Origin of the sequence: Vibrio sp. Vb1729, assembly GCF_033338655.1 — a bacterium.
Classification (GTDB): Bacteria; Pseudomonadota; Gammaproteobacteria; order Enterobacterales; family Vibrionaceae; genus Vibrio; species Vibrio alginolyticus.
In genome coordinates this window covers 1-57,671 of the sequence record NZ_JAWOTB010000044.1, presented here as the reverse complement: position 1 = coordinate 57,671, position 57,671 = coordinate 1, and the positions used below count along the sequence as shown (strand labels likewise).

Sequence of the window (57,671 nt, the reverse complement as noted above, 5' to 3'; positions counted from 1 at the left end):
GAGATGACCTCATTCTTCTAGAAGAGTGTAAGCAAAAAGGTATTGAAGCACCGTTCACAGAGTTCATCAACTTAGCGACACTCTACCGTATTCAAAATCGTCTTAAAGATAAACGTATAGGCCATCGAGCCGCTCAAGAAGCAAAAGGAATAGACTGGGAAGGGCGTCAACACTCTGGCTATGTAGATGCATATAACTTAGCTAAGCTTGCTTTGACCATGTTTTAGTTATTCGAACCTAGCTAGCTTGTAATTAAATAATCATCCAACCATTGTTGTTTTGTCATGCAGTCTGTTTAGTGTGGAAAGAGCTAAACACATACCTTGACCAGTATTTTAATAACAATGTCGTTGGCTTATTGAAAAACGCGCAGAGTGCGCGTTTTTTTATGGCTACAGAAGCGATATCTGTTGTCATTCTAGGGGTAGCTTAGAGTTAGCCAGCGACTTATATACTCATCTCGTCACTTTACTGAGACTGTAACTTCGCTCGAATGAACTCGCTGTGATCAACATAGAGTAGCTCTGCTGTTTTACGGATCACCGCGTCTTCTAGCGGGTCAATTTCGCCGTCTGCGTAAGCGACTTCCCACATGCTTTTGATTAAGTTGTAACGAGTTTCTTGAGTCAGTTCTCTTAGTTGAGAGGTAAAGTCGTACAGCGAAGCGGAATCTTTTATTTTCTGTTGCGCTTGCTCTAACAAAGTATTTGATTCCTCTTCATTTAACGAAAGCAGTTTCATCAATAAAGAGCGCTTTGTTTCTTGTTCTCTATCATCGACACTATGGTCTGCGCCAGAAACTTCACAAAGCAAACACGCGATAGCCATGTTAGGGGAAAGTGTGTTGGTTTGGCTTAAATCAGAGCCATCAATGAGTTGTTTAAATAATGATGTGAGAGAATTAAACATAATGAACACCGAGCTATTGTTTATTTGGTTAACATGGTAATAAATACGGAAGATCTCAAGGTGCGATACCAAATTTAGCACGCCGTTGACATTTAAGAACGGCCACTTTCTCCCCAAAAAACCTAAACTCCTGAGTTAGTTCAAGGTGACTTGCCTCTTACAAAGGGCAAGTCATTTTGGGATTGATACTCAGCTTTCAGCACGTGTCGGTGGAAAATGAACTTCGTCACCATCACTCGTCAGAATACTAATTTGACTTGGTTTGCCTTCATCATCAAGACGTAGCTCACCAATGGCACTATGGTTAACCAAGCGATAAAAGTTGTGCGTACTTGGTGCGCGTTTGTAAATCTTGAGTCGTTTACGTTTTGTGAACCAGTTTAAAGGTGAGCGAGGGCTGTATAGCAGTCTATCTAGGCCATCACAAATATTGAGCAGTTGTGTAGGGAACTGATTTTTAATTCCACTACAGGTGATTTGATAGATATTCGGACTGTTTTTTCGATAGCGGAGCTTAATATCGTATGCAAAAGAGTAGTGTACGTCGCCAGAGAGAATAACAAAGTTAGTTGGTGTCTTTGTGTGTGTGAAAATACTAATAAGAGTATTCGCACTTCCGGGGTGAGCCATCCAGTTTTCAGCATCAACCATCAATGGTTTACCAAGCATGGTCACCACACGTTGTAGTGCTTCGATAAATTTCACACCAAACATTGGCGCGGCAGAAACAATAACAACCTTGTCTTGATGCACGAGCTCCTGATGGAACTCAATCATCGCTTCCCAGTCCATTAAGCCAGAAGGTTTGTTCATTTTAGACTCAGAACGCCAGCGTCTGGTTCGTGTATCTAGCACGACAACTTTTGGTGTCGTAGGAATGGTGTAGTGCCAATTCTCAAAGCGATACAAATATTGAATAAATGCATCTTGGGTTTGCGAGGTTCGCTCATCGATAAAGCGTTGAGCGAGGCTCATAAATTCATCATTGAATTTTTCTGGCGCATTTCCCCAACCTTGGCAAAGCCAGTAAGCAATCAAGCTATTACCGATAATGCGTTTTGCAAACGTGTTGCTGTATGCGGCTTGTTCCCAGCCTATGGTGAGATTCCAATCGTCGGTGACATCGTGATCATCAAAAATCATATAGGTTGGAATGTGAGCGAGTAAGCGTTGAACCTTGTCCAGACCTGCGACGAATTTATCAATTTGTTTTTTTTCTTCGCGCCATTGCTGCTGCCATTTGGGTTCAAGAACTTCTCCGCCGACAGTAAATTCGTTTTCTAATAAACGATCCGTTCGAACAAGCTTCCACAAGGTCGGAGACCAAACCAATAAGTACATTGCAAAGCACTCAGCAAAGCTTATTAGGTGATTCTCACACTCTTTGGCGCTGAATATTGGTGTCCCTCGGTGTGGAAAAAACTTACTTAGTAAACTGTCATCACTCACATAATGAGGCAACAATTTATCTCGACCATAATAGCAAGCAGGGTGTTGGTAGAGGTCATTGGTATTTTTTATCGGAGCTTGATCGAATTCTTCGCCTGGCAAACCCAATAAAGCTATGACTTGCTCAATGGCATCGAGAGTGGGGCCTGCAACATGGTCTGCATAGATTTGATCACCACTCATGATGAGCATATCTGGTCTTTCTTCAATGGATTGAGACGCGATTTTATGATCCGCAGCGACCAATGTATCATCACTGAAGTGATGGGGATTACGGCAAGAGCCATGTAAGAGATAATCCGCTTTTTCACTAACGAGGAACTCAATACCCAAGTTTGGCGTATTATCTCGCTCATAAGTCAGGTGAGGGAGCAGTTCCGTCACTAAGCCATATTGCGTTTTTATTTGATAGCGTAACGCTTGATGGGTTGGAAACTCGCCTTCTAATTTAAGTAAGCAACACCACGCATTGAGGCCGATTTGAAGCTGTTCTTTTTGTTCACTTAAAGGGGCTTGATAAAGGATGGAGGCATTTTCATCCGTAATTTGCACCATACCCTCCAAGCGTTGGGTGGTGACTAGCCAAATATTGATTTCAGTTGCGGTCACTTTACGTAGGATCGGACCTGCAACGACAAGAGGAAGTGAAGAAATTTCAGTCGTGTTCATCAATGCTGGCAAAACGGCTCCTTATGTGTCAGCTTCTTCTTCTAATATTTCGATAACTTGCGAGCTACTAAGTTCATGTCCCATAAGGAACAAACCAAGCATCGCATCGGCTTTTGACGCGTTATCACTGTCTTCATCCAAAATTTGCTGAAGCCGAGTTCTAATTAGGTCGATTTCGTGTTCGACGAAGCCACGCCCTTCTTCGTCACCTTGACCATCTTCTGGTGCATTATCAAAGTGCAAAAACAACATGTCACCATCGAGTTGAGTCCCTATCAACCTCTCTGGCAGCCATGCTTCTCCCATCACAATGTCTGGGTCTGTGTCTGCGGGTAAATGATTCAAGGTAGAGATGAGTTCTGATGCTTTCACTTTTTACTTCATTATGTTTGATTTAGAACTAAGCTAGAGTTTAAGCGCTTGTTGTAATGGTAAAATATTCGCAAACAAGCTCACCTAGTCGTGCAATATTAATATGATCTTGGGACTCAAACTGTCACGAGGATGACAACATTTGCCATTGTAACGGCTATCATCAGCAGAACATAAGCTTTTAATGGCAAATCATTGATGTTTGCCTGCTTCTCAACCAACATTTTTCGAACTCATGAAGAGATTAATTCTAACAACACTCGCTTTTCCTTTAGCTGCGGCAGTTTCTTCTGCGCATGGTGCAGACGAACAAACGTGGGGGATTGCTGCGATGTATCGCACAGCATCGATTCCGTTTTACACCGCCGATAATGACTCTACGGTGAGTACATTTGTACCAATGATGTTCTTTGAAAACGAACATGTGTATATCAATGGCATTGAAGGTGGCGCTTTTTTGTATAACGAGAGTGATTCCGACTGGCGCGCGAGCGCACTCATGCGATTGAGATTTGTCGATATTCCCATGTCGCTACAAAATGCTAATGAAGGGGACAGAGTCGATTTCGGAGGGCAAGTGCGTTATAGCATTAACGACAATTGGCGCGCAGAAGTAGAGTTGATGACGGACGACGAACTCCAGTTTCACTCTAATTACCGCCTTGCTGCCAATTATGTATTTGGGGATTGGGAATTAGAGCCATCGATTACGATTCGATACAAAGACGCTGATTTCAATAGTGAATATTATTCCTTTAAGGATATTACTGGCGAGAGAATTGGAGCTGGACTTGACACCAATCTTGGTATTAAAGCGCGTTACCATGTAACTTCAAATTTGTATTTACTGGGTGAGACGAGTGTTACTCGCTTAGATGATAACGCCTACAACAGTCAGCTTGTAGAAGATCGATATCAGGGAGAAGTGTTTGTCGGTTTTGGCTTTTTCAACGATAAAAGCAAAGTTCCGAAACCGACACTGAGCAATAAAGCATATCTACGTATTGCGCATGGTTGGGCGACGCCTTCGAACATCGGTGAAATATTTAGCTTTGAGAGAGAAAAAGACCCATACGACAATCAACTTACTTCATTGTTTTATGGGCATCCATTAACGGATGAGCTGTTTGGTTTTCCTCTTGATATTTATTTAACGCCAGGGTTGGTTCATCACTGGTCGTCCAGTGTTCAGTCTGCGAGCACAGAATACGTCATGGCGATTAAGGCTTATTATACGGTTAATTGGCCTACGACTTGGCGATTTGGTGTAGCGGAAGGTGTGTCATACATTGATAGCATTACCTATATTGAAGGCACAGAAATGGAAGACAAGGGTTATACACCAAGCAAGTTGCTCAACTACCTAGATTTCTCGTTTGATGTCAATGTAGGCGATCTCTTCAACCAAAAGAGCTGGAACAATATGTGGGTGGGCTATTCATTGCATCACCGCTCGGCGATTTTTGAAAGCGCTTCCCAGTTTGGGCGAATTAAAGGTGGGAGCAACTACAATACTATTTATTTCCAGTTCGAGTTTTAGCGCATCGCGAGATGCATATAGGTCGGATTTGCAACTGACTTATTTATCGCCCATTATGAGTAATGATGAATAATACTATGCTGCTTTCAACGAGAAATTTCGTATATCGTGCCAGAGTTAAGGCTGTTTGTGATGCATCTGATGAATCGGATGGCATAAGCACCATGAGTATCGACTCCTCATTCAATCTTCAAATTGAAGCGATAAATTGTACCAACGCTGAATTTGCCAAACGCTTTTTTGCCATTCACGGAGAAGGGCACTTGGAGGGCGATGAATGGTTGGTGTTGTACGTCAACTCTCTTGACGTTAAGGCGGGAGACAATATAGAAATCCGTAGCGATGTCGCGTTTAATGCGATGATCGAGAATATGATAAGCGAAGCTGAGCGGTCTTTAGAAAAAGTCTACCTCGATGCAATACGCAACTTGGAGAAAGTGAATCGTTTTTGACGATGTTAGAGACCCTATAAATACGATCAAGGCATCAGGATCCAAAAAGGGATTGGCGCGAACCAATCCCTTTTGTATTCTGGTTTATTCTAACTTACGCCATTGTTGCAAGTTGGCTTTGCGCTTCTGAAATGCCTTTTGCAGCCGCATCTTCACCCATGTTTAGCGCTTCTGCGTAAACAAATTCCACATCAGTGATTCCTACAAAACCCAGCACAGTGCGTAGGTATGGCGTAACGTTGTCAGTTGGTGAATCTTTATGAATACCACCACGAGTCGTTATTACAATCGCCTTTTTACCTTCAATCAAACCTTGAACGCCGTTTTCTGTGTATTTGAATGTCACGCCTGCACGAGCAATCAAATCAATCCAGTTTTTAAGCTGAGTCGGGATGGTGAAGTTGTACATTGGAGCGGCAATAACCAAAGTGTCTGCGGCCTTTACTTCTTCAATAAGGGTGTCAGACAAGTCGACCACCGCTTGCTGTTCTTGTGAAAGATCTTCCGTAGCGCGCAGTGCAGTCGCAACGGCGAAGTCCAAAACAGGTAGAGGGTTTGCAGCCAAATCACGAACAGTAAGCTTGTCTTGGTCTACATTTTTGATGAAGTTTTCAACCAATTTGTTTGATTGAGAGTAATCGCCAAGGATGCTTGATTTTAGAGCTAGTACACGAGACATAATGGTTATTCCTTAAATAAGTGCTTTCGACTATGGGAGCCATTATAAGCAACGTAAGTGAGTTCAAAAGCCTAGCGATTCGCTGAACATGTTCGAAAAAATTGAATGAGCTTTCGGTTATCTTGTTACAGATCTTGTGTGATACAATCCGCGCAGTTTTTGTAATGAAAAGAATAGGAAACGCTTTGACTTCGTCACAGCCCCCAAAAAAGAATCTAGCTGAAGAGCAAGTGACACCGTCAAATGGTGCGCAAAAAGCGACAGCGAAACAAGCTCAAACACCTCAGGCTCAAGTGAATAGTGCTGCATCTCTGCGTAAAGCGCTGAATCAGTGCATGATGCGCGACCGTTTCCGCTTGAGTAAACGTATTTCTGGTGCAAGCAAAATTAAGAAGGACGCAGCGCGTAATGCTGTGTTCGACGAAATCGCATTAGACATCGCAAAATCCATGATGGTTGCAGAGCAGCGCAGCAACTACAAACCAACGATTGAATACCCAGAAATCCTGCCTGTAAGCCAAAAACGCGACGATATTGCGAAAGCGATCGAAGAAAACCAAGTGGTTATCGTCGCGGGTGAAACCGGTTCTGGTAAAACCACTCAGCTACCAAAAATCTGTGCTGAGCTTGGTCGCGGTAAATTTGGTCTGATTGGTCATACTCAGCCTCGTCGTCTTGCAGCGCGTTCGGTTGCTAACCGTATTGCCGAAGAGATGGAAACCAAGCTTGGTGAGTTTGTTGGTTACAAGGTTCGATTCAACGATCAGATCTCTGAAAATACCCAAATCAAATTGATGACGGACGGTATCTTGTTGGCTGAAATTCAGCATGACCGTTTCTTGAATCAATACGACACCATCATTATCGATGAAGCGCACGAGCGCAGCCTCAACATCGATTTCATCTTGGGTTACTTGAAAGAGTTGCTGCCACGTCGTCCTGATTTGAAAGTGATCATCACGTCAGCAACCATCGACCCAGAACGCTTCTCAAAACACTTCAACAATGCACCAATCATTGAAGTATCGGGTCGTACTTACCCAGTAGAAACACGTTACCGCCCACTAAGCGGTGATGACGACAACGATCGTGACCAGCTTGAAGGCATCTTCGAAGCGGTAGATGAACTGTGCGATGAAGGTTTAGGTGACATCCTGATTTTCATGAACGGTGAACGTGAAATCCGTGATACCGCAGATGCATTGTCCAAACGTAATCTGAAGAGCACGGAAATTGTGCCGCTTTACGCGCGTTTGTCGGCAGGTGAGCAGAATAAGATTTTCCAACCTCACACTGGTCGCCGAATTGTACTGGCAACCAACGTGGCAGAAACCTCGCTAACTGTTCCGGGCATTAAATACGTTATCGACCCGGGTACGGCGCGTATCAGTCGATACAGTTACCGTACTAAGGTTCAGCGTCTTCCAATCGAGCCAGTTTCTCAGGCGAGTGCGAACCAGCGTAAAGGTCGTTGTGGTCGTGTGGAAGAGGGTATCTGTATTCGTCTGTACTCAGAGGAAGATTTTGAGTCACGCCCAGAGTTTACTGCTCCTGAAATCCTACGTACCAATCTAGCGTCGGTTATCTTGCAAATGACGGCACTTGGTTTGGGTGATATTCAAGCGTTTCCGTTTGTGGAAGCACCGGATAAACGTAACATCCAAGACGGCGTGCGTTTGCTGGAAGAGCTTGGTGCGATTAACTCTGAGGTAAAAGATCCGAAAAAACGCCTGACTTCCATTGGTCGCCAATTAGCGCGTTTGCCAATCGATCCGCGCTTGGCGCGTATGGTATTGGAAGCGCCAAAATATGGTGCGCTTAAAGAAGTGATGATCATCGCAGCTGCCTTGTCGATTCAAGATCCACGCGAGCGTCCTTCCGACAAACAACAATCTTCAGACGATAAACATCGTCGCTTCTTCCATGAAGAGTCGGACTTCCTGACATTTGTGAATTTGTGGGAATACATCCAAAAGCAGCAAAAAGCCTTGTCTAGCAATCAGTTCCGCAAACAGTGTAAGCAAGACTATTTGAACTACTTGCGCGTTCGCGAGTGGCAAGATGTGTACTTCCAAATTCATCAGTCGATGCGTGAGATGGAGTCCAAGCTTAACGACGAGCCCGCTTCTTACCATGGCGTACACAGTGCCATTTTGGTTGGTTTGCTGTCGCACATCGGCATGAAAGACCAAGAAAAGAATGAATATCAAGGCGCTCGTAATGCTCGCTTTCATATCTTCCCAGCGTCGGGGTTATTCAAGAAACAACCTAAATGGATTATGTCAGCCGAGCTGGTGGAAACCTCAAAGCTTTGGGGTCGTATCATCGCAAAGATTCAACCAGAATGGATTGAGCCGTTAGCTAAACACCTTATTAAACGCAGTTACAGCGAACCACACTGGTCGAAGAAACGTGCGGCGGTGATGGCGCACGAGAAAGTCATGCTTTACGGCGTACCAATTGTACCGAAACGCTTGGTCAACTACGGCAGTATCGATTCGACCGTAAGTCGCGAAATCTTCATTCGTAGTGCATTGGTTGAGGGTGAATGGGAAACCAAACACGCGTTCTTTAAGCAAAACCGTAAGCTTCTGCAAGAAGTGGAAGAGCTTGAGCATAAATCTCGTCGTCGAGACATCTTAGTGGATGATGATGAGCTGTTTGATTTCTATGACCAACGTGTTGGTACTGAAGTCGTTTCTGGCAAACACTTCGATACGTGGTGGAAAAAGGCATCTAAAGAAAATCCGGAACTGCTGAACTTTGAAAAAGAGATGCTGTTCAAGGGTGATGCTAGCCATGTGACCGATTTGGATTACCCGAACTTCTGGCATCAAAATGGTTTGAAGCTCAAATTGAGTTACCAATTTGAACCAGGCGATGATAGTGACGGTGTCACAGTGCATTTGCCGTTGCCGATTTTAAACCAAGTTGAACCAGCGGGCTTTGATTGGCAGATCCCAGGTTTACGCCATGAGCTTGTGGTTAGCTTGATTAAATCGTTGCCAAAGACAATTCGTAAGAACTTTGTACCTGCGCCGAACTATGCCGATGCATTCTTAGCACGCGTTACGCCAATGGAAGCGCCGCTGTTAGATTCATTGGAGAAAGAGTTGCGACGCATGACGGGCGTAGAAGTGCTGCGTGAAGACTGGAACTTGGAACAAGTACCTGAGCACTTGAAAGTCACGTTTCGTGCGGTTGATCACCGAAATCGTAAACTGAAGGAAAACAAAGACCTTCATGAACTGAAAGAAAGTTTGAAAGACAAAGTTCAAGAAACGCTTTCCAAAGTTGCGGATGACGATATCGAACAGCAAGGTCTGCATACGTGGAGTTTTGGAGAATTGCCGAAAGTGTATCAACAAAAACGTGGCGGCTACGATGTAAAAGCGTATCCGGCGCTTGTTGATACCAAAGACAGCGTTGAAATCAAACTCTACGAAACGGAGTACGAGCAGATAACGGCAATGCGTGCTGGTCAGCGTCGCCTAATTTTATTGAACGTACCGTCGCCAATTAAATATTTGCACGCCAACTTACCGAACAAATCGAAGCTGGGTCTGTACTTTAATCCATACGGCAAAGTGCTTGATCTGATAGATGACTGCATTGCCTGTGGTGTCGATAAGCTTATTGAAGAGCAGGGTGGTTTAGTTTGGGAGCCAGAGAAGTTCGAAGCGTTGAAAGAACACGTTCGTGCTGAATTGGGTGACACCGTTGTAGAGATTGCTCAACAGGTTGAGACTATTCTGACCACGGCGTTTAGCATCAATAAGAAGCTAAAAGGCAAGATCGACTTCACAATGGCGTTTGCTCTGTCCGATATCAAAGCACAAATTGAAGGCTTGATCTTCAAAGGCTTTGCAACGGAATGTGGCTGGAAACGCTTGCCGGATATTCTTCGCTACATGCGCGCGATAGAGCGTCGTATGGAGAAGTTGCCAATCGATCCAAACAAAGATCGTTTACATATGCTGAAGATTGAATCTGTGACTCAAGACTATAAAGAGTTGCTGAACAAGATCCCGAAAGGTGTGGCCATTCCTGAAAATGTAAAAGAAGTGCGTTGGATGATTGAAGAGCTTCGCGTGAGTTACTTTGCTCAACAATTAGGCACTCCTTATCCTGTTTCTGATAAACGAGTCAAAAACGCGATTGATGCTTGCTAATCAACCAGTAAAATAGTGTCAGATTTGTAATTATCGCTTAAGAAGTTGCTGGTACACTAATTGCTAGTAACTCAATAAGCATTATTTTTTAGTTCTGGGAGGCAATAGTTCGCCTCCCTTTATTTGTAGTACCAACGACTGAGTTATGCAGACGTGGGAATAATAAAGAGTAAAGGTAGATGATGAAAAAAACTCTATTAGCAGTGGCGCTACTTGGCGCATCTTCTGCGGCAATGGCGGATTCTTGGATTTACGGTGGTGCAACAGTAGGTCAGTCTGACTACAAAGGTGAGACGGACACATCATACTCTGTTCACGTTGGTACAGGCATTCTACCTATCATTGGTGTTGAAGCTGGTGTAACACAGCACGGTGAGTTCAACGTAAATGGTCAAGACACTAAGCTAACTTCTTACTACGCAGCACTTAAGCCAAGTATCGACTTCGGTCCGCTACACGTGTACGCAAAAGGTGGTTTCCATCAGTGGGACAAAAAAGTGAAAGGCGGCAAAGACGATGACGATTTGGACCTAATGTACGGTGTGGGTGCTGAGTACTTCATTTTTGGCCCAATGTCTGTTGGTGCTAGCTACATGAACTACACTGCTGGTAAAGACGATATCAGCACGTTCTCTGTTAACGCAACACTACATTTCCTATAAGCGTCAAGCTTTCTAACACCATATGAAACACACCGGCTTTATGCCGGTGTTTTTTTGTCTGGAAGTCACAAAACAAAAGTTGAACATAAATTATTCACTTTTAGAGTCTTAAAATGCCTATGCTTTCCAATATATAGTGGCGATTAAATGCGCATATTTGCGTAATGTTTCGCTTAGGAATCGATCAGGAAGGGATAGTATGAAAAAAACACTCTCGTTATTCGCTCTAACGTTGTGCTCAACATCAGCTATGGCTGACTCTTGGATTTACGCTGGTGGCCAAATTGGTCAGTCCGATATCGACAGCGAAAATGATACAACCTACGGTATTCATGTTGGTACTGGTATTTTGCCGTTCATTGGCATTGAAGCAGGCTACTTTAACCACGGCAAAGTGGATTTATCTTTGAGTGGCAGCAGGGGTAGTGCTGATTTTGATTCATTCTATTTAGCGGCGAAACCTAGTATCGACTTCGGCCCGTTACACGTTTACGCAAAAGGCGGCATCAATGCATTCAACGTTGATTATGACGGCGGACTTAGAAACTTAGACAAAGATGATGGCGTCTCTTACATGTATGGTGTTGGTGCCGAATACTTCTTGCTTGACAATGTGTCTGTGGGCGCGAGTTATCAAGCGTTTGGCGTGGATATTGAAGGCGATAGCGATACCGTTAGCAGCGTAACAGGGAACATCACCTTCCATTTCTTATAACGCTCGCTGGATGAAAGGTTTGCTGATTTGGTTTCGTCGTTAATTGTGAAACCAAATCATCGCAGGTCTTCTCTATTTGCGCAGTGACTGGCTATGAACTTAAGTATTTCTTGTGCCTTTTCTAGTCTACAACCTACGACAAAATCAATCGTTAGACCTCATAATTTTTGTGTTGATATTATTTCCCCTTCATCTGTCTCGAATTGAGCTTAAAATGCAATAAATCACGACTTTTTGCAAAAATATGTGATTGCTGCTAAAATTCGTTCCGCTTTAAAACTTTAGAGTTCAAATTAATGGAGGGCGGTATTGGAGTTCTTCTCACCTGAGGGGCGTTTCAAATTCACGTTAAATTTGTATTTATGGATAATGCATTTAAAAAATATAGTATTGATACAACCGATTATCAGGTTGGACAGGATAACGTTCAAAAGTGGGGATTCGATATACATAACCCGGTTTTTGGCATTAGTGCGGGGCTCGTTGTTTTCTGTCTGATTTCACTTCTTCTTGTTGAGCCAACCACTGCTCGTGACGTATTAAACGGTCTAAAAAACGGAATTATCGAACAGTTTGATGCGTTTTTTATGTGGTCGACAAACTTCTTCTTATTGTTCGCCGTTGCTCTTCTTTTTTCTCCGCTAGGTAAAATCCGCTTAGGTGGCAAAGAAGCAACGCCGGATCACTCAACCGTTTCTTGGTTGTCGATGCTTTTCGCCGCGGGTATGGGTATTGGTCTTCTGTTCTGGAGTGTGGCTGAGCCGACCGCGTATTTCACTGATTGGTGGGGAATGCCACTTAACGCAGTACCATACACCGAAGAAGCAAAATCCCTCGCGATGGGTGCCACTATGTTCCACTGGGGTGTGCATGGTTGGAGTATTTACGCACTCGTTGCACTAGCATTAGCGTTTTTTGCATTTAACAAAGGTTTACCACTTTCATTGCGCGCGGCGTTCTATCCAATTTTTGGTGACCGTGCATGGGGCTGGTTAGGTCACGTTATTGATATCCTTGCCGTTTTGTCGACGCTATTTGGTCTTGCAACGTCGCTAGGTCTGGGTGCTCAGCAGGCGACCAGTGGTATTAACCATGTCTTTGGTCTAGAAGGCGGCATTGGTACACAAATGATTGTGATCACCTTCGTTACCTTTATCGCGGTGCTATCAGTGATTCGTGGTATTGATGGTGGTGTTAAGCTACTGAGTAACGTCAATATGGTGGTTGCGTTTGCGCTGCTTATTTTCATTACCTTCATCACGTTTGATACGGCGTGGAGCTCGCTACGCGACACAACAATGGCTTACATTGAAAATATTATTCCATTGAGTAACCCTCACGGTCGTGAAGATGAAACTTGGATGCACGGCTGGACGGTATTCTACTGGGCTTGGTGGGTATCTTGGTCACCGTTTGTTGGTATGTTTATCGCGCGTGTGTCTAAAGGTCGTACGGTTCGAGAATTCTTATTCGCAGTCATCGTTATTCCTACAGTTGTTACTTTGACTTGGATGTCTGTGTTTGGTGGTATCGCGCTTGACCAAGTGGTGAATAAAGTTGGTGAGCTAGGTGCAAATGGCCTAACTGATATTTCATTGACTCTGTTCCATGTTTACGATGCGCTTCCGTATAGCTCAGTGATTTCAATGCTTTCTATCGTGCTGATTCTGGTATTCTTTATTACATCGTCAGACTCTGGCTCGCTGGTTATCGATAGTATTACCGCCGGTGGTAAGATTGATGCACCAGTACCGCAACGCATTTTCTGGGCGTGTATTGAAGGTGCAATTGCAGCCGTAATGCTTTGGGTTGGTGGTAAAGAAGCCCTGCAAGCATTGCAATCAGGCGTTGTTGCAACAGGATTACCGTTTACTTTTGTTCTGCTGTTGATGTGCGTCAGTCTGGTGAAAGGGTTAAGAACTGAACTGCCAGCTTACAAATAAATACAACACGATCCATGATTGAGTTTAAATGCCGAGCCTAATGTGCTCGGCATTTTTTATTTCTACTTTTCTTTTCCAATAATTTCGTTACAGTTTAGGCTTATTCCCACCTCATTAAACTGCATTATGTCACTGGCTAAACTCATTCTTATTCGTGGACTTCCGGGTTCAGGTAAAACAACCTTAGCAAAACAACTAGCGATAGAGCTTGGTGCTAAGCATTTTGAAGCTGACATGTATTTTGAAAATGATGAAGGTGATTATCACTTTGAACCGGTTCAATTACCTCAAGCGCATGAGTGGTGTTTTCAGAAAGCTAGAAAGTGGCTGAACAAAGGGAGAGTCGTGATTGTGAGCAATACGTTTGTTCGACATTGGGAGATGAAGCGTTACATGGACTACTGCATGAAGAAGCGCATCGAGGTGGAAATTAAAGTGTGTCACGGAGCGTATCAAAGCATTCATGACGTGCCACCAGCGACGATAGAAAAGATGCGCCGCCAGTGGCAAGAGTGACCGTTACCAGAACCGGAAGTTATTGACCTCGTCCGTCAATCATCACAACGAATGTTTTGCTCATGATTGAAAGGTCCATTGAAATCCAAGAGTAAAACGAACCTAAGCTTAGTGCGTAACTGTGGTCAAACCCAACTTTGCGTCTTACATCTTCAATGCATGCATCATAGCCTTGGTTAACCTGAGCTAAGCCTGTGATACCTGGTAACACGCCATATGTGCGCTCTACAAAATAGGGGATTTCATCTTCCAATTTCTGGTAGAAAGCTGGGCGTTCTGGGCGCGGCCCAATCATCGACATTTCACCTCTCAACACATTAAACAGTTGAGGTAGTTCATCTAAACGCGTTTTGCGTAAAAAGCGTCCTACTGGCGTGATGCGGGGATCATTTTCAGTTGCCCATACTGCGCCAGAGCGTTGCTCTGCATCAATATACATGGTGCGAAACTTCATGATTTGAAAAAGATCCATTTTTTCTGGTGTACAGCGCCCAACACGCAGTTGACGATAGATCACTGGGCCTTTCGATGTGATTTTTATAGCTAGCGCGATAAATGGGAATAGCGGTGCAGTGACGACCAAAATAAGCATTGCAACCAGTACATCAAACGTTCTTTTCGCGTGGCATACATTTGAATCGTAGCGTGAGTTTTTCATGATGCTTTCCTTATTGGTTGACGCGTTTCCAACGTCCATTTTCCATTCCGAGTAAATACTTCATACCGCCGATAAAGTTGGCGAGATGACCAATGACGATGTAGCTAATCAGCTTAAAAGGTTTAATTGTGTTAAGTGCTGGCATCAAGTAAGTGATAAGCGCGATGCTATACATACCAACTTGTGCGGACAGCATTACTTGAAACAGCGGATTGTGTGCCAGTAGTAGTGAGCAAATAAAGCAAACAATCATCAAATAGGGTGTTGCTAAGCGCAGAACCTTTCCCGATAGAAATGCAAAGGCAGTGCCACGATAACGAGGTAGCAGTAATTTCTTTAATTGCATGAGCTGCTGCATGTTACCCGCTGAAATTCTTAGGCGCCGCTTGAAATCTGCGTTGTCTGAGCTCTGTTCTAGTTCAAGAGCCAGCATGTTTGGCTCGTAAATAGCGCTATAGCCTCGCAAAACGATTCTCATAGGGAGAATAAAGTCGTCATTAATGGTGCTAACTTCCAGTGGTTCAAATAAGTGAGTTCTGAAAGTGTAAAACGCACCGTGGGAACCAATCGTTGAACCTAACAAAGATTCTTGGTGCTTTACTCGAGACTGGTATTGCCAATACGCCGCTTCACCTTGGTTATCAGTGCTCATTATTTGATATGTTGCGTTAACCACTCCAACGTTCTCATTTTGATAATGCTGACTAGCTAGCAATAGAGAATCGCAAGAAATCAATGCCGACGTGTCACTCAGTGCGGTAATGTCCGAGCTAACATGACGCATTTCTTCGTTGAGTAGGGCAACTTTACCGCGATTGATTTGGTGATCATTAATAATGAACAGAGTATCAGAGCAGATTGCTTCTTGAATTGTCGCTTGAGCAATCTCGGCTGTGTTATCTGTGCAGCCATCACATGCGATCACTACTCTTAACTTATCCCTTGGGTAATCTAGGCTCGCAAGGTTACGGATCTTCTCTGCTATCCATTGTTCTTCATTGTAGGCGGGCACGATGACAGTAATAGAGGGTAGCTGGCTGTCTGTTTTGGAGGCTTTGTAAGCTCGCTCTACAAATGGTGCTTTGGTTTCGTCTTGCTGTTTTAAAGGAAGCCACTTAAGGAGCAGTGGATACCCAACGTGATGATAGACAATCAAAAACGCGGATAAACCAAACCCTATAATCCAAAGTAAATCATTCATAACTAGCCTCCTTGGCCAAACGTGAGTAGCGACTCACCATGTCTCTGATATCAAAGTGTTTGAGAATAAAAGTTCGAGGAGAATGGTGTGATGATTCCAGTTGCTGTGATAACGCTTCGGCCAACGAAAACACGCGATTTGCTTCAACCAGTGTGCTGTTGTTCGGACAGAGCGTCTCTTTCACGCCGCCAACATCCGTCGCGACGCAAGGAATGTCACATGCTTGAGCCTCGAGGGTTGAGAGAGGAAATCCCTCTTGAAGTGATGGTAAGCAAAACAAGTCTAGGCTTTGGTAAAAGCTGGGCATATCGTCGACCAAGCCTAAAAAGGTTACTCGATCTTCAAGTTTTAACGTTCTAACTTGTGCTTCCAATTGAACTCGCTGAGAACCATCTCCAGCAATGGCTAGGTGTGTGTTTGGCGTAAGATGAGAGAATGCTTCGATAAGCACTTTATGGCCTTTAACTGCTTCTAGACGCCCGGCAACGCCAATCACGATTTTGTCGGTTGGAAGTTCAAACAAGTGTCTTGTTGCCGTTTGGTCACCGCTTTTAAACTTCTGACAGTCAATCCCGTTATGGATAGTACAAATTTTGCGATACTTTAACTTAGTCTGTATTTGATGGGCGACAAAGTTAGCATCCGCAACTACTTGCGGGCGAATCATCGTTAGCAAAAGGGACTGTAGTCGAGCTGATTTTTTGTTATTAAGGTGCCATGCGTCGTGCTCGGTATGAATCACTACAGGTACGTGCGCTAAACGTGCAGCAATACCACCATACAGAAGTGGGCCGATATGATGGGTGTGGACCACGTCAGGCTTAAGTCCTTTGAGCATGGAAGTCAGCGTACTGATGGTTTTTCCGCTGAATCCAGGTTTCTTATTAAGAAAGTGCAGTTGGCCTTGGTAGGGCAATAGTTTTTGCCAGCCTTGTAGTGCATGTTCTTTGCTTCCTTCTAAGCTCACGACAAAAACGGAATGGTTTGGCTGCGCAAAACGAAGCATTTCTAGTACGAGCGTTTCTAAACCACCAGGAGCTAAGTGTTGCACGACGTGTAATATCACTTTTTTGCTGTGCTTAGTGTTATTGTGTTTTTGTCTGAATTCCATTTTCAAACCCTCGTTGAGTTCTTTGTTTATTTAGGAGTTGCAGACTGCGTGCCAAAAAATTAATCATTTAAAAACAATAGGTTAATATTGATGTTTATGAGACTTTATGTTTATTCTCAATTTGAGATTCATATTAGTGGACATGCTATGAGGCTGTATAAGGCAGTAGTAAAAGAAAAGCACTCGCCGACCGAGTGCTTGTAAATGAGTTCTTATGGCGGTTAGTTTCCGTACACTACGTTAGGTAAAGTGGTGATGACAGGAACACCAAGGTGTTTTTCTAATGCTCTTTTAGAGCGGATAGAGTTATCGGCTAACTCTAGTATCGTCGCTAATCCAATGCCTAAACCAGCGCCACCAATAAATCCTAAAATGACAAATACAAAACTAGGTAAGTTAGTTGGGATCGTTGGCGTGAACGGTTCATCAATGATTTTTACGCGCTTATTCTCTTCAAATTCTCCCAAAGAACCCGTTAGTTGGGCCATCTCATAGCGTTCGACGAGTTCATCATACATTTCTCTCTTCACTGCGACGTCACGAGCTAAGCGGTTGATTTCTGTCGCTGTGCTCCCAAATTGGTGCGCATTTCGCTCTAATTCTTGGATCATGTCTCGCAAGCTGTTGGTTTCTTCCGTAAGTGCTTCAAAACGTCCGCGCATCATTTGTAATTGATGTAGTTGGGAGACAAGTAGAGGCTGTGCTTCGCCAAGACTGTTTACTGTGGTATTGCTCGCGATATCCCATAGTTGAGCACTGTTTAGTTCTGGTTGTTTAGAGTTCAAGAGTACCGAGCGTTCCTGCTCCAACCGGTTTAATTCTCGCAACTTACCTTGCACTAAACTATGCGCCTCTGTGTATTTAGCGCGAAGCAGGGTAAGTTCACTACGAATGTCGATGATTTGCTCTTCCAGTTTACCGATAACCGGGTTCGTTTTGGATAGTTGTTGATCCAAACTGCCTAGACTTCGTGAAACACCAGCAAGCTCCGCCTCCTTTTCGGCTAACGTTTGTTTGAGGCTAGCAAGGCGAGTAAGGCTTTGAGCTTGCATTTCGGGCGTCGCGTCTGAGTAAGTATTTTTATATTCTGCAAAGGCTTGTTCAGCCTTGTCTAGTTCTTCCCTGCGTTTGTTGATATGGATAGTCAAAAAATGGCTCGAATCTTTAATCGAAGAACGCTCAGGAGCCAAAAGCTGTTCGACAAAATGCTCTCTGACAGACAGCAGCATCGACTCCATTCCTTCTGATTTACCACTTTGCAATTGAATTTGAATGAAGTCTTTACCGAGTGGCTGAACAGACAGGCGCGACGCGAGATCTTTTATGATGAACTCTTGCTCTTTTGCACTCATCTCGTCATTGATCAGCGATTGTTCTTTTGCGACTGAATACAAAACGTGTCGGCTTTTTAGCAGAGTACTGAGTGCGCTCAATCGGTCTTTCAGCATTGTTGAGACGGCAAGGTCTTGAAGGAACGGGTTCATTTTCGCTGTCTCTTGAATAAGCATGCTGGTATGAGCAACATAAGTCGTCGGAACCAGTTTACTTACGATGAAACCCAGCACCGGCAAGACAAGCATAGGAATAACGATCATGTAGCGACGTCTCCAAGCTCCATGTAACAGTACGCTGAGGTTTTCTCTTAAATCGTTCATAGCGCCCTCACTAATTTATCAACTTGGTTGGCTCTTGCTTCCCAGCTTTGCTGTTGAACATATTGCTTTGAGTTTGCCGGGGGTGGGATCAGGTGATCGAGACTGGCGCATACATCTTCGACATTTTGAACTATGTGGAGCATATGCTTGTACGGCATTAATGCAGGAAACGACGTGCTAATAACGGGGGTTCCTGTTGCCAAGTACTCAAGAAGTTTAAGCGGATTACACGCTTTGATTTGAGCGTTATCAACAAAGGGCAACCAACTGGCATCCCAGTGTTGAGAGTAACGTGGCAGAGTGTGATGCGCTCTCGGGCCCAGGTAGTATATGTTGCTTCTTTGTGGAAGTGGATTGTCACTGAACTCGTTGGGGCCGATGAACACGAGATCCCAGTCAGGCGCTTGGTCTGCGACTTGGGCAATTAAGTCGTAGTCTAACCATTCAGACAAACTACCATAAAAGCCCAGCACTTTGCGGCCGTTGTCAGGCAAGTCTTTGGCCTTCGGTGCTGGCTCAGAAAACAGACTAACGTTGACACCATGAGGCAAAGTGACGGTTTTATGTGATGGAAACTTGGTGGAGAGTGTTTCGCTTGCCGTAAAGATAACGTTGGCCGCATTAACAAGAGTACGTTCGTGCTTTGTTACCGTGTCGTGGTCAACACCAGCTAAAGCGCTAAAGTCATCGCCACAATAGTAAATCAGTCCACGTGGGTTCATTTCTGCACAAACATCGGCAGCAGTCGGGAGCGACGTCCAAAATACAGGCTTATCAAAACCAAGAGCTTGTAATTGTTTGTTGAGTTGGTGTTTCATCATCTTAGCGGCCACTTTTCTTGCTAATGCAGAATTAGGGGCAGGAATGGTGAGCAAGTTGATGATGTGAATGTTTGGGTTTGTTTCAGAGTCCAATGTTGGCTTGTGTGAGCCTACGTTATGAAATACACGAGTGAGTTTGTTTAACGCACGCTGTATGTCTTTAGAATCCAGCTTAGGTTGACGAAGGCCAATGGAGTTCACCCAAAGGATGCGATGGTTCGCTGCTAGTCGCTTGACAATATGCTGAGTGGAAGAGGGTAACCCACCAAAATCTTCTCCAAATACTACGATGTCCGTCATGTGGCTCTCCTTGAGTCTTGGTTATTTGATTACTAATTAAGTGAGTAATCACAATGCGTGCCAAGGAATTAGCCATTTTAAAACAGTGAGTTATGGGTTTTGTTTATGTTTGAAACTAGGATTTCTCATTTTGACAGTCACTTTGAACAATTCGGCTAACGACAACTGTTAATGCCGCTAGAATGTAAATTGGCCAGGTGAAACCTTGAGTCAGAAAAGTGCCTGATACGATGGTACCGATAAGCCCACTTAACACGGCGTTTGCTCCTACAGAGAGGGTGTAATCTGATTTTGGTGTCAACAATGAGATGGAATGCAAAGAGGTGCGGATCAATGACACAATTAAAGTAATGAACACCGCGAGCCCGACAAAACCCGTTTCTGCTAACACGCCAAACCAAGTGCTATGGACGGCGTGGTTGATACCATCCCAGTGTGGGCTGTAGAAATAGTAATTAAAGTAGAAGTTATCTAGACCTACGCCAGTCAACGGGTGATGCAGCGCCATTTTAAATGCCGCTTCCCACGCATAAAGTCGCCCCATCGCAGAGGCATCTATACCATCCTCAGCGGCTCCCCCCGATTCTCGTCCTGAAATACCAGCGAATGCGTAGAGTACGATCGCTGCGATAGCGCCTAATACCAAGACTAATGTTTTGCTTTTGATGTGTTTAAAAGCAAAGTAGGCAAATACAGACAGTGAACCTAGTAACCCCCCGCGGCTCTGCGTCTCAATGATCGCAAAGAACAAAACCAAACAGGTGATAAGGGCAAAGAGCCTGAGATGCTTGGGGGAATGCTTCTCCATCAATTGACTAACGGTAAAGGCAAGGGGAAACATCAGCACTAGTGCCAAATCGTTAGGATCGCCAAGTACTGAACCTATGGATCGTCCTATCGACACGCGCGTCCCTTCAACCAAATCAATGCCATTCGCAGCGTTTTGTAATGCCACTAAGCCAATCAATAATCCGGCGAAAATAATTGCTTTTGACATCTGTGCGAGCTGTGAAGGTTTAGTAATAAGCCAGGTGATGGCCAACGTCATAATGATGATTTTCCAATAGGTGTTTTTGAACACCGTTATTGCGATATCACGACTGGAAGCGAATATGATTCCGATGATCACCAGACCCCAAAATATACACAGCCACTTTAATGAAGGGTGCCAAAAAGCTGTAATCTGGCGGCTTATAAGAAGGTGAAAAGCGAGTGCGGCGAGTGCCCCCAATGATAACAGTAATGGGATCTTGAAGTTATAGATAACAGGAAAGGCTTCGTGAATACGAAAGAATGAAAAAATAACGAACAGTGTGACAAGCCAAAACGTTTGATTGAGAACAAACAGTAACGCGAGTGGTGCGAAACACAACGCAACAATCAAAATGGGATGAGGCATAACAATCCAAAGCAGGCCGATACAGACTGTAATCGTCAGTGCTGCGATGGACTGTTTTGTTCTCACCTTGGTTTCATTCATAACGAGTATCTCTTCACCTGTCCACGCCGTTTCACTATGTATCGAGTGAGAGCATTGAGCGTCTCTTTACTCATGTAGCGAGTGGCTATCCCTGCCAGCAAACTGCATGTCAAAATGCAAATTGCGATGGCGATTCCTATTGATTGTGAAGAGTGAAGCAGGAACAGTGCCACACCGGATATAATCTGTAATAAAACCATCAGACTGAGGTGAAAAGGCAACGTCATACATTGTTGGCCTACTACATAAGTCAGGCCCAACTTACACAGTTGTGCGTAATAAAGCGCAATGAACACCCCATAAATACCCAGAGAAGATAAGCCAAACAGCAAAGCAATCGCAACGCACGCAGAGACGACATTTATACCCAGTAGCCAGCGAGTACGACGCTTGTACAAAATGGAGATGTTAATCAACTCACTCCATTCTTTTAACATGGCGATAGGTAGCAAGAATAAGCTGAATAGTACCGCCTCATGATAGGTTTCTGGCAGTAAGTAGGTGATCATCACCATTGCTAATGTGCCGACCACTACACTCAAACCTGTAATGTAAATCATACCTAAGTGTGTGATGCGCACTGCTTCAGTGCACTTGCGCCCTTCTAAGTAGTTAAATCGACGTGGCATCCACCACATGCCAAACGGCTGCACTAAAATACACATGCCCACTGCAAATTTTACCGCTATCGCGTAAATCCCTAACGTCGCAAGAGAAGTGTTGGCACCAATGAACCAGCGTTCAGCGCCATTGAGACAAAATGCTACTAAACCGGCCATCATCATTGGTAGGCAGTAGTTTAGGTATTGTTTTGCCAATGTCAGCTTAGGAAGGGTGACATTGTAACGGTTAACGATGTGCAGCCAAACAAATTGAGTAATAGCAGCCAACAAGCCCCCCCACAAAACAGAAATAACATGGGGATGAACAGACAGCGCCGCGACGATAAAAATGACCTGAAAAATGGTGGTAGTGACCATGACGTTAAGCAGTGTTCTTGCTTTGTCGTCTTGTGTTCTTAACCAGGCAGTGCCGATTGCAATACTGCCTTCTAGAACGATGGCAAACATAACAATAGCAAATTCGACTCGCGTAAAAGGCGCGGGAATGGGGGCGATTAAAATGATAGTGAGCAAGCTAAGAGCGACGACGCCAGCGATGAGTAAAGCAAGTGAGTACAGCTGGTTTAGTAGGCTTGTGCGCGTATTTTGATCCTTTTCAACGCCGACGAATCGATAAAGCGCTTCATGCAAAGCGAAACTGACAAACAAGGTCGTAACAACACCAAAGGTTGTTAGAAGCTCAAGCTTGCCCATTTGTTCTGGTGAGAGAAAGTGGGGCAATACAGGCAGCATGATTAGGCTGATGCTTTTATTGATCACTAAGGCGATAGCAAATAGCGTCATGTTGGTCATTGCTTTAGACATGATCATATCCTTTGATGTCTCGCGGTGTCTTGAGTGTGCAATCATTGTTGGTAGCAATTTCGGCAGCAAGGTGCTGGGCGATTGGCAAATAACAACGTTCGGCTGTGTATAGTTGAGAAACATTAAGTGCTTCGATACCCATCGTTACTTTCATCCACGGCGATTCATTCAAAAGGCGAATTGCGTTGTGTAGCGAAGCCACATTGTTAGGCGTGTATTTAATACAATTTCGGCCGTGAGTTAACACGCGGTCCCAATAACTATCATCATGTGGAATGACGACACACATACCTGCAGCGAGAGCCTCCAAAATAGATAACCCAAAAGGTTCGTTGATACTGGTGGAAACAAACACACCACACTGTGAACGCAATTCATCTAAGTTGTTTGGGCACTCATGCCATTCAACACCTTGTGTGTTGAAGTCCGGTGTTGAATATTCCACACCTGCCACGTTAGGTTTGATGTAACACACGGTGGATTTGATCTTTTTCGACTCATCAAGTGTTAAAGCATCAAGCAAAAGATCGATGTTCTTCCATTTTAGTAAGCTAGCTGCCCAGAAAACGCGGCTTGAAATCGGATTCGCTTGTTTTGGCCAGCGATCTTTCGATAATCCATTAACAAACGTAGATGTATTCAAACCACACCAATAGCGTTCGGTGGCTGGCTTCTCTGTTTTGAGGTAGGCCTGTAATGCTTCTACCATTGATTCGCGGGTGTTTGCCAAGTAGTAAATTGCCGATGCTTTTACTAAGCAGTAGCCAGCAGATCTCGATCGTCCAATAGGGCCATGAACCATCTGTACCACAGGCTTTTTGCTAATTAATCGTAGTAAGTACAAAGGCATATCATTACTTGGGCAAGATAGGCCCAAAAAGCTATCTATTTTTGGCAGCTTCATGCACGCGTAGAGAAGTTGGAGAAAGTAGTAAGCGTTCATCAACCAGTAGGTCAGTCCATGAGTCGAGTTAAATGGTGATGGTTTTATTTTTATAACTTGCACACGCGGTGTATCACTAAGCAGTGACGCCCAATGCTCTGGATTTGTAGTGAGTAGATAACCAATCACGTTCAGCTTATCGCACTGCTTAAGGAGCTCTGCATTCGCGATTTTGGATCCACCTTGCATTGGGATGGCGTCGAACATCAATACACGTTTCATGACCGGGCTCCTCAATTGATGCTCAACCAGCGTGAAAGAGGCTTCATGCAGTGAGTCATTGGCATTGGTGTAATGGCGTTGTTATTAAGTTCACCTTCGTAAATACGTTCAATAGCGTTGATAGATGCAGTCGTCGTTAAGTTCTGGCTAGCATGTAGGTAAGCGTTTTCCGCCAGCTTGTTTCTTAATGCCGCGTCTTGCATGACTTGTTGAATCGCGTTTAACAGGCTCGCCATTCCACTGTTCTGGTACAGCAATGCAGAGTGATTATGCTCGAACAACTCAGGAATGCCTCCCGTTTTAGGAGCCACGATAGGCAGTTGAGCTAAAGCCGCTTCCCCGAGCACGAGACCAAAGGCCTCTTCATAGGCGCCGCTAATAAAAGCGTCTGCATTACCACACATCCACTCTCCGGCATTGTGTTGCTCCCCGACAAAGTGCACTCGCTCTTGGATACCAAGATCCGCGGCAAGCTGTTGCAATGCTTCTCTTTCTTCGCCGTCACCAACAATAACAAGGTGAGGGTTGTTGTGGTGGTAGTTGTGCATGCGCATTGCGCGAATAAGGCGGTCGAACCCTTTGCGCTTAATCAGCGAACCCACCGACAGAAAGGTAAAGGCCTGTGATGGGATTCCGAGGCGATCTTTAATGTCGATGGGTGTATCCACGCCTTGAAGTGACACGCCGTTGTGTACGACATGAAGTTGGTTTTGTGGGTAGCCGTCCTGAAGAATTTCGCGTCCAACATCTTTGCTAACGCAAATCAATTTTGGAGAGAGGTGAAGTCCGAGAGAGAAGCGATCGCGCAATGTATAATGGCAATGAAGTTGCGTGACAAGTGGTATATGATTCATGCGAGCAGCCAAACACATCCATTGACAAGGGCCGCCGCTATTGACGTGTACCAAGTCGATGTTGTGCTTTTCGATCAATGCTGAGCCTTGTTTGATAAGGATATTCCACCCGCTAATATCCCAGCGTGGAGCGCTCCAACCACCAACCAAATTGAAGGATGAATGTTCCGCTTCAATTCCGAGCGAATGGCACTTATCGATTAATGGTTGGCAGTTTGACCATACGAATGGCTCAAACTTATTGCGGTCGATTCCTGAAATGAGATCCAGAAGCACCACTTCACTGCCGCGAATCCAATTATCACCATAATGAACATATAGAATGCGTTTTGGCGTAGTCATAAGTCACCTCTGTCTCATCATTAATCTGCGTTAACTGCTGAGCTGCAATAGAGATGCCAAAATATGCCATTAGTTTATATGATTGAATCTTATATGATATTTATGTTTGGAACTCATCATTCTCATATTGAGAACCAATATGGATTAGTGATCCGTTTCAATTTGATATTTTTGTAGCAATACGGGAATCACACTTTGCGCTGAGAAATCATCAATGATGGTTTGTCGAGCATTCTGGCGAATGAGTGATTGTTGCGCTTCACCAATCGACATCCAGTCATGAAGACATTTAGCAAGAGAGGGAATGTCTTCGACGATAAAACCATTTTTACCCGTTTGGATAATATCTGGAAGACGACCTACACGTAAGCTCATCACGGCAATGCCTCTCGACATGGCTTCAAGCGCCGCCATTGGAAGACCCTCATAACGAGAAGAGATAATAAGTACGCTGATATTTTCCCAAACACCTTCCATATCGGTTTGATGGCCGAAGAAAGTCACATTTGAAGGGGCAGTTTGATTAAGCGACTCTTTTTCTGGGCCATCACCGTACACACTAAACTGTAATGTTGGACAGACCCTCGCTACCTCAATAAATTGATCGGCGCCTTTTTCCTGACTCAATCGGCCGACAAAAGCGATTTCCTGATAGTTGAGTTGACTGTTGGGAATCGAAACAAAGTTATTCAGCAGTTCTGAAGAACAAAAAACTTTGCGCTGAATACTTGGACTGACAGCAAAGCAATGGTCAGATAGGCTGCCTGAGCTTCTATCAAGCCAATCGTATAGCCATAGCTTCCCTGAGGACGATTCACCAGCATGATAAGTTGAAATCAAACGAGGAAACGTTCGGGTGAGCAGTTTGGCGCAGCGCGACAAAATCGACGCTTTATAACCATGGGAGTGAACCACTGAGGGTTGGTGATTGGCGACGGCGCTTGTTAGGTGCTTAATTTTTAAAGCTTTATTGGGCTCGCCAGACAAATAGTTTAAGTAACTCACAGGGATCGCGGCTTCTTTTGCCTTCTGTACAATCTGAGCGGCTGGCGAATACTCAGTGGTTAGCACAACTCGAGCTTTGTTTCCAAAGGCGATTAATCCCCGAGCTAGCTCGATAACGTGACTTTCAATGCCGCCGAATAGACGGCTATCAAGCAAGATCCAAATTTCACCAATGGCAGGTTTATCAAGATTGTTCGAGATTAATTTCATCCGCTTCCCACGCTTGTTTTTTTCGGTAAACCGTAGATGGGCTTAACTCCAGCATGACAGCGGCGTTGAGGACGTTGCCATCACAGTACGCGATTGCGTTTTGAATTGCTTCACGCTCTACTTGCCACATAGGACGAATGGTTCCATCAGCGTTAAAGTACGGTGAGGTAGCAGCAGAGGACGGTGTACCAGGCAGCTCCGCTGCGGTAATCGACGGTTCGACCGCAGAAGGTGAAAGTTCCTCAGTATAAACAGGTGGTGGTGTGATTGGTGCAATGTTTGTTGACTCTTGAGCAACATGCGCAGGCGTCGTTGTTTTCGTCACTTTAGACTTTTTAGTAAGTTGAGCGGGTAGGTGGCTCACCGTGACTTTTTCGTCGTTATTAAGCACCACAATGTTACGTATGATGTTTTGTAGTTGCCTTACATTACCCGGCCATTCGTAATGCTTGATGATATGTTGAGCTTCACTGTCGATTGTTGAGAATTTCTTTTTGTCCTGTTTGGCGTAAGTGGTCAAGAAGTGCTTGGCAAGCGTGACGATGTCACTTCCTCGTTCACGTAATGGGGGCATATCGATAGGTATAACGTGCACACGGTAGTATAAGTCTTCACGAAAACGACCTTCTTCTACTTCTGTTAATGGATCTCGGTTAGTGGCACAAATGATTCTCACATCCACTTTCATTTCTCGAGTGCCACCAAGAGGGGTGTAAGTGCCCGTTTGTAGAAAGCGGAGCAACTTCTTTTGCATCTCAAGTTCCATTTCACACAGCTCATCAAGAAAAAGCGTGCCACCATGTGCCAGCGTCGCCGCACCTTTTCGATCTGTTGTTGCTCCAGTAAAAGCCCCTTTAACGTGACCAAAAATCTCACTTTCCATCAAATCTCGTGGAATAGCCCCACAGTTAATTGCAATAAAAGGCTTGTCTTTACGGTCACTCTGGCGGTGGACGGCTTCAGCACAAACTTCTTTACCTGTGCCGCTTTCTCCCACAATAAACACACTGGCAGAAGTTGGCGCAACAGCATCAATGGTCTTGTATACCGCCTGCATCGGGAGGCTTGAACCGATGAATCCGTGATAGTTGTGGCGATCAAACTTGGACTGAATATTTTCCACCAAATCTTCCAATTTGGCGCGTTTAAGGTGCAATGCAACTGACGTTTTTAGGCGATCAGCGTTTATGGGCTTTTCTAAGAAATCTTCCGCACCTTTTTGAATTAGATTAACGGCTAAGTCGACGCTGCCGTGCGCCGTAGCAATAATAACGGACGTAGGAATGTCATTCTGGTTGATCCAATCCAGCACGTCTTCGCCAGACATGTCGGGCAGTTTCAAATCGAGAATGATGAGTTGAGGTTTGCTTCTTTCAATAAATTGAATCGCTTCGCGACCTGTCTCGACATGAAAAATGTCATAAGGTTCGTCTTTCACATACTGCTTATAAAGTATGGCTAGTGAAGTAGAGTCCTCTACCAGTAACACCCTTGGTCTCATAGTCCCATCCCAACGTAGTTTGTTTCATTTTTTATGATTTTTGTCAGCACTACTATTTGGCGTTATGAGTGGTTTATTGCTCTCTAGTGCTGAAAATTCTCAATTTGAGAAAAGCGTTATTTAAGTATTAGCACAAGGTAGGAAATTTGCGAAAAATCCATACTTTTTAATTGATTAAGTTATGCCCAAATAATTTCAAGGTGTGTGGCTTGGCGAGGGGGACTGAATTTGGAGCCTAAATTTCTGAGATGATGTCGGCATCGCGCTTTATCAAACGCGATGCTTCGCTAGGGAGTAAGACACTGATACTACTCAAACCCTTGAGCTTTTCGCTTTTCTAACGCATCAAACGATTCATTGGCGAGTTGAGGAAGTGTTTCACAAAGCTCCAATGCTTTTGGTATTTTTCCTTCGACACAGTACTTCTCAATCATTCTTGCTTGTCTTGAAAGCGTTCGATTGCCTAAAGCGAGAGCAGAACTGCCCAGTGTGTGAACCTCGAACTCTAATGTTTGAAGGTCTTCTGTGCTTAATGCTTGCTCTATTTTCTCCATGCGATCGCGTGACTCTTCGACATAGTGATCAATCAAGGTAGGGATGATTTCGGCGCACGTATCTTTGATCATTTGCTGAAGAATATGCTCATCCACTAATTCTTGCTCGATAGTCAATGTATTATTTATCGTCATAATAGCGCTCCCTATAACATAAACAGTTCGCTTTTTTTAATTTGCTGAGACAGTTTTTCTTTCCACTTTTTTGGTAAGAAACGCAGCTTGGAAACTTGGCGGATTAACTCATCTTTCAGGCTTGGAGTGTGCTTCATGTTCAGTACAGAACCAATCAAGTTCGCATCGCTAGCATCGAGTAGCTTTTTGGCTTGCTCGAGCTGGGTTGCAGTCGTAGAGCCATAATGCGCTACTAACAAAGTAGCATCACATACGCCAGCAATCACTTGAGGCGCAATATTGCTTCGGTTGACACTAAGAAGTGGTGATGTATCTATCACGACGCGCTCGTACTGCGTTAACCATTGTGCAATGTTTTGTTTCAGCGTTGTTGGGTCTCGGTACGCTAACTGAGTACTGGCGAGAGATGGAGCAGGGAGGCCGACTAAAGTTTGGTGTGTATTCTCTCGTGTGATCAAATGGCCAACCTTCTCGTCATCATCAAATTCGTGAACAGTGTGATAAGCGGGTTTGAATAAGTTAAGGTCTACATACAAAGTATTGTGGCCTGCTAAAACCAAGCGCTCTGCAAGAGATGACGCCACGGAAGTGACACCATCTTCAGATTTACAACCCACAACACAAATCGTTTTGTGGCCTTTCTGTTCACTCTGAAGATAAATTTGCTCAATCTCAGCGTGAGTTGCAGGAATAGTCATTACAACGCTCCTATTAACACGATGGTTGTGGTGATTTGTAAAATATCTCTTAATCCGGCCCTCGCTTTTTCAACAAAGCTTTCGTCTTTATGGGGAATGTAAATCGTGTCGCCTGCGCGAATGACTGGCAGCTCATAAATGTTGGCTGTTTTACTAAAGTTCACCAAATCAAATGTTCGGGCTTGGCCCTGGCAGCAAGACATATTGACCACACTGATCTTTTCAAGGTAGGCATTGTCAGTTGGTCCTCCTGCTTCCGCTAACAGATCAAGCACAGTCATGTTGTCATTGAATACGTATCGCCCTGGGTCTCTTACTTCACCTAATACGCGTACCGTGGACTCTTTTGAACGATCTAACCAGTTTTTGTTTTTTTCTGGAATGTAAATGGTATCACCAGGACGAACGTGGGGCAGAATTGATTCATCGCCTGTTTCAAAGTACATCGATAAATTCAATTTACTCACTTTGGCATAACCTAGGCCTCGGTGTGTGACACGGATGTTGTGAATATCTGCATCCATTGTCGGTCCATCGGCGGCAGACAAAATATCCAGAAAATGCATATCTTCAGTGAAACGATAGCGCCCAGGTGCATTGATTTGCCCGAAAACGTATATCGATGCGTCAGAGCTTTGGCTTACCCATTGCGATTTATTATCGGATGGGTCGTCAGGCAATGCATGTACCCTTACGACTGTACCAGCGGAAACTTGAGGTAGGCTTGATGTTGGTGAGCCATCCAGAATGTATTGGTCTAAGTCAAATTGTGTCATTTGACCGTTATTGGCGACTTCAATTTTGGTGGTATCAGCTCGTCGAGTTGGGCCTCCAACGTGTGCAAGCAGATCAATCAAATCCATTTCGTCTGACCACTCGATGCGTCCAGGGCGAACAACTTCTCCCATCACTGCGACCGCTCGACTAGGTGCTACTTTTAACCAAGACTTCTCATTGAAATCGGTTTTCTCCGGCACGAAAATCGCGTCTCCTGGTCCAACATTTGGTGGTCTGGCTGAAGATAGTCCTTCTGTATGCGCGGTAAGATCGAATTTGATGACTTTGCCATCGGCTTTTATAACGCGAATTTGGCGAGATTCTGCGTAGCGAGTGGGCCCGCCAGCGTTGGCGAGGATATCCATGAAGCTAGCGCCTTGCTTGCCTTCGTATGCCCCTGGATGGGCGACTTCACCCATCACGTAAACCACATTTGCACCTGCTTTGATTTCTTCTTCCTGTTTTGGGACAAAGATGGTGGCACCTGGCAGGATCTCCGGCAGTAGGCTTTGGTCTCCAGTATCAAGGTACTTTTTCAGGTTAAACATGGTTGGGTTATTGTTTGTTATCACGCGAATTTGCTCAACACTGGCATATCGTGTCACGCCGCCAGCTCGCATTACGACATCAACTAGCGTGGTGTTTGGCTTGTATGAGAACGAGCCAGGTGCGTTGACTTCACCAAAGACTTTGATTGCACGAGCGGAATCTGCGCTGTCACCTGAATTCGCGAGTTTTGCTGCATCAAACTCTTGCTCAATATTCCCTACGAGTGGGGAAGCGGGGACAAATAAGACATCCAGTGATTCTAGTTTTGGCAGCTGGCTATTGTCCCCCGTATCAAGGAAGCGTTTGTAGTCAAATTCAATGTTTTTATTTCCACGTTTCACGATCATTTTATCAAGCTGAGCCCCAGCGCGCAGGCCGCCAGCTTCGTACACAAACATTTGAATGTTGGACCCAGAAGGTAAGGTATATTCACCGGGTTTGACCACGTAGCCTTGAACGGACACTAACAACTGTTGCTGTTTAATAAAAACTCGAGCGTTGTTAACGTCACGATACACGGTCTTTAGCCTGTCGATAATCACGTCTTGGAGTTGTTGTTCATTGTAGCCGGCCACTAATACAGGGCCGACTTCTGGTAAATTAATTCGTCCACGACGATCAACCTGAAACCCTTGGTTTAACGACGCCTCTCCAGGTAAGTTAATCTGTATTAAATCACCGACCTTAACAGTATTGCTCTCATCCGCTATGGAAGAAGGTACCCACGCGACCAGACACAACAACATTAAGAGGATAAATGGTTTCATCGTGTTCATAGCGCGCCTCCTGCTGTTGGGTTGCGGTTTATTGAGGTATCGCTATCTGAATTAGGGCTAATAACCTCGATGCTTACTCGACGATTAGTTAAACGCACGGCGGATGTTTCACCTTCATAGAGTGGCAGGTTATCTCCGACAGATTTGGTAGTGACTCTCTCTGAAGTGATACCAAATACGGTTAGGTAACGCTTTACTTGTTCCGCACGCGCTTGAGCAAGTTTCTGGTTGTAATCGGGTGTTCCAGTTGCATCCGCATGCCCCGTTACTACAAGAGATAGGTTGGGGTGGTCACGTAAAATGTAGGCTGCTTCTGCCAAATGTCCCATGTACTTCGGGTTGATTTCTGCTGAATCGACAGCAAACTGGTTGTCGATATTAAGTAGTGCATAGATATCCGAGACTATGTTTAGGTCGCTACGTAGTGCTTCAATATCATCGGGCGGTGTGCAAGTGGTTTGGCTCAGTACGTAGTCGAGTTGTTGTTCGAGCTGGTTTAAGCGTCGACGCTGAATCACAAGGTCGTTGGCAGCGTCGAGTAAAAGCCCACCTTCTAACTCGCGCGCAATTCTATTTTGTTTTTCAAGGGCCTGAACAACTGCCGCAGGAAAACACCAGCGCGCGCCCTCTTGGATTAGTGCGTCTAGATGTAACTTGGTCAATTGCCAATCAAACCTTAACCCATGTTCTGGACCTAAAGGCTCGTCAGGCATTACTGGGGAAAACTGATAATTCTCGATCGAGATATCTTGATAGCTTTCCGCCAAGCCACCTTTCCCGTGTTCTGGGTAGTCAAACGACGAACAACCAAACATGCCGACAACAAGACCGCTTACTGCATATCGTCGTAAAAGATTTACCATGCCAACCTCCGTTTAAACCGGTATTTTTAGTGTCCTTTTGAGTTAACGGGAATGGCATGGTTGATACGAAGCAAGCTCATGATTTCTAAAGGTTGGCCTGATACGTTTTCAATACTCATGCTTCTTTCACGTTCAACTAGACGCTTATATAAGTAAACAATGGCACCAATCCCTGAAGAATCAAGAAATTGGACGTGCTGTAGGTTAATTTCGACTTCTTTGTGATGATTGTTGTGAATTACTTCATCAATGTGATGTTGTGCTTGTCGACAGCCGCTTGCGTCTAAGTCACCAAAAAACTCAATGGCTAACTTGTCTTGATTGATTTCTAGTTTGCGTAATTCCATGACTCTGTCTCCGTTTGTTTTCTAATTGGATATAGAGCAGGTAACGTGCCAATTTTAAACTATTTAAAAATCAAAAGTTTAAGCGCTGTTGATGATATTGTTCAATTTGAGAAAGGACTGATTCTCAAATTGAGAATCAAAAATGCACAGAGAAATGGTTTGCTTATAAGAGGTGTTGAACCTAAAGAAGTCATTAGAGCGGGGGATCTCGTCATGATTAGATTCCAACTCGATTGACGAACCATCCGCCTTACGTGAATAACGTGTAACGACTAAATGCAAAACCTGTCATAAAGTTTATGATTATCTTTGCAAATTATTACTAATGTTGATTGTTATGAGTCGAAGAATAACTAGTAATAAATAGGTCATCGAGAGGACTTACGTTTCAATAAAGGCGATTTTTTGTACAAGGTCTTCTTATGCCATTAAAAATGACATTAATTGCGCTGGCTGTTATGGCAGCGTCTTCACAGCCTCAAGCGGATACTTCTCTCGCACCACCAGTTTCTCTTGCACAAAGCTATCAGGATGGCATTGATGTGTCTGAATATTGGTATAGCGAAAAACTTGATGGTGTTCGCGCTTATTGGACTGGGCAACATCTCGTGACGAGAAATGGTAATCGAATCTACGCCCCAGATTGGTTTACAGGACCTTTACCTGATTATCCATTGGACGGTGAACTTTGGGCTGGGAGAGGTAATTTCCATCTTGTTCAGCAAACGGTGTTAGATAAAACTCCTGTAGAGTCTGCTTGGCGACACATCGACTTTATGATCTTTGATATGCCATATTCCGCTGGTGATTATCGGAAGCGTTATTACAACATCAAAGACTTAGTGCTTGAAGTCGACCAGCCTCATATCAAATATGTCGAGCACCGAGCGATTCAAAATGAAGCTCATCTGTTTACACAGTTGGATAAAATTTCAATATCCGACGGTGAAGGGGTGATGTTGCGGAAGGTATCAAGCCGCTATCAGGCTGGACGCGGTAGTGATTTGCTTAAACTAAAACGATACGCAGATGATGAAGCGTTAGTTGTGGGTTATAAGCCAGGAACAGGGCGCTTATTAGGTATGATGGGAGCAATGTTAGTTCGCTTACCAAATGGCATTGAGTTTTACATCGGTAGCGGATTTACCGATGAAGTGCGTCGCCAGCCTCCGAAAATTGGTTCAACCATTACATTTAGATATAACGGTTTTACACATACTGGTAAACCGCGTTTTGCTCGATTCTTGCGTGAAAGGTTGAAGGAATAGAACGCTCTGCACTTACTAGTTGCCAACGGTTACGCCACATCGTTTGAAGAGACCCTGCCAAAACTGAACGTGGTTTAGGGTTTCTTGCCTAAATGTCCTATGTGCCTCAATTATGCCATACTGGTGACCATGGAGTTGCATACGGTTCTCCACCAAAGTGGCACCATCATTAAGTTGTTGATAGGTACTGTCTAAATAAGCCAAATAAGGTTGCACTTCTTCAACGTAAATGGATTGAAAGACATTTCTTAAGTAGCGGAACTGAGTGGTGTCTCTGTTCGGCCCGCACAATACATTGCTCTGGTTCTGCTCAAGTAGCTGAGTTGTCGCTTTTAACCAAAGGGATGTGTTTACCATTGAATAGTAAAGTCGTCCGAGTAAACGAGATTTCTCTAACTCTTCTTGATATTGCGTAACTTCCACATCGGGTAGACGTGAGACCGCGCGGTGGGGTAAATCATACATTTCGCTGAAAATACGATAGACATCGTTAATGCGTGCAATATCATTCGTCGTGTCTTGAGATAGCCAATCAGAGGCAGTTAGTTGCTTCTGCATGGCATCACTTACGAGTAGTAAGTTGTCGAGATGAATGTCTAAGTGTTGCCACTTGGTTGAGTAAAGCTCTGTCAATGTCGCGCGTTCTTCATCGCTAAGTGGAAACTCGGATAAACATCGATGCATGACTCTTAAAAGGGCAGTTTGATAATCAAAATCATGAAAGGCATCCTGCACCTTTCCAAGTTGCGAGTTTTTCTCAGCAAGTAAATTGAAGAGTCCGCACTGTCGTAATTGATAGCTCTCTAGCAGGCCAATAGATAGCCTTGGCAATGGCTCGAACAAAACGCGTTTCGCAGGAATCGTTACCGTAGACTGTAATTCTATTGGAATAGCAGGAGCTTCCAATACATTGGCTACACGTTGATGATACTTATCAAACATGGCGTTCTCTGGATTAAACCAGTTATCACAACCATTAAGAATCAAGATTAAGAACAATAAAATAGACCGCACAAATATCCTTTTTTATAACTTCGTATCCGTTGTCTAGAGAGCAAAATCAACCGCTTCGTAATCTTGTTATAAGTATACTCAACCGTGTGATTATTCGATCAAAAAAGCCAGCGGAAGCTGGCTTTTTTTACTTTTTATTGAACTGAAAAGTTCAATTGCACTTCTGGCTCTTGGCGATGCATCCAACGCATTCTGACGCCTAACATAAAGGCCGCAGAAGATAGGCCGATGATAAAACCAAGCCAGAAGCCTTGTGCTCCCATTGGCTCAACAATCCAGTCTGTACGGCCAAGGACGTAACCAATTGGCAAGCCAAGAATCCAATAAGCAATAAAAGTACGGTTGAAGATGGCTCGCATGTCTTTATAGCCGCGTAATGCACCAGCTGCGATCACTTGAACCGCATCCGTACATTGATAAACAGCGGCAAACACGAGCAGGTGCATCGCTAGAGTGATTACCTCTGGGTTGCTAGTATAAAGCTCGGCGATCCACTCACGAGACAAGACGGTTAAAATCGCTGTGAGAACGGACAATGCTAGACCAACCATAATGCCGACTCGTGACGCTACGCGCGCGCCATCGACGTTTTCTTCACCAAGTCGATGGCCGACACGAATGCTTACTGCTGCACCAATACTCATTGGTAGCATAAATACCAACGAGGAGAAGTTAATCGCGACTTGATGCGCTGCCACAATGATAGGACCCAGTGGTGAAACGAGCAGTGCAACAACAGCAAACAGTGTCACTTCAAAAAACAGCGCTGCTGCAACAGGAAAGCCGAGCTTGAATAGACGAACTTGCGCTTTCCATTGTGGGCGATGCCATTCTCCAAATAGGTTGATGCTTTTCAATCGCTCTGATGTCATCACATACAGCAATAGCATGGCAAACATGACCCAGTAAACAATCGTGGTTGCTACACCACAGCCAACACCGCCTAATTCAGGTGCACCAAACTTGCCGTACACGAAAATCCAGTTTAGAGGAATGTTGAGCAGCAAACCGATAAAGCCAATAACCATTGCCGGTTTCGTCAATGACATACCATCCGTAAAGCTTCTAAGCGTTTGGAAAAGTAAAAAAGCGGGTACTGCTAATATAACGGCATGAATGTATCCCACCGTTTTTTCAGCCATCAGTGCTTCAACATCCATCAGCCCGAGAATAAACTGGGTTTGAAGCAGGACTGCAATTATCGGCACACTGATCAGCAATGCCAAAACGACGCCTTGCTGAATTTCAAACGGGATTTTCACTCGACGACCAGAGCCATTTAACTGTGCGACAACAGGGACCAATGCCATTAATAAACCCACCCCAAACAAAATGGATGGTAGCCAAATACTTGAAGCGACAGAAACCGCAGCCATGTCGGTGGCGCTAACGCCGCCAGCCATTACGGTATCAACAAACCCCATACCAGTTTGAGCGACAGATGCGATCAATACCGGGGTCGCCAATTTGATAAGACTTGATGCTTCTTCTTTATAGCGATGCACGAAAAATACTCCAGAGCGGAACAATAAGTTGAAAGAATGAGAGTACTCGAGGGCAAAAGATGTGGTGAACGGATCTGATGGTTGATTTTAGTCACGATAAGGTGAAAAAATGCCTCGGAGAAACTCCGCGCAAATGATAAACAATTGTATGTTTATATTCCATAGCTAGGTAGTGAATAGTCGATAACACTGACTGGACGCTCTCCACGCTAAGGATACGCTTTTACTGAGAACAGCAGCGAATCATGGTAATGTTGAAGCATGCATGAGAACAAACCAGTGTTCATTAAGCCATGGCTTTATCGCCTGAGGTCTTTATTTCCGACCTGTAGCGCAGTGTTTAGGGCTTAGTCTTCGACTACAGTTGGTATTAAATCAATAGGTAAAAAGAAATGTTTACAGGAATAGTTCAGGGTACGGCGAAGGTCGTTAAAATTGATAAAAAAGAACGCTTTCAAACGCACGTTGTCGAGTTAAGCGATGAACTTTGTAAAGGGTTAGAAATTGGTGCATCCGTTGCACACAACGGATGTTGTCTAACTGTGACTAAGATCGAAGGCAACCTTACCAGTTTTGATTTAATGCAAGCGACATTGGCTCTTACTAATTTAGGTCGGCTGGTGGAAGGGGATAGCGTAAACATTGAGCGCGCGGCTAAGTTTGGTGACGAAATAGGCGGACATAGCATGTCTGGTCATATTAGTTTGACGGCAGATATTGTCGATATCATCGATACGCCCAATAACCGCACGATTTGGTTCCAACTGCCGCAAGAATCAATGAAATATGTATTAGCGAAAGGTTACATTGGTTTAGATGGCTGCTCGCTAACTATTGGTGAAGTTGAAGCGTGTCGTTTTTCAGTACACCTAATTCCAGAAACCTTGCAGCGAACGCTTTTCGGAGTGAGACAAGTAGGGGAGCGTGTTAATATTGAGTTTGATCCTCAGACTCAAACAATTGTTGATACTGTTGAGCGCGTTCTTGCAGCAAAACAGCTTTAGAATGAGAAAAAGGAGCCTAGTGCTCCTTTTTCATTTAAGCGTTTTTATATTTCTGATGTTCACATGCTCGAGCTGTTATTCGTAATTGTCATCGATAAATAGTTCGACCTTATCTTGTAACTCATCCACTCGCATATTTAGGTGGATAGCGTGGCAACAAGCTGGGCAATCATCATAAAACTCTTGGTCACCATTACTTGCATCCAATGTAATGCCGATAGAGTGTCCGCAATGCGGGCACTTTACATACCTTTCGGTATAATTTTTCATACAACAACTCCTAATCTCGCAGGGCTTTTAAACACACTATTCATCAAGGAAGTACAGCCCTTTACTTACTTTGCCTACAAGGAAAATAGGCACAATCCAAAGTTAAGTCTCCTTTGATATTAGGTCGAGTTGTTGCTAATTGAGTCGAAATAAGTACAAAACTTGACCCCAAACTCAACCTTGAGCTTAGGGTGATCTTCTGTAGTGATGTGCCTCGAGATTTTACATCTTGAAATATGCAGTGGCTTCCAAATTAATAAGAAATGATTTTATTAATAACCAGTTGAGCCTGTTCCAAGTAATGGCCGCCAAACAAATTACAATGGTTGAGAACATGGTAAAGGTTATAGATATCTTTACGCTCTTCATAGCTTGAAGAAAGTGGCATAACCGATTCGTAGCCTTGATAAAATTCTGGTTGAAATCCACCAAAAAGCTCCGTCATCGCAATATCACACTCCCTGTCCCCCCAATAGCACGCAGGATCGTAACAGATAGGACCGAATGCAGTGAGTGCCGCATTTCCATTCCATAAATCGCCATGCAACAAAGAAGGTTCCGGAGCATGGTTTGCTAGCCGCTGTTTTACGACATCGATAAAGTCATCGATATCAACCAAGGTGACGCCTTTTTCTTTAAGGAGCTGTAATTGCCATCCTATGCGTTGCTCAGCAAAGAATACACACCATTTCTTGTGCCATTTGTTGGGCTGTAGAGTCGAACCGAGATAGTTGTCGGTATCAAAACCAAACTCTTTTTGCTCGCCCCACTGGTGTAGGTGAGCTAATTGCTGCCCAAATTTAAAGCTGTTGGGACCATCTTCTAATGGTTTCGTTGGAAGGTAGTTAAGAATTAGGAATGAGGCATTTTTGGTTTTACCAACCAATACCACCTCAGGTACAAATAGGGTGGATGTTTCACGCAAAAGATGCAGGCTTTCAGCTTCTACCTCAAATTTCGACAAAAACTCGCGATCGTTAATTTTCACAAAATAACGTTGCTCGCCATCATTGATCATGTAGCTTTCACTGATATCCCCACCAGACAGCCTTACTTTTTCCGTGATCTGGTAATCGAACAATAAAGTATCAGAAAGCTGTTGCGATATTGCTTGCCACATACAAAACCTCGCGAATCTATTTGACCACCAATAGTTTAGGATAAATAGCAGGGAGTTGGCGCTATGTTGAGCATACTTAGTAAAGAAACCTTCCTCTTAGTGTAGTCAATTTGTATAAATGTGAATCAAATCGCTTATAAGCCTCTGATTTGTTGGCTTAGCATATGGAGATGAACGTTTACAACAGGTATTATGATTTTTTTGACGTTAGTTCCATTGGTGGCATGAAAATACTGATATGTGATGACTCAGCTGTTGCAAGAAAGCTTATTGCGCGTTCTATCGTACAAGATACATCATTGCATCTTATTGAAGCGCAAGATGGTTATGAGGCGCTTAATATTCTTGCTGAGCAAAATATCGATATTTTGTTTCTCGATTTAACGATGCCCATAATGGATGGTTTTGAGGTCCTCGAATCATTACCTGTTAGTCAGTACCCGACCAAAATCGTCATTATTTCTGGAGATGTTCAACAAGAGGCAAAACAGCGCTGTCTCGATCTTGGTGCTCAAGCTTTTATCGCTAAGCCTCTGACAGAAGAGCAGGTGCTCCCACTATACGAACAATTAGGGCTGCATTATGCGTTCAAACCTAGTCATTCGGTTGATTCTAAAAACCAGGGTTGCGAAGAGCTTTCCTTACTAGCCAAATTCCGTGAAATTGCGAACATTGCCCTTGGTAAAGGGGCTGCGATTATGGCCGACCATTTACATGAGTTCATCCAACTTCCTGTTCCTCATGTTGGACCTTTGTCCTACGGCGAGCTTCATATGACACTGGTTGATGTGGTTGGGCGTGACAGTTCCGTTGCGGTAGCGCAGAGGTTTGTCGGTGGTGGTATTCACGGAGAGGCACTGGTGTGCTTACGTGGTAGGGATATCAATCAGATTGGGGAAAAATTAGGTTACCTCCTTGAGTTTACGCCTCATAATGAAATCATCTTGAATATCTCTAACCTACTGGTTTCGTCATTTCTCACGTCGTTAGGCGATCAACTCGACAAGCAGTTCTCACTTCGTCAGCCAGGCATTGTGGATACCTTAACACCTTATTGTGAAGAGCAAGGCGAGTTGGGCGAGCTCTTTACTATCGAATACACCTACATGGCAGAAGCGCTCGATTTCGAGTGCGAGGTACTGTTTTTAATTGATAAGCCATCCGTAGAAATAATCTATGAAATCATGGAGCTAATCTAATGTCCGATATCACGCTGGACATAGCAGACTTTCATTGGGTCACACAAATTCTCGATACGATGGATTCAGGGCTTATTGTTTTGGATCAAGAGTATAAAGTGTGTGTGTGGAACAGTTTTATGCAGTCATACAGTGGCGTTCTATCACAAGAAATTCTTGGTGAATGTTTATTTGAGCATTTTGAAGAGCTGCCAAGAACTTGGCTAGAAACCAAGATAAAAGCTGCCGCCGATCTGGAAACTCGTTCTTTTTCTAGCTGGGAAAACCGACCGTATCTTTTTAAGTTCAACAATTTTTCTCCGGTTTCAAACAGCAGTGATTTTATGTATCAAGATATCGTGATCACGCCGTTAATTGGGCTCTCAGGAGAGGTCAGCCACATAGCGATTCAAGTCAATGATGTTTCTGAAACTGCGAGAAATCGCATTCATTTGAAAGAAACAAATCAACATTTGTCGGAAATCAGTCGCAAAGATGGTTTAACAGGTTTATTTAATCGCGCTTATTGGGAGCAATCATTGAAAGATGAGTTTGCTCACTTAAAAGTTATCGACGGACCATGCTCATTAGTAATATTCGATATCGACCACTTTAAGAAGGTGAATGATACTTATGGTCACCCGACAGGGGACGAAGTCATTCGTCGAACCTCTGCATTGTTGAGAAAAACAGCAAGGAGCAGTGATATCTGCGGTCGTTTTGGTGGTGAAGAGTTTACGGTACTACTTCCTCACACAAACCAGGAGCAAGCTTGCTATTTCGCAGAGCGTTTGCGCAAAAGAATTGAGCAAGAGATCGTGAAAGTGGAAGATTTTTTGATTAATTACACGATAAGTATTGGTGTTTGCGAGTATAAGCCTTATTTTGAAACTCACACTCAATGGTTAAAGAGTGCCGATGCTGCGCTGTATCGTGCAAAAGAAAATGGTCGTAACCAAACCTGTTTGCATGAAAATGGCTGAAATATAAAAAGGTTTGAAGAAACCCTGCATCCGAATTCAGTGAAGCAAAGCTCAATTGTTTGAAAATCATCCAGTTGGTTCGTGAATGTTTGTTAATATGAAATAAGTTAATGAAATTTTCTCGGCATGTCTTACTATTGAAACTATTCTGCTTTCAGCTTCGAAGGCTTGCAATAAACGGAGAAAAACAGTGGTTTTAGAAACCGATGGATATCTCGCTCTTATCGAGCACTTGTCTCTAAATCTAGATATTTTTACGACCGAAATTGGCGACACTGGATCCGAAAGCATCGAAGATGTTGTCACCGATATGGTGGCTTCAAACATCATGGCGATTTTTGAGCAAAATCCAGAACTTCACTCGAGCGTACGTTTCAAATTGTTGAAAGAGGCTGATGCAGTTGTTGAAGATCTTGGTGAGATATTGGCTGGGGTATGGCATAAAAAAGCGACCAATGAACAGATCACGTTCCTTGATGAATACATCGCTCTGGTCAAAAATCTGTTCGATAATGCTGTTGCGACTTACGACTGATATTGTTTTAACTTACAGTAATGTCCGGTTAAGAGTAAGAAGAGTTACATTGTAACTCTTCTTATTTGCCAAAACTTAGATGCCCAGTATGGGTTGTCGATTCTTGAAATAATCACACCTCTAGACGTCGATGCATGCATGAACTGCTTGTTACCCAAGTAAATTCCGACATGATAAGTTGTACGTCTTGTTTTAAAAAACACTAGATCCCCTTGCTTGGCATCCGTCCAACTTAACTCCACACCTTGCGTTGATTGCTGCCTCGTTGTCCTTGGTAACGAGAGCTGATAAGCCTCAATAAACGCTTTTTGTACAAATGCTGAGCAATCAATTCCAGATTTCTGTGTCCCGCCTAAGCGATAAGGCGTGCCGTGCCACTCTGTGTAAAACTCGAACAAGTCGGGGTTGTCCGACAATAGCTGATTTGTAGGTGCTGTCACTTGAGCTTGCTCACTAGGCTCAGGCCCAGAAGAGCAGGCGCTTAGTAGCACACTGATTATCAAAGGAAAATATACTCGACGCAAATCACCACCTGTCATCTCTATGACTCACAACTGAAATATTAGTGTCATAACCAATCCATAGTATGGGCTGCAAATCACGGTTTTGTCTCACAAATGTGACGGAATCACTGCAGAACCGATTCAACCTTAAGAAAGAATAAAAATTGATTATGGCAAAGCGAAAATGCTCACGCACATCACTTTCACTGATTCAGGCTGTCAGTGCAACATTTTTAACTATCATTGCTCTTGTTATAGCCCTTTCTGTCTCAAGTTTCAAAGGAATGGAACAGGTAGGGGAACAATTTGAAGACTTGTCGCAAAAAGCATTACCAATCGCGATGGCAAACGCAAAGTTAACCAGGAATGTATTGGAGATGGTTAAGCTACTCAACCATGGTATGCAGATTACTGAGCCGAAAGAGTTGCCTCTCGTAAAAGAGCAAATCGACTCTCTTGCAACTCAAAGCACAACTTTGGTTGTGAAAGCGTCTGGTGTAGCTCAGCAACTCTCGGAGGAGTTAGACACCAAACTAGCGCGTTTACATAACATCACGCAGTCCATTTTGTTGAAGCAATCTTCGGTGATACAAATTCAAATGGATATTGATGCCGCTGTTGGTGGTTTTCGCTATGGGCTTAGCTCTATCGGCCCGGAAATGAATCGAATCAGTTCGTTCCTTAGTGCTGATAATCCTGAGTCGAGCGATGCCGCTAACCGTTTCATTGCTTCTGCAAGCTCAATGGAAAGTACGTTCTTAGTCATGATGATGCACTCAGAATTAAACAAAGCCGAAAAAGAATACCGAGAAATGCGAAATCGCATAGCAGGTATTAAACTCGCCTATGAAGACTTCCAATCTTTCCATCCTGAAGTAAGTGAATATGCAAGCTTAACCGCACCATATGAGATGGTGAAACAAGGCTTTAGTGAAAAGGGCGTGCTGCGTTTGATCCTCGCCAAACTAGAACAAGGGGAATTGCAACGTTCAGAGTTTAAACAGGCTTCGATGCTTGCGGATGAAACCATGCGGTTACTTGATCAAATCTCCCAAACCGCTGGTCAGTTGATCGATGAAAAGGAGCGGGTGGTCAACGAGACCATTGAATCGGTGAGCGTTGTGCTCGTGTTTGCGGCGTGTGTGATTTCTTTTATTATTCTTGTTACTTGGTTTAGTCTCAAGTCATGGACAAACCGAGGGTTAAGGAATGTACTAACGCGTCTTTCAGCACTTACCGAACATGATTTTCGTGACAAGGCAGAAGAAGTTGGCCCCTATGAGCTGAAAGAAGTAGCACGAAAGTTGAATCAAGTAATCGATTCCACACATGACTCCATTCAAACGGTGACGCGCAATTGTGAAACGCTTTATCAGACGGCAGAAGTAAGTCACAGTGCAGCCGAACAAACAAGTGATGGGTTGGCAACACAAAATGAAGCGTTGTCGAGTATGATCACGACCATAACGCAGCTTGAAGCCTCTATTCGTGAAATAGCAATGGTGACAAATGCATCTTCACAGGACTCGCTCCTTGCAACCCAACACACTGAAAAAGGGGTTCAAGTCGTGGAACAAAACCGCGAACGTTTGGAGTCATTAGAAAGCTCTTTGGATGTAAATGAACAGTCAATGTTAGAGCTAGACCAGCGTGTAAAACAGATTCGTGAAATGGTCGATATGATCAGTGGGATCGCGGACAACACCAACTTACTTGCTCTCAACGCGGCAATAGAGGCTGCCCGTGCTGGTGAGCAAGGGCGTGGATTTGCGGTTGTCGCTGATGAAGTTCGCAAACTTGCAAGTGATACCTCTCAACAAACTACGAACATCCGAGAAATGATGAGCGAGCTTATTACTGCCGCAGAGCGTTCGCGCCAAGCAGTTAATGATTCAAGAGAAGAAATGACCCACGCGCTACAGTCCAGCAATGAAGTGAAATCGACATTTTCTGATATCAACCTCGCGGTTAAGCACATTCAAGAACGTGTTGAGCAAATCTCAGTTGCTACAGAAGAACAAGAACGAGCGACGGCAGATGTATCTCAATCCATCACGCATATTTCTGATCTTGGCGAACGCACAAAGCTGCAGCTTGAGTCTATGGTTGAGAGTTCTGAGCAAGTGGCGGAAATTGCCGGGCACCAGCAAGCAATGCTGCACAAGTATGAGCTTCATCAGACTAAGTAAATGAGATGTTTCCACCGACTAAAAGCAGAACCTCGGTTCTGCTTTTTTGTTACGGCTACTCATTTAATGGCTCCTATTTGCATTGCAAAAGTGAGTTACATCTCATCTCGTTCATTTCTAAAGGGTTTAGTTATCACAACGTGATGTTAATGCTTTGTTCGAGGGACTCGTTGACTAGAATGTCGCTAGAATTCAAAGGAATGAATCATGCAGCTTCATGCGATTTCTTTATATCCAGAGAAAGCTAAAGCCTTTTGCTTGAAGCATAAGGAGTGGTTTTGTGATCGATAAAGTTTGCCCCGTCGTTCTACGTAATCAAAATCAAGAGATCCTACTTTTTAAACATCCGTTGGCGGGTGTTCAGCTCGTCAAGGGCACTGTTGAAGTGTTTGATGAAAGTTACATCATAGCAGCCAAGCGGGAGCTCGCTGAGGAGTCTGGTATCACACATGTTCGTTCCGCACGATATTTATGCTCATGGGACAGTGGCTTTCAAAATCAAGTATGGCATTTTGTTTTGTGTGAGTGTGCTGGCCTCGCTAATTCATGGCTGTTTCATACGCAAGACGATGGCGGACATGATTTTGCGTTCTTCTGGCACGATGTCGAGAGCGGCCTTCCCGCGAATGCACATACTGTGTTTCAGCGCGGGCTGGAAAAGGTACGAGAGTTGATAAACCAAGGCGTGATTTAAAGGAGGATTTTGTCATTGCATTGGCGGATTTGGGCGAAACGCCACAGCAAACACTATGCTTCTACTAGAAGCAAATAAAGAAGGTAGAGCAGCCGTTACTGTTCTCATCGTGTTGATAATGGCACTGTCGATCTCAAAAATGGCGATGAGATTACAAATGTTTAAGTGACTTCTATATGCTTTGCTCATTCATTCAGATAAGGAAACGGTAATGGATAAATTCGTCGTGTTTCTCTTATGCCTTTTTATGACAGTTGGCGGAGTGGTTCATCTTTATGACAACATTGTTGGTGGCTTTTTACCTTACGATTTTGCGCCACGCTGGTTGAATATGTATTGGAGCGCTTTGGGACTATTGGACTTATTAGCAGCGTATCTATTGGTCAAGCATCGCCGCTCTGGCCTAGTCGTTATGTTATTGATTCTTATAACCAATGTTATCTTTAGTTCCCACGCTCACTATACATTAGAAATATTAGATAACAACGTCGCCCTACAAATGAAGACACTGTTTTTAGGGTTCTCATTTGGGGTATCTATCTGGTTATGGAATGCGCGAAAACATAGTCAATCGCGCCAAATATTTCGTTAATTATTATTTTCACAACACTCGATTAAGGATTGTAAACAGGGACTCGTTATGAACGATTTTAAAGACTTGGCCAGTTTTGCTGGTTTCAGCGTACTGACAGGTTTGAGCTTTGCCACCACTTTCTTCAGCCTTGCTTTTCTATACAGCTCAATAGAGGCACAGCAAGTAATGAACACCAATGCTTTGGCATGTGCAGTGCTTGGTGTTGTTGGTTTATTTGTTGGTATTACTCAGTTAAACAAAAAGCGTCAGCTAGCAGAAAACTAATCTGTTCTTACACATCATGAGGATGAAGTAGTGTTTAACAGGGGTTTAGGCTTGGTCTATTCGTTTTGTTGACATACTTCATCCAACAATATTTTTTCAACCATTACTTCTTCTCTTTATTGTAGCGAAAGGGCTGCGTTAAAAGCTTATCTAATCTTTGCTCTTCTTCGTCTCTAATTTCCGGCACACCAATAACAACATCATCATGACCCAACTTAGGCTGAGCTCGGTATGTCCCAAAAAAGCGATCCCAAACTGAAAGGAAAAAACCAAAGTTTGAGTGGGTCTCTTTTACTATCACTGAATGGTGCACGCGATGCATGTCTGGTGTAACGATGACGTTTCGCAGTTTTTGGTCTATGGATAAAGCCAGTTTTGCATTACTGTGATTAAACATCGCGCTCGCATTAAGCACAATTTCAAATACCACAATTCCGATAGGTGAAACACCTAAGATAAACACGGCTGCAATTTTTACTCCCATTGAAATGATTATTTCGAAGGGATGAAAGCGTGCGCCTGTAGTGACGTCTATGTCGAGATCGGCGTGATGCATTCGGTGAATCTTCCACAGCGGCTTTACATGATGAAAGACAACATGCTGAGCGTAAATGACGAAATCAAGCAAAATGACGGTTAGAAAAATATTTAACCAAGCGGGGAGGGACAGAATATTGAGCAGCCCCCATTGTTGCTCCTGAGCTATGACCGCAGCTTGAAAGGCGGCGATAGGCATGATTAAAGCAATAACTAGGCTGTTAAAAGCGACCAATGACAAGTTATTGACCCAGCGAAACCTGCGCGAAGCGGTCAGTGTTTTTCTAGGCAATTTGTTTTCCCAAATGGCACAAAGCAATAATACGCCAAGGAAAAAGCCTAATCTGAGCCATGAGGGTTCTTGAAATGTCGTGTCTGTCACTGTCATTCCCTTATTTATTTCTTTATCTATGACCGAGATAAGAGTGAAATTATTTCAACACACTGCTGATGGGCTTATCTTGAGGCGAAACCATAATATCAGTAGAATCGCGCTCTACTTTTTACTTGGCATTACTTACCATGAGAATTCACGCTTTCCACCGTTTATATCAGTACCGACAATCTATCTCAACCAAGCCTTTCAACGCGCGTGGATGTAAAGTGGTTCGTTGCCAATATTGCCAGGTTTCTGAGCAACACTGTTTGTGCAACCTTCAGCCAAACATCAAGGCCAATATTGCATGTATGTTGATTGTTTCTGAAAACGAAGTGTTTAAGCCAAGTAATACCGGTCGTCTAATCGCTGATACGATTCAAGAGACTTACGTGTATCAATGGAACCGAACAGAACCGTCTGAAGAGATGCTCGCGCTACTACAGGATGACAGTTACCAACCGGTGATTGTATTTCCTGCAGACTATGTGGATGATCCCTCTCGTTTAATTGAAGATCTAGAGCCAGGGCGATTGGTAAAAGAAGATGTCGAGAACAAAAAATGGTTGCTGATCTTTATTGATGGTAGCTGGCGTGAGGCACGAAAGATATTCCGTCGTTCTGATTTTCTTAAATCTTTGCCTGTGCTTTCCATTGAGCCGGAATCTCTGTCTGAATACATCATGCGCCGCTCCGAGAATGAGCAGCATCTTTCAACCGCCGAAGTCGCGACATTAGTTTTAAAACAAGCTGGTGAGCCTAAAGCTGCGGAATGCCTTCAATTGTGGTTTGAAGCCTTCAGAGAAACTTACATGCTGAGCAAGACTCGAGTCAAAAACGACCCTAACCAGCCTCACTTGAAACGTTTCAAAGAGTGGATGAAAACCGAGAGCTGACTCTAAGGAATGAGCTTTTGTTGATGGTATGTTGTTCAACTGGCTTCGGTGAGGGGATAAATCTGCATTCGGTCACGGTTTGCAGGCGTACAGATATGGATAATGCCATCAGTTTGTACTTTTGACTCTAGCCATTTTGAGAGTCGTTTGAAGCATTTTTTAGGAGAGAAATACATGTATTACGGCTTTGATGTCGGTGGCACTAAAATTGAATTTGGTGCATTTAACGAGAAGCTTGAGCGTGTAGCGACGGAACGTGTACCTACACCAACAGACAACTACGAGCTGCTGGTTGATACCATTGCGGAATTGGTGAATAAATACGATACAGAGTTTGGCTGCGAAGGTACGATTGGTCTTGGCTTGCCAGGTATGGAAGACGCCGATGATGCAACGGTACTAACAGTTAACGTTCCTGCGGCAAAAGGCAAACCACTTCGTGCTGATCTGGAAGCTAAAATCGGTCGCAGCGTAAAAATTGAAAACGATGCAAACTGTTTCGCGCTTTCTGAAGCGTGGGACGAAGATCTTCAAGATGAACCATCTGTACTAGGTTTGATCCTTGGTACTGGTTTTGGCGGTGGCTTTATCTACGAAGGTAAAGTATTCTCTGGCCGCAACCACGTAGCGGGTGAGTTGGGTCACACACGTCTTCCTATCGACGCATGGTTCCACCTGGGCGAAAACGCACCATTACTTGGCTGTGGCTGTGGCAACAAAGGCTGTTTAGATAGTTACCTATCTGGTCGTGGTTTCGAGCTTCTTTACGCGCATTACTACGGCGAAGAGAAGAAAGCGATCGACATTATTAAAGCGCACGCAGAGGGTGAAGAGAAAGCAGTAGAGCACGTCGAGCGCTTTATGGAGCTGCTAGCAATCTGCTTTGCAAACCTGTTTACTGCAACAGACCCACACACCGTTGTACTTGGTGGAGGCTTATCTAACTTCGAATTGATTTACGAAGAGATGCCAAAACGCATCCCTAAACACTTATTGTCTGTAGCTAAGTGTCCTAAGATCATCAAAGCAAAACACGGTGATTCAGGTGGTGTACGCGGCGCTGCGTTCTTAAACATCAAGTAGTGACTGAAACCTTACTCGATACAAAGTAAGAAGAAATTTAAAGCCCCGTTTAGACCATCAAGGTAAAACGGGGCTTTTACTTGTATATCGAAGTAACTTATATACCCAAGTAACTTCTATATGCTTGGGTATAGAGCACGAACAAAAAATAGCATGCATAAAAAACTCGCGACGAATCGCGAGTTTTCTGTTTACAGCTAAGCTTATTTGTTCTTTTTGCCTACGCCTAGGTTTTCTTTTTGAGCTAGGGTGATTTTACTAAAGCCTAATTTTCTGAAGTAGTTGTCGCGGTAGTTGCGCACCGCTTTAGTGTCAGACACTGCTTCGATTTGTTGCTCCATCTTTAGGAACTCAGTGATATCGATACCTTCTGCCTCGGCAACTGCTTCTTGAATGTTGCGGTGTTGCTGGTATGAGAATGTCAGTTCTTTGTCTTGGTCTTTGTAAGTGTAAAGAATGGTGCGAGCCATAGCTGTCTCTCTGAAAAGGTTTCTGTATTAAACAAAAAGGCCAGACTCGCTGACCTTTGAATTTCTAGTTTGAGCTAGATTTTGCCTTGAAGTGGGATAATTGTCACGCTTTCTCCCGCTTTTACTGTATCAATAGCTGGGGAGATTTCGATCAAACAGTTTGCCTCACTCATTGAGCGCAAAATACCAGAGCCTTGCTTGCCTGTTGTACGAACGGTTAAACGGCCAGTTGCATCCAGTTCATAGACGCCACGGCTAAACTCGGTACGACCTTGTCGAGAGCGAAGGTTTTCAGTCGCGATGGCATTCACTTTCAGAGGCTTCCAGCCTTGTTCGCCTTGCATCTTACGCAGTGCAGGCTCAACAAAGTTGATGAATGAAACCATCACTGCCACAGGGTTGCCCGGCAGACCAAAGAACGGCTTGTTGTTGATTTGACCAAACGCTAATGGACGTCCCGGACGCATGTTGATTCGCCAAAAATCGATTTGACCAAGTTTATCCAAGGCAAGTTTGATGTAATCCGCATCACCAACGGATACGCCACCAGAAGTCATAACCACGTCCGCTTGCGCCGATGCGTTTTCCAATGCTTCAATCATTAACTGTTCGTTGTCTTCCAGAATACCGAAGTCCAAGATCTCGCAGCCGAACTTTTCAAGCATGCCCATGATGGTAAAACGGTTGGAATCGTAGATAGAATTCGCTTTTTGCTCTGTTCCCGGCGCTTGTACTTCGTCACCGGTGGAGAACACGGCAACTTTCAATTTTCGGAATACATTCGCTTCACCAAAGCCAAGCGAAGCGATCATGCCCATTTCTGGAGAGGCGAGGCGAGTGCCTGCGGTAAAGACGTCACTGCCGATAGCGAGATCTTCACCTGCTTGACGAACGTTTTGGCCTGCTTTGATATTCGCACCGTTAAAAGTGACCCTGTCACCTTCTTGAATGGCTTGCTCACGCATGACCACTGTATCGCCGTTACGTGGTGTTGGTGCGCCAGTCATGATCTTAACTGCTTGACCAACTTCCAGAGGCTGATCGTAAGCATGGCCCGCCATCACTTCAGCAACCACTTGGTAGCTATCACGGTCAACATCATCACTGCGGATGGCATAACCGTCCATCGCGGAGTTGGTGTATTGCGGCACATTTACTGGTGAAACGATATGTTCCGCAAGAACGCGGCCATAGGCGTTTTCAATCCTGCATGCTTCTATTTCCGAAACCGCGTTCACCAAAGAAAGGATTTTCTCTTGGCCTTGAACCACAGAAAGGAAAGCAGGAGAAAGTGTGTCGCAACATGCGGCGTCTTTCTCTTTAGATTTTGGTGCTTTTGCATCTTGAACGTATTGAAGAACAAATTGAGCGATGGCATCCAAATCATTGATGTTCATTTGAGGGAGCTCAGAATCTAACCCCGCAGTGTCTGAAGCGATAGCGATGATGTTTTCATCGTTTGGATAAAGCCAAGGCTTGCCGACTTCTTCACGGTGCAATTCGATTTTAGGAAACGCGATGTTTTTGCAGCCTTCGACCAAAACCACATCAAGCATGTCTTCATCAAAACGTGTTAATAGGTATTCAAACTCCGCTTCGGCTTCTGGCGTTTCTGTCATTAACGCAAAACGGTTGCGAGAAGCAATCAGCATTTGAGATGCGCCAGCTTTGCGTAAACGGTAGCTGTCTTTACCCGGCTTATCGACATCGAAGTTGTGGTGCGCATGTTTTAGCATGCCAATGCGTAAACCTGCTTCAGTCAGCTTTGGCAATAGGGCTTCAAGTAGCGTGGTTTTGCCTGTGCCTGAATAAGCTGCAAAACCAAGAATAGGAATGTTTAGCGTGTATTTCATGATTCTAATTGTCCAAATTGCGCCAGTTCTTCCGGAGTGTTCAAGTTGACGAAACAGTTTGGTGAGTCGCTAAAGTCAACGTAACTGGTGTTGCACTCTTTGTAGAGCAGAATGATTTTGCGGTCGCCACGTTCTAAAAACGCGGTGAGTTTTGGCAGTACGCGCTTGTGGTAGAGCGTAAAAACAGGTTGCTGATGGTCACCATCATGCGCGACCAAAATATCGCTGTCTTCTTTGACGAACTGGCAGAAACGCTCGACAAGGTCGGTGTTAATTTGTGGACTATCGCAAGGTACAAATCCGACCCAGTCAGTTTCAGCATGCATCAAACCCGCGTGAATACCGCCCATAGGCCCAGGGAAATCTTTGAATTGATCACTAAATACGAAACCAAATTTGCTGTACGCATCTTGGTTTCTGTTGGCATTAATTAAAATGCGTGGAGTTTGTGGAGATAAACGTTCAATAACGTGTTCGATGAGTGGTTTCTGATTTAACTCAATCAGACCTTTATCTTTTCCACCCATACGGCTGGCTTGGCCACCAGCCAAAATGACCCAACTAGTTTGTGTTGGTTGAAGCATATGCATTCTCTTGGGATGTTTCTTTTGGTATGACATACAACAGAGGAGACTCTATCAAAGTCTTGTCTTTAATCCACCACTGTTTTTTACATAAGTCGGTCAGTGCGTTGGCCTGATGGCTTGTCACCACGATACTGGAACCACGATCCAAAAGATCTTTCGCCATCACCACCAATCGTTCAATGGATTCTTGGTCTAAAGACGCACTTGGCTCATCCATCAATAAAATCGACGGCTTTAAGATCCAAGCCCTTGCCATGGCAACGCGCTGTTTTTCACCGCCGGACAACACGGAAATATGTTCGTCCGCTAAGGTTTCTAAACCTACCATGCGCAGCGCGTGAATAACTTGAGCTCGCTTATCTTTTTGCGTGTCTTGTTGATATTTCACTCCATAGACTACGTTTTCATATACAGTGCCGTCAAAAAGGTAAGGGGATTGATGGAGATAAATCACATCGACACGACCATTGCGACGCGTCAGTTTTTTCAGCCACGTATCTTTTGGCGCAACAACATCGCCAGTAGAGGGTTTGAGCAAGCCAGCAAGGATTTTGAGTAGGGTAGTTTTGCCCACACCATTGTCACCCTTGAGATAAATGGCATCATTTGGGCCGATGGCTAACTCAGGGATGTGGAAAAGCACACGCTCTTTAAAGCGCATGGATAACTGTTCGGCGGTGATTTTTATAGTCATAATTCGCCTCGACATGGGGTTAATGGTGAGTCGTTTGTTTGCTTCATGTTCTATGTTCTGAGGTAGCCTTTGCCTCTCATACTTGATAAGAAGAAGTTTAGAGCCAACGCTAAAGATAGTAATACAATTCCTAATGCAACTCCTTGCGCAAAAGCACCTTTACTGCTTTCCATTGCGATAGCCGTGGGAATATTTCGCGTCACGCCCATAATGTTACCACCAACCATCATTGAGCAGCCCACCTCGGTCACGATACGTGAAAACCCTGCAATGATAGCCGCAAGTAGAGGAAAGCGGGTTTCCCAAATCATCGTAGCTGCCAAGCGCGGAATGGAGACGCCCAGCGTGATGGCAGTTTCCACTGCACGACGGTCGCTAGATTGTAATGCACCATGCATCATCGATACCAAAACAGGGAAGCAGATCACCATTTGGCCGAAGATCATTGCCTTCTGAGTGAACAGCATTTGCCAGTCTCCCCAAGGGCCAGCACGCGACAGCAACATGTACAGCAACAGGCCAATCACCACGGTAGGGACCGCTTGCAGCGTATTTACGATCGACAACAAAAACCATTTACCGCGAAAGTCGGTATACGCCAGTACAAAGGACATCAAAATAGCCGGCAATACCACTAGGGATATTGCCGTGATAGAAACACTAAAGGAGACCGCAACGATCTCCCATAGGTCTGCATCAAAATTCACCAGTAAGCGAAGCGCTTCCAGTGTTGTATCAGCAAGATTCATATTGCGTTATTTGCTCTCAGCATTCGCAACAAACAGTTGTTTACCGTTTAGGCGGAAACCATTGATAAGTTCCTGTCCGCGAGGGTTTACCAACCAATCACTGAATGCCTTCGCACCTTGATAGTTGATCGTTGGGTAACGCTCAGGGTTAACAAGAATAACTTGGTACGGGTTAAACAGTTTTTCATCGCCTTGGAACAGAATTTCTAGATCCAATTTGTTTTGGTAAGCCAGCCATGTGCCGCGGTCCGTCATGGTGTAGCCTTGCATTTCAGACGCCATGTTTAGAGTTGGGCCCATACCTTGACCTACGCTACGGTAGCCACCAAAGTTCGGTTCGATTTTAGTTTGAGCCCAGAAGCCCATTTCTTTTTTGTGCGTACCAGAATCATCGCCGCGAGAGATGAACGTTGCGTTTTTGTTTGCGATCTCTTTGAATACATCTAAGACGCCTTCGTCATTTTTGATTGTTGCTGGGTCAGCTTTCGGGCCTACAATCACAAAGTCGTTGTACATTAGCTTGCGAGGTAAAACGCCGTAGCCTTTCTCAACAAATGCGCCTTCAGCTTTTGGTGCATGTGTCATCACCAAATCTACGTCACCGTTTTCGCCCATTTTTAAGGCTTTACCCGTACCTGCAGCAATAACATCGACTTTGTAGCCCGTGTCTTTTTCAAATTGTGGAAGCAGGTAATCAAGTAAACCTGAATGGTAAGTACTGGTTGTGGTTGCAAGGCGAACATGTTCTCCGTCTTGAGCAGAAAACGCAGAGTAACTTACAAGCGTGATAGACGTTGCAGCCAGAGTTAGCGCAATTTTTTTCATTTTTATGTGTTCCTTTCCAATGATTCTTTGGAATCTCTCCAGGTTTTAGGGAGAAGCCTTTTTGGACGAGAGCGATTAGCGTAATACGCAAGTTGTCTTAGGGTGTTGGAATAAGCAAACATCAACATCCTGAGATCACTTAAATGCGCTCCGTATCCACCTTATAGCAAACAAGATGCCAACCTTTTACAAGCTTAAAGTGCTTGGTTTATGCACTAAATCATGGGGTTATTTGCATAAAAGTTTGCGTTGGTACAAAATGTCGCACTTTTTGTAGGGTATCTCTGTTTAAACTTGGTACACTCTGTCCCATCGAAATCCATCTGGGGTAAATATGTCTACTCAATCCCATCTTAGTACAAACCAACAATATAGCGCCTTTTCCGTACTGGTCGTCGATGATGAATTAGGCATGCAAGCCATCTTGAAAAAGGCATTGGGTAAGCTTTTTTCACATGTCGATACAGCTGGTAGCATCGAAGAAGCAGAACAACTGCGTAATTCTCGACATTATGATCTGATCTTACTGGATATTAATCTGCCAGGGCGTTCTGGAATTGAGTGGGAAGAAGCGTTTGAAGATGATGACAAACGTGCCGATGTGATTTTTATGACGGGTTATGCGGATTTAGAAATTGCCATTCGAGCGCTACAGCTCGGTGCTTCCGACTTTATCCTCAAACCATTCAACCTTGAGCAGATGTTAAAAGCGGTCAGTCGCTGTATGGATCGCCGTTTGAACGAACGCATGCAATACGCCATGACACGCGATTACCAACGTCACAATACCTCAGAGATCATCGGCGGCTCAGAAAAAACGCGTCTGCTTAAGCAACTTATTAACCAATTTGCACCATCACGCGCTTCTGTTTTGGTGGAAGGTGAGTCGGGTACGGGGAAAGAACTAGTTGCACGAGGTATCCACCAGGCGAGTGGGCGAACGGGCCCGTTTGTGCCAATCAACTGCGGCGCGATTGCACCTGAGCTACTTGAAAGTGAGTTATTTGGTCATACATCGGGCGCGTTTACCGGTGCGAAAAAATCTCGTGAAGGTTTGTTCCGCGTAGCAAATGGCGGCACCTTGTTCCTCGATGAAATTGGGGAAATGCCACTTGCAATGCAAGCGTCGCTGTTACGCGTTTTGGAGCAGCGTACGATTCGCCCTGTCGGTTCAGAAAGAGAGATCAGTATTGATGTCCGTATCGTAGCGGCAACCAACCGAAACCTGCAAGAAGAGGTCAATCAAGGTAATTTCCGCAGTGACCTCTATTACCGTTTAAACGTTCTGAAAATTGAAGTGTGTCCGCTGCGAGAGCGCAAAACCGACTTATTTGAGTTGGTGCCATTTTTCAGCAACATGCTGACGCGCGAGCTCGGTATGCCTGCGCCCAAATGGGCGCACGAGGACATGGAAGCCATGAGTGAGTACGATTGGCCGGGAAACATTCGTGAGCTGAAAAACTTGATTGAGCGTTGTATCTTGCTTGGCAAACCACCTGCACACTATTGGCGAGAGCTGAATGGCGGGCATTCACTGCCTAATGTATCGATTACTGTTTCTCACTCTGCTGAGTTACCAACCTTTAGAGAAGGCAAAGAATTTACTGGCGAAGGCTATCCAAACAGCTGGACGTTAAAAGAAGTCGAGAAAGCACATATTAAACAAGTCGTTAACTTGCATGAAGGCAATAAGTCTGCTGCTGCTCGTGACTTGGGCGTAGCTCGCAAGACCTTAGAACGTAAATACAAAGAATGGGATTCTGAGGATGAGGAATATGCCGACTAACGGCCCACAGTACAAAGGATTGTCAAAATGGACGCACCGTTTTAAAACCATGGTGCGTTATCGCTTGTTATTCTTAACCTCTGCGCCGATTTTCCTCACATTGTTAGCTCTGATCGGCATTACCATTTATTGGTCTATTCATTACACGTGGCAAAATGCGCTGCTTGATGTCTCGGAACGTCTTGGTGTTGCAAATAACAGCGTAACGTTGTTACAGCAAAAGCAAGCCAATTACGTGCGGGCGTTTGCCGATTCGTACGATTTCCGTATTCGCATTAATCAAGGAACGCCACAAGGTGACCTGCAAAAGTGGGTCACAGAGCAGAAGAAAAGATATGCTTTAGATTTTCTCTCTTTCCAACGCGTTAATTCCATGGAAAACAAATTCCGCTTTATGGATCTCACCAAGCGCGAATCGTTTTTTGATGTACTCAATAAAGAAGAACTCGAACGCCTCGATCCTGAACTCGCCAAACGAGCAGAAGTGCCTATTCTTGCTGATGGTGACAGGGAGGCGCGTGGGTTAGTCAGTCGAACCGTGATTCCGGTATACAGCCAAGAGAACGATTTGATCGGCTTTCTGGATGGTGGTTTGCTCCTTAACAATAGTACAGTGCTGGTGGATCAAATCCGCGATCTCATATACTTAAGTGATAATGACCGCCTTCGCCCTGTGGGTACGTTGACGGTATTTCTCGATGATTTGCGTGTGAGCACCAACGTTCCTCTAGACAGCGATCATAGACTAGGGCGCGCCATAGGCACTCGCGTGAGCGCAGAAGTGTATAACCAAGTACTTTCGAAGGGTGAACAGTGGGTTGACCGAGCATATGTGTATGACGCTTGGTATATTACGGCGTATCAACCGATCAAAGACCAATACGACAACGTCATTGGTATGCTTTATACCGGTTACCTAATGTGGCCATTCGTTAAAGCCTACATGACGAACATTGCCGAAATCAGCTTGATTACGGTTATGTTATTGCTGGTTTCCGGCGTGATGGTATATCGCGGTTCTTATGATCTGTTTCGACCGATCGAACGCATTCATAAAGTGGTGAAGCAGGTCCAACAAGGTAAAGAAAAACGGATTGGCCCGTTAGGATTAGATGGCGATCATGAACTTGCGCAGTTAGCCAGACAGTTTGATGATATGTTAGACGCGCTAGAAGAGCGCAAAATTGAACTGAAAAACTCCGCAGCTCAACTTGAATGCAAAGTTCAAGAGCGTACGGCAAGCCTGAGAGAAAAAACCCAAGATCTTGAGCTGCATATTCAATTGCTCAACCAAACCCGCGACAAACTCGTTGTTCATGAAAAACTGGCAGCATTGGGAGAACTCACCGCGGGGATTGCTCACGAAATTAATAACCCAACCGCCGTGATTCTTGGCAACGTAGAATTGATCCATTTTGAATTGGGTGACGATGCAAGTCGAGTACAAGAAGAAATTGATGCGATTCACGCACAAATTGATCGTATCCGCAATATCACACGCAGTTTATTGCAATACAGTCGCCAAGGCGGTGTTCAAGATGAAATCACTTGGCAACATGTCAATCCTATCATTGATGAAAGCATCACCTTGGTTAAAACTGGCACCAAGAAACGCGACGTTGAGTTTGTGACTGACCTACAAGCGCATACGTCCGTTGAGATAAACCGTCACCACTTGCTACAAATCTTAGTTAATTTGCAAATGAACGCCATTCACGCAATGAGCGGTAAAGGAACTTTAACAGTAGTCAGTGAAGACTGGATTGAAGAGGGCGAAGTGAAAGGAGCCGCGATTCATGTTATCGATGAGGGCTGCGGTATTAAACCAGAAAACTTGAGTCGAATCTTCTCGCCATTTTACACAACTAAACGAGAAGGCACAGGGTTAGGGCTATCGGTCTCCCAAAGTATTCTCAGCCAAACGGGTGGTGAGTTAAAAGCAGAGTCTGAATGGGGAAAAGGCAGTAAATTCAGTATTTATTTACCTAAAAAAGCCGAACTGATCCTAGAGGTGACGAACATCGCTTAGTCACTTTTTTGAAGTATTTGACCCGTCCTGATATGGGTTGACACTTTTTAACTAAAACGCTCGATGTACTTCATCGGGCGTTTTGTATTTTAAAGCCGTATGAGGCCTCATTTGATTATAGATATCTACGGACTCTGCTACCATCGTCCTTGCTTCT

54 protein-coding genes (1 of these 54 running past the window's edge) are annotated in these 57,671 nt (G+C 44.3%); 21 read left to right on the top strand and 33 right to left on the bottom strand.

Annotated features, from left to right (window positions below; genetic code table 11):
• Positions 1–227 carry the final stretch of a 3'-5' exonuclease gene (locus R7E29_RS17020; protein ID WP_005377684.1) on the top strand. It extends 304 nt beyond the left edge of the window, so only the last 227 of its 531 coding nucleotides appear in the window; the start codon falls outside the window, past its left edge; it ends in the stop codon at positions 225–227.
• A gap of 241 nt (positions 228–468) precedes the next feature.
• On the opposite strand, the gene R7E29_RS17015 is transcribed toward R7E29_RS17020, so the two are convergent.
• The 3 genes from R7E29_RS17015 to R7E29_RS17005 form a co-directional block, all read right to left on the bottom strand.
• A complete protein-coding gene (locus R7E29_RS17015; RefSeq protein WP_017820644.1) occupies positions 469–909 on the bottom strand; it encodes a TerB family tellurite resistance protein in 441 nt (146 codons plus the stop codon).
• Positions 910–1,098: 189 nt separating this feature from the next.
• Positions 1,099–3,039, bottom strand: coding sequence for an alkaline phosphatase D family protein (locus R7E29_RS17010; protein ID WP_017634943.1), 1,941 nt, complete (start codon positions 3,037–3,039; stop codon positions 1,099–1,101).
• 9 nt (positions 3,040–3,048) lie between these two features.
• Complete coding sequence (locus R7E29_RS17005; protein ID WP_005377676.1) at positions 3,049–3,399, bottom strand: hypothetical protein; 351 nt, start codon at positions 3,397–3,399, stop codon at positions 3,049–3,051.
• Positions 3,400–3,634: 235 nt separating this feature from the next.
• Between R7E29_RS17005 and R7E29_RS17000 the strand changes: the two genes are divergently transcribed.
• Together R7E29_RS17000 and R7E29_RS16995 are read left to right on the top strand one after the other, a co-directional pair.
• Complete coding sequence (locus R7E29_RS17000; RefSeq protein ID WP_213906450.1) at positions 3,635–4,939, top strand: MipA/OmpV family protein; 1,305 nt, start codon at positions 3,635–3,637, stop codon at positions 4,937–4,939.
• A 62-nt stretch (positions 4,940–5,001) separates the two neighbouring features.
• The gene (locus R7E29_RS16995) at positions 5,002–5,391 is read left to right on the top strand and encodes a hypothetical protein (protein ID WP_228009997.1); all 390 of its coding nucleotides are present in this window, start codon (positions 5,002–5,004) and stop codon (positions 5,389–5,391) included.
• 94 nt (positions 5,392–5,485) lie between these two features.
• Here the strand turns inward: R7E29_RS16995 and R7E29_RS16990 are convergent, their stop codons facing one another.
• Complete coding sequence (locus R7E29_RS16990) at positions 5,486–6,070, bottom strand: FMN-dependent NADH-azoreductase (RefSeq protein ID WP_054574130.1); 585 nt, start codon at positions 6,068–6,070, stop codon at positions 5,486–5,488.
• 185 nt (positions 6,071–6,255) lie between these two features.
• Between R7E29_RS16990 and hrpA the strand changes: the two genes are divergently transcribed.
• The 5 genes from hrpA to R7E29_RS16965 all read left to right on the top strand — a co-directional run bounded on the left by hrpA (position 6,256) and on the right by R7E29_RS16965 (position 14,078).
• Positions 6,256–10,242, top strand: a complete 3,987-nt coding sequence (gene hrpA / locus R7E29_RS16985) for an ATP-dependent RNA helicase HrpA (protein ID WP_213906449.1) — start codon at positions 6,256–6,258, stop codon at positions 10,240–10,242.
• A gap of 182 nt (positions 10,243–10,424) precedes the next feature.
• Positions 10,425–10,904: an outer membrane beta-barrel protein gene (locus tag R7E29_RS16980; protein WP_021033871.1), complete on the top strand. Its 480-nt coding sequence runs from the start codon at positions 10,425–10,427 to the stop codon at positions 10,902–10,904.
• A gap of 199 nt (positions 10,905–11,103) precedes the next feature.
• Complete coding sequence (locus R7E29_RS16975) at positions 11,104–11,619, top strand: outer membrane beta-barrel protein (RefSeq protein WP_005377661.1); 516 nt, start codon at positions 11,104–11,106, stop codon at positions 11,617–11,619.
• Between the two features lie 362 nt (positions 11,620–11,981).
• Positions 11,982–13,562 carry a BCCT family transporter gene (locus R7E29_RS16970; RefSeq protein WP_054579965.1) on the top strand — a complete coding sequence of 527 codons (1,581 nt, stop codon included), beginning with the start codon at positions 11,982–11,984 and terminating at the stop codon, positions 13,560–13,562.
• Positions 13,563–13,688: 126 nt separating this feature from the next.
• Positions 13,689–14,078 carry an ATP-binding protein gene (locus tag R7E29_RS16965; RefSeq protein WP_054579474.1) on the top strand — a complete coding sequence of 130 codons (390 nt, stop codon included), beginning with the start codon at positions 13,689–13,691 and terminating at the stop codon, positions 14,076–14,078.
• Between the two features lie 19 nt (positions 14,079–14,097).
• Here the strand turns inward: R7E29_RS16965 and R7E29_RS16960 are convergent, their stop codons facing one another.
• The 16 genes from R7E29_RS16960 to R7E29_RS16885 all read right to left on the bottom strand — a co-directional run bounded on the left by R7E29_RS16960 (position 14,098) and on the right by R7E29_RS16885 (position 32,507).
• Positions 14,098–14,736, bottom strand: coding sequence for a sugar transferase (locus tag R7E29_RS16960; RefSeq protein ID WP_054576904.1), 639 nt, complete (start codon positions 14,734–14,736; stop codon positions 14,098–14,100).
• Positions 14,737–14,746: 10 nt separating this feature from the next.
• Positions 14,747–15,937 carry a glycosyltransferase family 2 protein gene (locus R7E29_RS16955; RefSeq protein ID WP_213906448.1) on the bottom strand — a complete coding sequence of 397 codons (1,191 nt, stop codon included), beginning with the start codon at positions 15,935–15,937 and terminating at the stop codon, positions 14,747–14,749.
• Positions 15,930–17,048 (bottom strand): glycosyltransferase, encoded by a 1,119-nt coding sequence (locus R7E29_RS16950; protein WP_054730656.1) that lies wholly within the window; start codon positions 17,046–17,048, stop codon positions 15,930–15,932. The genes R7E29_RS16955 and R7E29_RS16950 overlap by 8 nt, the downstream gene beginning before the upstream one ends.
• 221 nt (positions 17,049–17,269) lie before the next feature.
• A complete protein-coding gene (locus tag R7E29_RS16945) occupies positions 17,270–18,703 on the bottom strand; it encodes a GumC family protein (RefSeq protein WP_005377649.1) in 1,434 nt (477 codons plus the stop codon).
• On the bottom strand, positions 18,700–19,824 hold the full coding sequence (locus tag R7E29_RS16940) for a glycosyltransferase (RefSeq protein ID WP_054730653.1): 1,125 nt from the start codon (positions 19,822–19,824) through the stop codon (positions 18,700–18,702). The genes R7E29_RS16945 and R7E29_RS16940 overlap by 4 nt, the downstream gene beginning before the upstream one ends.
• A 115-nt stretch (positions 19,825–19,939) precedes the next feature.
• The gene (locus R7E29_RS16935) at positions 19,940–21,304 is read right to left on the bottom strand and encodes an O-antigen ligase family protein (protein ID WP_005377645.1); all 1,365 of its coding nucleotides are present in this window, start codon (positions 21,302–21,304) and stop codon (positions 19,940–19,942) included.
• Positions 21,301–22,731, bottom strand: coding sequence for a lipopolysaccharide biosynthesis protein (locus tag R7E29_RS16930; protein WP_213906447.1), 1,431 nt, complete (start codon positions 22,729–22,731; stop codon positions 21,301–21,303). The genes R7E29_RS16935 and R7E29_RS16930 overlap by 4 nt, the downstream gene beginning before the upstream one ends.
• On the bottom strand, positions 22,724–23,896 hold the full coding sequence (locus R7E29_RS16925; protein WP_017634933.1) for a glycosyltransferase: 1,173 nt from the start codon (positions 23,894–23,896) through the stop codon (positions 22,724–22,726). The genes R7E29_RS16930 and R7E29_RS16925 overlap by 8 nt, the downstream gene beginning before the upstream one ends.
• 11 nt (positions 23,897–23,907) lie before the next feature.
• Entirely contained in the window at positions 23,908–25,092 is a 1,185-nt protein-coding gene (locus R7E29_RS16920) for a glycosyltransferase (RefSeq protein WP_213906445.1), read from the bottom strand.
• 144 nt (positions 25,093–25,236) lie between these two features.
• Positions 25,237–26,307, bottom strand: a complete 1,071-nt coding sequence (locus R7E29_RS16915; RefSeq protein ID WP_137281981.1) for a glycosyltransferase family 4 protein — start codon at positions 26,305–26,307, stop codon at positions 25,237–25,239.
• On the bottom strand, positions 26,282–27,808 hold the full coding sequence (locus R7E29_RS16910; protein ID WP_065274521.1) for a sigma-54-dependent transcriptional regulator: 1,527 nt from the start codon (positions 27,806–27,808) through the stop codon (positions 26,282–26,284). The genes R7E29_RS16915 and R7E29_RS16910 overlap by 26 nt, the downstream gene beginning before the upstream one ends.
• A 308-nt stretch (positions 27,809–28,116) precedes the next feature.
• Positions 28,117–28,497, bottom strand: coding sequence for an Hpt domain-containing protein (locus R7E29_RS16905; RefSeq protein ID WP_154204600.1), 381 nt, complete (start codon positions 28,495–28,497; stop codon positions 28,117–28,119).
• 11 nt (positions 28,498–28,508) lie between these two features.
• Positions 28,509–29,195 carry an AAA family ATPase gene (locus R7E29_RS16900; protein WP_005377635.1) on the bottom strand — a complete coding sequence of 229 codons (687 nt, stop codon included), beginning with the start codon at positions 29,193–29,195 and terminating at the stop codon, positions 28,509–28,511.
• Positions 29,195–31,297, bottom strand: coding sequence for an SLBB domain-containing protein (locus R7E29_RS16895; protein WP_017820662.1), 2,103 nt, complete (start codon positions 31,295–31,297; stop codon positions 29,195–29,197). The genes R7E29_RS16900 and R7E29_RS16895 overlap by 1 nt, the downstream gene beginning before the upstream one ends.
• Positions 31,294–32,160 (bottom strand): OmpA family protein, encoded by an 867-nt coding sequence (locus tag R7E29_RS16890; RefSeq protein ID WP_017634930.1) that lies wholly within the window; start codon positions 32,158–32,160, stop codon positions 31,294–31,296. The genes R7E29_RS16895 and R7E29_RS16890 overlap by 4 nt, the downstream gene beginning before the upstream one ends.
• A 26-nt stretch (positions 32,161–32,186) precedes the next feature.
• Positions 32,187–32,507, bottom strand: coding sequence for an STAS domain-containing protein (locus tag R7E29_RS16885; protein WP_017634929.1), 321 nt, complete (start codon positions 32,505–32,507; stop codon positions 32,187–32,189).
• Between the two features lie 422 nt (positions 32,508–32,929).
• Here R7E29_RS16885 and R7E29_RS16880 point away from each other — a divergent pair, with 422 nt between their 5' ends.
• Complete coding sequence (locus R7E29_RS16880) at positions 32,930–33,775, top strand: DNA ligase (protein ID WP_017634928.1); 846 nt, start codon at positions 32,930–32,932, stop codon at positions 33,773–33,775.
• Between the two features lie 15 nt (positions 33,776–33,790).
• Here R7E29_RS16880 and R7E29_RS16875 read toward each other — a convergent pair whose 3' ends face one another.
• Together R7E29_RS16875 and R7E29_RS16870 are read right to left on the bottom strand one after the other, a co-directional pair.
• The gene (locus tag R7E29_RS16875) at positions 33,791–34,789 is read right to left on the bottom strand and encodes a DUF3080 domain-containing protein (RefSeq protein WP_054576897.1); all 999 of its coding nucleotides are present in this window, start codon (positions 34,787–34,789) and stop codon (positions 33,791–33,793) included.
• Positions 34,790–34,923: 134 nt separating this feature from the next.
• Positions 34,924–36,294 carry an MATE family efflux transporter gene (locus tag R7E29_RS16870; RefSeq protein ID WP_005377626.1) on the bottom strand — a complete coding sequence of 457 codons (1,371 nt, stop codon included), beginning with the start codon at positions 36,292–36,294 and terminating at the stop codon, positions 34,924–34,926.
• 392 nt (positions 36,295–36,686) lie between these two features.
• On the opposite strand from R7E29_RS16870, the gene R7E29_RS16865 reads away from it, so the two are divergent.
• Positions 36,687–37,298 carry a riboflavin synthase gene (locus R7E29_RS16865; protein ID WP_054576896.1) on the top strand — a complete coding sequence of 204 codons (612 nt, stop codon included), beginning with the start codon at positions 36,687–36,689 and terminating at the stop codon, positions 37,296–37,298.
• 75 nt (positions 37,299–37,373) lie between these two features.
• Here the strand turns inward: R7E29_RS16865 and R7E29_RS16860 are convergent, their stop codons facing one another.
• On the bottom strand, positions 37,374–37,568 hold the full coding sequence (locus tag R7E29_RS16860) for a CPXCG motif-containing cysteine-rich protein (protein ID WP_017634925.1): 195 nt from the start codon (positions 37,566–37,568) through the stop codon (positions 37,374–37,376).
• Positions 37,569–37,821: 253 nt separating this feature from the next.
• The gene (locus R7E29_RS16855; protein ID WP_005377623.1) at positions 37,822–38,688 is read right to left on the bottom strand and encodes a fructosamine kinase family protein; all 867 of its coding nucleotides are present in this window, start codon (positions 38,686–38,688) and stop codon (positions 37,822–37,824) included.
• A 224-nt stretch (positions 38,689–38,912) separates the two neighbouring features.
• Here R7E29_RS16855 and R7E29_RS16850 point away from each other — a divergent pair, with 224 nt between their 5' ends.
• From R7E29_RS16850 to R7E29_RS16840, 3 genes are all read left to right on the top strand, one after another.
• Positions 38,913–39,887 carry a response regulator gene (locus tag R7E29_RS16850; RefSeq protein WP_021033872.1) on the top strand — a complete coding sequence of 325 codons (975 nt, stop codon included), beginning with the start codon at positions 38,913–38,915 and terminating at the stop codon, positions 39,885–39,887.
• Positions 39,887–40,849, top strand: a complete 963-nt coding sequence (locus R7E29_RS16845; RefSeq protein ID WP_017634922.1) for a GGDEF domain-containing protein — start codon at positions 39,887–39,889, stop codon at positions 40,847–40,849. Before R7E29_RS16850 ends, R7E29_RS16845 begins: the two co-directional genes overlap by 1 nt.
• Positions 40,850–41,039: 190 nt before the next feature.
• Positions 41,040–41,384 (top strand): DUF3802 family protein, encoded by a 345-nt coding sequence (locus R7E29_RS16840; RefSeq protein WP_005377620.1) that lies wholly within the window; start codon positions 41,040–41,042, stop codon positions 41,382–41,384.
• A 44-nt stretch (positions 41,385–41,428) separates the two neighbouring features.
• Here R7E29_RS16840 and R7E29_RS16835 read toward each other — a convergent pair whose 3' ends face one another.
• A complete protein-coding gene (locus R7E29_RS16835) occupies positions 41,429–41,923 on the bottom strand; it encodes an NlpC/P60 family protein (RefSeq protein ID WP_005377619.1) in 495 nt (164 codons plus the stop codon).
• Between the two features lie 134 nt (positions 41,924–42,057).
• On the opposite strand from R7E29_RS16835, the gene R7E29_RS16830 reads away from it, so the two are divergent.
• The 4 genes from R7E29_RS16830 (at position 42,058) to R7E29_RS16815 (ending at position 45,629) form a co-directional block, all read left to right on the top strand.
• The gene (locus R7E29_RS16830) at positions 42,058–44,076 is read left to right on the top strand and encodes a methyl-accepting chemotaxis protein (protein WP_054576895.1); all 2,019 of its coding nucleotides are present in this window, start codon (positions 42,058–42,060) and stop codon (positions 44,074–44,076) included.
• A 280-nt stretch (positions 44,077–44,356) separates the two neighbouring features.
• The gene (locus R7E29_RS16825) at positions 44,357–44,770 is read left to right on the top strand and encodes an NUDIX hydrolase (RefSeq protein WP_005389540.1); all 414 of its coding nucleotides are present in this window, start codon (positions 44,357–44,359) and stop codon (positions 44,768–44,770) included.
• A 211-nt stretch (positions 44,771–44,981) separates the two neighbouring features.
• Complete coding sequence (locus R7E29_RS16820) at positions 44,982–45,362, top strand: hypothetical protein (RefSeq protein ID WP_005377611.1); 381 nt, start codon at positions 44,982–44,984, stop codon at positions 45,360–45,362.
• 48 nt (positions 45,363–45,410) lie between these two features.
• Positions 45,411–45,629: a hypothetical protein gene (locus R7E29_RS16815; protein WP_005389537.1), complete on the top strand. Its 219-nt coding sequence runs from the start codon at positions 45,411–45,413 to the stop codon at positions 45,627–45,629.
• A gap of 103 nt (positions 45,630–45,732) precedes the next feature.
• Here R7E29_RS16815 and R7E29_RS16810 read toward each other — a convergent pair whose 3' ends face one another.
• The gene (locus R7E29_RS16810) at positions 45,733–46,554 is read right to left on the bottom strand and encodes a sterol desaturase family protein (RefSeq protein ID WP_411912750.1); all 822 of its coding nucleotides are present in this window, start codon (positions 46,552–46,554) and stop codon (positions 45,733–45,735) included.
• 134 nt (positions 46,555–46,688) lie between these two features.
• Here R7E29_RS16810 and R7E29_RS16805 point away from each other — a divergent pair, with 134 nt between their 5' ends.
• Complete coding sequence (locus R7E29_RS16805; protein WP_054576894.1) at positions 46,689–47,438, top strand: tRNA-uridine aminocarboxypropyltransferase; 750 nt, start codon at positions 46,689–46,691, stop codon at positions 47,436–47,438.
• 174 nt (positions 47,439–47,612) lie between these two features.
• On the top strand, positions 47,613–48,521 hold the full coding sequence (gene nagK, locus R7E29_RS16800; RefSeq protein WP_054576893.1) for an N-acetylglucosamine kinase: 909 nt from the start codon (positions 47,613–47,615) through the stop codon (positions 48,519–48,521).
• A 203-nt stretch (positions 48,522–48,724) separates the two neighbouring features.
• On the opposite strand, the gene R7E29_RS16795 is transcribed toward nagK, so the two are convergent.
• The 6 genes from R7E29_RS16795 to R7E29_RS16770 all read right to left on the bottom strand — a co-directional run bounded on the left by R7E29_RS16795 (position 48,725) and on the right by R7E29_RS16770 (position 53,699).
• On the bottom strand, positions 48,725–48,991 hold the full coding sequence (locus R7E29_RS16795; RefSeq protein ID WP_005377584.1) for a DUF2960 domain-containing protein: 267 nt from the start codon (positions 48,989–48,991) through the stop codon (positions 48,725–48,727).
• A gap of 74 nt (positions 48,992–49,065) precedes the next feature.
• Positions 49,066–50,844, bottom strand: a complete 1,779-nt coding sequence (locus R7E29_RS16790; protein ID WP_054576892.1) for a bifunctional molybdopterin-guanine dinucleotide biosynthesis adaptor protein MobB/molybdopterin molybdotransferase MoeA — start codon at positions 50,842–50,844, stop codon at positions 49,066–49,068.
• Positions 50,841–51,428, bottom strand: coding sequence for a molybdenum cofactor guanylyltransferase MobA (gene mobA, locus R7E29_RS16785; RefSeq protein ID WP_005377572.1), 588 nt, complete (start codon positions 51,426–51,428; stop codon positions 50,841–50,843). Before mobA ends, R7E29_RS16790 begins: the two co-directional genes overlap by 4 nt.
• Positions 51,406–52,125 carry an energy-coupling factor ABC transporter ATP-binding protein gene (locus tag R7E29_RS16780; protein ID WP_017634914.1) on the bottom strand — a complete coding sequence of 240 codons (720 nt, stop codon included), beginning with the start codon at positions 52,123–52,125 and terminating at the stop codon, positions 51,406–51,408. Before R7E29_RS16780 ends, mobA begins: the two co-directional genes overlap by 23 nt.
• Before the next feature lie 50 nt (positions 52,126–52,175).
• Positions 52,176–52,874, bottom strand: coding sequence for an ABC transporter permease (locus tag R7E29_RS16775; protein WP_005389524.1), 699 nt, complete (start codon positions 52,872–52,874; stop codon positions 52,176–52,178).
• A gap of 6 nt (positions 52,875–52,880) precedes the next feature.
• Complete coding sequence (locus tag R7E29_RS16770) at positions 52,881–53,699, bottom strand: substrate-binding domain-containing protein (protein WP_005389522.1); 819 nt, start codon at positions 53,697–53,699, stop codon at positions 52,881–52,883.
• Positions 53,700–54,033: 334 nt separating this feature from the next.
• Between R7E29_RS16770 and R7E29_RS16765 the strand changes: the two genes are divergently transcribed.
• Both R7E29_RS16765 and R7E29_RS16760 read left to right on the top strand, forming a co-directional pair.
• Positions 54,034–55,485: a sigma-54-dependent transcriptional regulator gene (locus R7E29_RS16765; protein ID WP_017820677.1), complete on the top strand. Its 1,452-nt coding sequence runs from the start codon at positions 54,034–54,036 to the stop codon at positions 55,483–55,485.
• On the top strand, positions 55,475–57,514 hold the full coding sequence (locus tag R7E29_RS16760) for a cache domain-containing protein (RefSeq protein ID WP_054576891.1): 2,040 nt from the start codon (positions 55,475–55,477) through the stop codon (positions 57,512–57,514). Before R7E29_RS16765 ends, R7E29_RS16760 begins: the two co-directional genes overlap by 11 nt.
• Before the next feature lie 51 nt (positions 57,515–57,565).
• Here the strand turns inward: R7E29_RS16760 and R7E29_RS16755 are convergent.
• On the bottom strand, positions 57,566–57,671 hold a 106-nt coding region (locus R7E29_RS16755), incomplete at its 5' end, for an integrase core domain-containing protein (RefSeq protein WP_213885287.1).

Excerpts from the sequence above, each read along its gene's own strand:
- R7E29_RS16915 (WP_137281981.1), bottom strand. The coding sequence starts at position 26,307 with ATGAAATTAATCTCGAACAATCTTGATAAACCTGCCATTGGTGAAATT.
- nagK (WP_054576893.1), top strand. The coding sequence starts at position 47,613 with ATGTATTACGGCTTTGATGTCGGTGGCACTAAAATTGAATTTGGTGCA.
- R7E29_RS16980 (WP_021033871.1), top strand. The coding sequence starts at position 10,425 with ATGAAAAAAACTCTATTAGCAGTGGCGCTACTTGGCGCATCTTCTGCG.
- R7E29_RS16880 (WP_017634928.1), top strand. The coding sequence starts at position 32,930 with ATGCCATTAAAAATGACATTAATTGCGCTGGCTGTTATGGCAGCGTCT.
- R7E29_RS16945 (WP_005377649.1), bottom strand. The coding sequence starts at position 18,703 with ATGAACGATTTAAGAGAAAACCTCAGCGTACTGTTACATGGAGCTTGG.
- R7E29_RS16795 (WP_005377584.1), bottom strand. The coding sequence starts at position 48,991 with ATGGCTCGCACCATTCTTTACACTTACAAAGACCAAGACAAAGAACTG.
- R7E29_RS16820 (WP_005377611.1), top strand. The coding sequence starts at position 44,982 with ATGGATAAATTCGTCGTGTTTCTCTTATGCCTTTTTATGACAGTTGGC.
- R7E29_RS16955 (WP_213906448.1), bottom strand. The coding sequence starts at position 15,937 with ATGAATGATTTACTTTGGATTATAGGGTTTGGTTTATCCGCGTTTTTG.
- R7E29_RS16935 (WP_005377645.1), bottom strand. The coding sequence starts at position 21,304 with ATGAATGAAACCAAGGTGAGAACAAAACAGTCCATCGCAGCACTGACG.
- R7E29_RS16970 (WP_054579965.1), top strand. The coding sequence starts at position 11,982 with ATGGATAATGCATTTAAAAAATATAGTATTGATACAACCGATTATCAG.
- R7E29_RS16930 (WP_213906447.1), bottom strand. The coding sequence starts at position 22,731 with ATGTCTAAAGCAATGACCAACATGACGCTATTTGCTATCGCCTTAGTG.
- R7E29_RS16950 (WP_054730656.1), bottom strand. The coding sequence starts at position 17,048 with ATGGAATTCAGACAAAAACACAATAACACTAAGCACAGCAAAAAAGTG.
- R7E29_RS16865 (WP_054576896.1), top strand. The coding sequence starts at position 36,687 with ATGTTTACAGGAATAGTTCAGGGTACGGCGAAGGTCGTTAAAATTGAT.
- R7E29_RS16760 (WP_054576891.1), top strand. The coding sequence starts at position 55,475 with ATGCCGACTAACGGCCCACAGTACAAAGGATTGTCAAAATGGACGCAC.
- R7E29_RS16845 (WP_017634922.1), top strand. The coding sequence starts at position 39,887 with ATGTCCGATATCACGCTGGACATAGCAGACTTTCATTGGGTCACACAA.
- R7E29_RS16920 (WP_213906445.1), bottom strand. The coding sequence starts at position 25,092 with ATGACTACGCCAAAACGCATTCTATATGTTCATTATGGTGATAATTGG.
- R7E29_RS16815 (WP_005389537.1), top strand. The coding sequence starts at position 45,411 with ATGAACGATTTTAAAGACTTGGCCAGTTTTGCTGGTTTCAGCGTACTG.
- R7E29_RS16960 (WP_054576904.1), bottom strand. The coding sequence starts at position 14,736 with ATGAAAAACTCACGCTACGATTCAAATGTATGCCACGCGAAAAGAACG.
- R7E29_RS16775 (WP_005389524.1), bottom strand. The coding sequence starts at position 52,874 with ATGAATCTTGCTGATACAACACTGGAAGCGCTTCGCTTACTGGTGAAT.
- R7E29_RS16765 (WP_017820677.1), top strand. The coding sequence starts at position 54,034 with ATGTCTACTCAATCCCATCTTAGTACAAACCAACAATATAGCGCCTTT.
- R7E29_RS17000 (WP_213906450.1), top strand. The coding sequence starts at position 3,635 with ATGAAGAGATTAATTCTAACAACACTCGCTTTTCCTTTAGCTGCGGCA.
- R7E29_RS16925 (WP_017634933.1), bottom strand. The coding sequence starts at position 23,896 with ATGAAACGTGTATTGATGTTCGACGCCATCCCAATGCAAGGTGGATCC.
- R7E29_RS16790 (WP_054576892.1), bottom strand. The coding sequence starts at position 50,844 with ATGAAATACACGCTAAACATTCCTATTCTTGGTTTTGCAGCTTATTCA.
- R7E29_RS16770 (WP_005389522.1), bottom strand. The coding sequence starts at position 53,699 with ATGAAAAAAATTGCGCTAACTCTGGCTGCAACGTCTATCACGCTTGTA.
- R7E29_RS16965 (WP_054579474.1), top strand. The coding sequence starts at position 13,689 with ATGTCACTGGCTAAACTCATTCTTATTCGTGGACTTCCGGGTTCAGGT.
- R7E29_RS16830 (WP_054576895.1), top strand. The coding sequence starts at position 42,058 with ATGGCAAAGCGAAAATGCTCACGCACATCACTTTCACTGATTCAGGCT.
- R7E29_RS16835 (WP_005377619.1), bottom strand. The coding sequence starts at position 41,923 with ATGACAGGTGGTGATTTGCGTCGAGTATATTTTCCTTTGATAATCAGT.
- R7E29_RS16895 (WP_017820662.1), bottom strand. The coding sequence starts at position 31,297 with ATGAACACGATGAAACCATTTATCCTCTTAATGTTGTTGTGTCTGGTC.
- R7E29_RS16855 (WP_005377623.1), bottom strand. The coding sequence starts at position 38,688 with ATGTGGCAAGCAATATCGCAACAGCTTTCTGATACTTTATTGTTCGAT.
- R7E29_RS16910 (WP_065274521.1), bottom strand. The coding sequence starts at position 27,808 with ATGAGACCAAGGGTGTTACTGGTAGAGGACTCTACTTCACTAGCCATA.
- mobA (WP_005377572.1), bottom strand. The coding sequence starts at position 51,428 with ATGCTTCAACCAACACAAACTAGTTGGGTCATTTTGGCTGGTGGCCAA.
- R7E29_RS16905 (WP_154204600.1), bottom strand. The coding sequence starts at position 28,497 with ATGACGATAAATAATACATTGACTATCGAGCAAGAATTAGTGGATGAG.
- R7E29_RS16940 (WP_054730653.1), bottom strand. The coding sequence starts at position 19,824 with ATGACGGACATCGTAGTATTTGGAGAAGATTTTGGTGGGTTACCCTCT.
- R7E29_RS16990 (WP_054574130.1), bottom strand. The coding sequence starts at position 6,070 with ATGTCTCGTGTACTAGCTCTAAAATCAAGCATCCTTGGCGATTACTCT.
- R7E29_RS16975 (WP_005377661.1), top strand. The coding sequence starts at position 11,104 with ATGAAAAAAACACTCTCGTTATTCGCTCTAACGTTGTGCTCAACATCA.
- R7E29_RS16805 (WP_054576894.1), top strand. The coding sequence starts at position 46,689 with ATGAGAATTCACGCTTTCCACCGTTTATATCAGTACCGACAATCTATC.
- R7E29_RS16780 (WP_017634914.1), bottom strand. The coding sequence starts at position 52,125 with ATGACTATAAAAATCACCGCCGAACAGTTATCCATGCGCTTTAAAGAG.
- R7E29_RS16995 (WP_228009997.1), top strand. The coding sequence starts at position 5,002 with ATGATGAATAATACTATGCTGCTTTCAACGAGAAATTTCGTATATCGT.
- R7E29_RS16890 (WP_017634930.1), bottom strand. The coding sequence starts at position 32,160 with ATGGTAAATCTTTTACGACGATATGCAGTAAGCGGTCTTGTTGTCGGC.
- R7E29_RS16810 (WP_411912750.1), bottom strand. The coding sequence starts at position 46,554 with ATGACAGTGACAGACACGACATTTCAAGAACCCTCATGGCTCAGATTA.
- R7E29_RS17015 (WP_017820644.1), bottom strand. The coding sequence starts at position 909 with ATGTTTAATTCTCTCACATCATTATTTAAACAACTCATTGATGGCTCT.
- R7E29_RS16850 (WP_021033872.1), top strand. The coding sequence starts at position 38,913 with ATGAAAATACTGATATGTGATGACTCAGCTGTTGCAAGAAAGCTTATT.
- R7E29_RS16860 (WP_017634925.1), bottom strand. The coding sequence starts at position 37,568 with ATGAAAAATTATACCGAAAGGTATGTAAAGTGCCCGCATTGCGGACAC.
- R7E29_RS16885 (WP_017634929.1), bottom strand. The coding sequence starts at position 32,507 with ATGGAATTACGCAAACTAGAAATCAATCAAGACAAGTTAGCCATTGAG.
- R7E29_RS16900 (WP_005377635.1), bottom strand. The coding sequence starts at position 29,195 with ATGACTATTCCTGCAACTCACGCTGAGATTGAGCAAATTTATCTTCAG.